Below are 53,126 nucleotides of genomic sequence, written 5' to 3'. Positions count from 1 at the left end.
TTGCTGTCGGTGCCCGCCAGCACGGAGAAGGTACCACGGCCCAGGGCCGGACAGTCCGGGTTGGTAATGAGGGCAATGGTATCCGCCCAGTGCTGGGCGGTCACCGGAGTGCCGTCGTGGAAGGCGGCCTTTTCATCCAGGTGGAAAAGCACCGCCATACCGTCGTCGGTACTCTCCCAGCTTTTAGCGCCTCGGGGATCCAGGGTACCGTCAGCGTGGACATAGGCCAGCCGGTCATAGATCTTATCACAGACAATACGGGTGTAGTTGCTGCCCGAAGGACTGTTATAGGGCATCAGGGAGTCCCAGGCATTGGATAGGCCATAGCGCACCGTGACCTGCTCCGCGGTCTCTTTCTCTCCGCCGCAGGCCGTCAGCCCCAGGGCCAGAACGGCTGCCATCAGTAATGCGATCAGTCGTTTCATGTCGTTCCTCCGTCTTTTTTATTCCACTGTTACAGACTTGGCCAGGTTCCGGGGTTTATCAATATCACAACCCCGCTGCAGCGCCGTATAATAGGCGAACAGCTGCATAGGCACCACTGCCAGGGAAGGCAACAGCATGGGATGGGTCTCAGGAATGGCAATCACATGGTCCGCCGTACGGCTGAGATCGGCCGCCCGGTCCCGGGTGGTGAGACCCAGTACATCGGCTCCCCGGCTCTTGACCTCCACCGCGTTACTCACTGTCTTTTCAAACAGGGGCCCGCACCCGGCCAGGGCCACCACCAGGGTGCCCGGCTCAATGAGGGAGATGGTGCCGTGCTTGAGCTCTCCGGCAGCGTAGGCCTCGGAGTGGATATAGGAGATCTCTTTCAGCTTCAGCGAGCCCTCCAGACCCACCGCATAGTCCAGATTGCGGCCGATGAAGAACATGGAAGGCCGGTTGAAGTACAGGGAGGCAAAATACTGGATGTCCTCCCGATTTTCCAGGATCTCCTGCAGCTTGTCCGGAATACGCTGGAGCTCTGCCAGAATGGCATCATAGTTCGCCCGGTCCAGGGTGCCCAGCAGGTCGGCGCAGTACAGGCCGATGAGGTAGATCACCGCCAGCTGGGTGGAATAGGCCTTGGTGGTGGCCACGGCGATTTCCGGTCCGGCCCAGGTGTAGAGCACGCTGTCGCTCTCCCGGGCAATGGTGGAGCCCACCACGTTGACAATGGACACCACCTTGGCGCCCAGCCGTTTGGCCTCCCGCATGGCAGCCAGGGTATCGATGGTCTCACCGGACTGGCTGATGACCAGGGCCAGAGTACGCTCCGACACAATGGGATCGCAGTAGCGGAACTCGGAGGCCAAGGTCACCTCCACCGGCTTTCGCAGCAGTTTTTCCAGGATATATTTGGCCGCCACACCTACATGGTAGGAGGAGCCGCAGGCAATGATATACAGCCGGTCCATCTCCTCCAGCTCACGGGCGGTGAGCCGCCAGTCGTCCAGCACAATACGGCCGTCCTTGATGCGGGGAGAGATGGTCTTGCGGATGGCTTCTGGCTGCTCCATGATCTCCTTGATCATAAAGTGCTCGTAGCCGCCCTTCTCCGCCGCAGAGATCTCCCAGTCCACATGGCGGCGCTCCTTCTCCACCGGGCGCAGGTAGGAATCGTACACCCACAGGTGGTCGGCAGTCAGTTCCGCGATCTCACCGTCATCCAGAAAGCACACCTCTCTGGTGTACTTGATGAGAGCAGTGACGTCGCTGGCCAGGTAGTGAGCGCCGTCGCCGAAGCCCAGAATCAGCGGGCTGTCCTTTCGGGCAGCAATAAGCCGGTCAGGGCAGTCAGCACACAGAATACCCAGGGCGTAGGCGCCCCGGATGGTGTGGAGGGTACGCACCACTGCGTCCAGCAGGTCGCCCTGATAGTAATACTCCAGCAGCTGGGCCGCCACCTCGGTATCGGTATCCGACACGAACTGCACTCCCTCGGACTGGAGAAATTCCCGCAGCTCAGCGTAGTTTTCGATGATGCCGTTGTGGACCACGGCGAACCGGCCATTCTCGCTGACCTGGGGGTGGGAATTGACGTCCGACGGGGCCCCGTGGGTAGCCCACCGGGTATGGCCCACGCCAATGGTACCGTGAAGGGTGCTTCCGCCCTTAACCAGGTCGTTGAGCACCTGAAGCCGCCCTTTGGCCTTGGCCACCTGCATTCCTTCTTCTGCTCCGTATACCGCTACACCGGCGGAATCATACCCCCGGTACTCCAGCCTGGACAGGCCGTCCAACAAAATTGGCGCAGCCTCCTCCCTTCCAACATATCCAACAATCCCGCACATGGCGATCCTCCTGCGTATTTGACGTGTTTGATATATGGTGCTTTAAAATAGAATTATAGCACGGAAAAGCTGGCAAAACAATGGCAGAACACCCGAAATTAGGCTCGTTCCCTTCGCTCTCTCTGTCTGACCTGCGTCCCCTCCACCAAAATGGTATCCGCACCGAAGCGGCGCACCGCCGTCCAGGGAAAAACCGTGTCCGGTTCCCGCCCCAACAGGCCAAACAGGCGCAGCCGCCCAGGCACCACCAGAGCACTCACTTTGCCCTCTTCCAGATCCATGATCACATCCCCCACATAGCCAATCCGGCTGCCGTCGCTGATATTGATGATCTCCTTGTCCCGTAACTCCGATCCCCGGCACTCCATAGCGCAATCCCCCTTTTTGATATCCCTATGCGCCGACCAGGTTGGCCCATTCCACTTACCATTTGGTAATCTTGCACCTGTATAGCGGAGGGGATATAATGAAATAGATGTCATTTCTGGAGGGGATCGTCATGCTGGACAATCTGATCTATTGTCTCAATGGTACTATACCCATTTTTTTGCTCATGCTGCTGGGTGTCGCATTCCGCAAAATGGGCTTTTTTAGCCAGGCCTTTGCCGATAAGCTCAACAGCTATGTGTTTAAAGTGGGCTTGCCTGTCATGATGTTCAAGGACCTGACCGGCTCCGACTTTTTCCAGGTGTGGGACACCTCCTTTGTGGTATTCTGTTTTCTGGCCACTCTGGCCTCCATCCTGCTCACCGCCCTGTTCAGCCGTATGTTGAAAGAACCCCCGTTGCGAGGGGAATTCATTCAGGTGGGCTACCGCAGCAGCGTGGCTCTGCTGGGTGCCGCCTTTCTGGAGAACCTCTACGGCAGCGCCGGGGCTGCCAGCCTGATCATCATCGGTGCGGTCCCCCTCTATAACGCGGCGGCGGTGACGGTGCTCTCTCTCACCAGCCCCACTCAGAAAGGCCTTTCCAAGGGGGCGGCCAAGAAAGTGGTCAAGGGGATTATCACCAACCCCATCATCCTGGGCATCATCGTGGGTCTGGCCTGGACCCTGCTGCGCATCCCCCAGCCCACCATCCTCACCAAGACGGTGAACAGCATTTCCGCCACCGGCACCCCCCTGGGCCTCATGGCCCTGGGCGCCTCCTTCGACTGGAAAAAGGCCATCGGCCGCATCAAGCCCGCCCTCTCCGCCACCGCCCTCAAGCTGGTGGTCTTTGTGGCCATCTTCCTGCCCATCGCAGTGGCCATGGGCTTCCGGGACGACAAGCTGGTGGCCGCTCTCACCATGCTGGGCAGCCCCACCACCGTCAGCTGCTTTGTCATGGCCCGCAATATGGGCCACGAGGGCACCCTCACCTCCAGCACCGTCATGCTGACCACCGCCTTCAGCGCCTTTACTCTGACGCTGTGGCTCTATGTGCTGAAAACTCTGGCTCTGATTTAAATTTGACAAAAACTGACGGAGGAGCTCCCTGAAATAGGGATAAAAGACGGCGTTTTTCCCCCTTGCATTTTGGCATGGAGACACTATACTAATGTCTGCTGAATAAACCGTGATACGGTTTATTCGTGCGGCAGTAGCCGCCCAATTTCATAAAACGGCTCGAAGTGGCCGTTTTATGAAATTCAGCCATTGGTACAATCCGTATTTCCGCTGGTGCGTTAAGGCGCACCAGCGGAAGGTGCAAGGTTTTGGGTCGATCTCGTCCAAAAACCTTGCACTTGAACAAAGCCAACTGGCCTTGAAAGCTGGTGCTTTCAAGGCATTCGGCTTTGTTCAGTACGCATTATACTAATACGGTACTTTCTATTTCCCATTTCTGTACCGAAAGGAAGCCCCTCCATGGAACAAGCTACCATCCTTCGCCGGCGCGAGCCGGGCATTCTGTCCCTCACCTGGCCCATCTTCATCGAACTGCTTCTTCAGATGCTGGTGGGCAACGCCGACCAGGTCATGGTGGGGCACTTTGACCCCAACGGCGTAGGCGCCATCGGCAACGCCAACCAGATCACCAATCTGGTACTGCTGGTCTTTTCCGTTATTTCCACCGCCTCCACCATTCTCATCTCCCGTTACCTGGGAGCGGAGGATAAACAGCGGGTCAACGAGACCTACACCCTTTCACTGCTGGTCAACGCTATCTTCGGTCTGGCGGTAGGAACCCTGCTTATCGTTCTGTGCGGCCCCATCTTCACCCTGATGCAGGTACCGGCGGAAATCCTGGACCGCAGCTGCCTGTACTTGCGGATCATTGGCGGGGGCATGGTGTTCCAGGCGGTCTATCTCACCTTTACCGCCTTTTTCCGTTCCAACCAGATGATGAAGGAGAGCATGATTGTTGCTGTGATCATGAATCTGCTCAACATCGGCGGCAACGCGGTGCTCATCGGTGGTACCTTCGGCCTGCCTGCCCTGGGCGTGGCAGGCGCCGCTCTGTCCAGCGATATCTCCCGTGTGGTGGGCGTCATCCTTATCGCTTTCCTGTTCCGCCGGAAGTTTGGCCCTGTGCTCTCCCTCAAGCTCCTCCGCCCCTTCCCCACCGACCAGCTGCGCCGCCTGCTGCGCATCGGCATCCCCGCCGGCGGAGAGTCCATCTCCTATAATCTGTCCCAGGTGGCTATCCAGTCCATCTGCAACCTGTTCGCCATCTTCGTCATCAATACCCGGGTATACGCCAATATGTTCGCCATGCTCACCTATATGTTTGGCTCCGCCATCTCCCAGGCCGCCCAGGTCATGGTGGCCCACCTGATGGGCGCCGACCGGGTTCCCGATGTGGAGCGGCTGGTAAAACGCACCTTGCTGGCCTCCCTGGCTATCTCCGGTCTGATGGCGGTGATACTGCTGGTGTTCTGTCAGCCCCTGCTGGGCCTGTTTACCAAGGATCCCCAGGTGCTGGAACTCTTCCGCATCATCATGATCATCGAGATCCCCCTGGAGTTGGGCCGTGCGGTGAACATGGTCATGTGCCGGGCTCTTCAGGCCTGCGGAGATATTCGCTTCCCCATCACCATCTGCATTTTCAGCGCCTGGCTTACCGCTGTGGTAGGCGGTTTCCTGCTGGCCGTGCCCCTGGGCCTGGGGCTGGCGGGGTTGTGGATTGCCATGGCCTGCGACGAGTGCCTGCGGGCGGTGCTCTTCCTGCTGCGGTGGCGCAGCCGGGCTTGGTGCCGCAAAAATGTACTGTCCATGTAAGAAAGGATGTGTTGTCCATGAAGACCGGGATCGTGCTGGAGGGTGGAGCCATTCGTACCATCTTTTCTTCCGGTGTGTGTGACGCCCTGCTCACCGGCGATATTATGACGGACTATGTCATCGGCGTTTCCGCCGGGATCGCTTATGGTGTCAGTTATGTGTCCAGGCAGATCCGCCGCAACCTTGACATTATGGTAAACTACGTCAATGATAAGCGGTACATGAGCATGGGCAACCTGCTCCGCCGGGACAACAAGGCATATTTCGGTCTGAAGTTCGTCTATGACACCATTCCGAACGAGCTGATCCCCTTTGACTATGACACCTACCGTGCATTCCCCGGTGAAGTGGAAGCAGCGGTCACCAACCTTGACACCGGCAAGGCAGAATATTTGCCGGTGGACGGCAACGACAAGAGCTTTACCATCCTCCAGGCCACTTGTGCCCTGCCCTTCCTCTTCCCTATTTTCCACATTGACGGCAAACCATTCATGGACGGCGGCGCGGCGGACGCCATTCCCTTTGACCGAGCCTTTGAGAAGGGCTGCGACCGGCTGATCGTGGTACTCACCCGGGAGCGGGACTTCCGGCGGCAGCCAGAGAAGCTCCAGCCTCTCATTGACCGGGTTTACCGGAAGTACCCCAACTTCTGCGACACCATGCGCCGCCGGGCAGATACCTACAACGAGGCCCGGGAAAAGCTCTTTCAGCTGGAAAAGGAGGGGCGGGTGCTTCTCTTTGCTCCTCACAATACCCAGGGCTTCAGCCGCACTGAGCGGGATGTGGCCAAGATCCAGGCCCTGTGGCAGGACGGCTACGACGAGGGCATGGCCCGGCTGGACGAGGTACGCGCCTTCCTGGCGGGACAATAATAAAACAGGACCCGGGCGGCGGCTGCCGTCCGGGTCCTTTGCGTCTTATTCCACTCCGCTGATCTCTGTGACCATAGCCATGTTGGCGTCCTGTCCGGTACCGTCGGGCAGTGTCACATGGGAGACAGCCACAGGCTTTCCGTCCTCATCCAGGGTCACCTGGACGGAAACCTTGGCTCCCTCATCCTCCCGGGTCCAGAGGTAGCTGCCGTCCCGCTCCATGGCCTCGGTGATGTCCGTCTCCTCCCCGTCCACGGTAAGGATGATGCGGCCGTCTCTCTCCTCTACCGCCGTATCAGGCAGCCGCAAAGCGGTGATGGTCTCGCCGGTGTCATCCATCACGATCTCTTCCCGGTAATCTCCGATAGAGGCGGACGAGCGGATGGTGGCGGAGAGCCACTCCAGGGCCTCCGGGTTGGCGGCGCTTACGGTCACCATCAGAGCCACCGTTACCACGGCGGCGATCAGGCCCACCCGCAGCGGGCGACGGACCGGCTTCTTCTGTTTCTGTTCTGCCATTTCAATGACCTCCTGTAGGGCTTCTTCGGAGACGTGAAGCTCCGAGCATCGTTCACGGTATGCGTTGTGGTCGAACATCGTCGTTCCCCTCCTCTTCTTCGGAAAGCGTCCGGCGCAGCCGGGCCCGGGCCCGCTGGAGCCAGGTCTGTACGGTGGAGGGATTGACCCCCATGGCCGCCGCCGTCTCCTTGACGGAGCAACCCTCGTAGTAGTAGAGGTAGATGGTCAGGCGGTACTTTCCATCCAGCGCCATCACCGCCTGAAACACCTCTTCCCGGCGGTCCTCCGCCGGAAGGGGCGCCTCGTCCCGCTCCTCCAGCGGTACCGCCCGGCGGCGCCAGAAGGAACGCATCACCTTCCGGCTCTCATTGACCGCCACCCGCAGCAGCCAATGCTTCAGGTGGTCCTCGCTCTCAAAGCCATCCTGCTGGTAGAGCTTGAGGAGCACCGTCTGCACCACGTCCTCCGCGTCCGCCCGGCTCCGCAGGGCGTGGTAGGCCACCCGGTAGAGCATATCGCCATAGGTCCGGGCCGCCTGTTCAAATGTCTCGTCGGTCATGACTACTCCCTTTCTGTGGGTTGGTTTGAAAGGCCTTTCATCAGGAATATCCCCCGGAGGGGCAAAAAATCTCACCAGGAAGAAAAAAATTTTGGGGCGTCTGAACGACGCCCCAAAACTCATTCCCGACCTAACCGCCGGTAAACCGTGAAATACATAGTGAGGATACAGGCCAGACCACCCAGCACATTGGAAATAGGCTCGGCCAGGAACACACCGTCTGCCCCAAAACCCACCGCAGGCAGGATCAGGGTGAGGGGCGCCACAATGAAGGCCTTGCGGAGCAAAGAAAAGAAGATGGCGTTTTTGGACCGGCCCAGCCCCACAAAGACCGACTGGCCAATGAACTGGAAGGACATAAAGAAGAAGGTGGCAAAGTAGATGCGGAAGGCGGGGATACCGGCGGCAATGAGATCCGGCTCATTGTTGAAGATACGGATCAGAGGTTCGGGCAGCAGCATCACCACCGCCCAGACCGCCACTGAATATACTACCGTCAACACCGTGGTAAAACGGATACCCTGGCGTACCCGTTGATACTGACCTGCCCCATAATTGTAGCCCAGCACCGGCTGGCAGCCGTTGGTAATGCCCTGGACCGGCATGGTAATGATCTCCCGAATGGAGTTGATCACCGTCATAACGCCTACATACAGATCGCCGCTGTAGGCCTCCAGGCTGGCGTTGCACAACACCTGGGCCAGACTGTTGGTCATGGACATGACAAACCCAGAGGTACCCAGGCTTAAAATACGCCTGACCCGCTCCGCTTTGAGTCGAAGGGCAGACAACCGCAGCTTGAGGATGGCCTTTTTCCCGGTGAGAAATTTCAGCACCCACAACGCCGAGCAGGCCTGGGAGATCACCGTGGCCAGCGCGGCCCCCTTTACCCCCATGTCCAGCAGGAAAATGAAGATAGGGTCCAATACAATGTTGACCACCGCACCCACAGCTACCGTAATCATACCCATACGGCTGAAACCTTGGGCGTTAATGAAGGGGTTCATACCCAGGCTGATCATAACGAAGAGGGTACCCAGAATGTAAATGGTCAGGTAATCGTTGGCATAGGGGAAGGTGACATCGCTGGCCCCGAACAGATAGAGAATCGGCCGGCGGAAGATGAGACACAAAACTGTGAGGGATGTGCCAAACAGCAGCAGCAGAGAGAAGGAATTGCCCATAATCTGCTCCGCTTCCTCATTCTCTCCTCTGCCCCGGCAGATGGAACACAGCGGGGAGCCACCCATGCCGCACAAGTTGGCAAAACCCATCAAGATGGAGATGATGGGCAGACACAGCCCCAGTCCCGTCAGGGCCAGGTGCCCCGGCAGACGGCCCAGGTACATCCGGTCCACCACGTTGTACAGGATATTAATGAGCTGAGCCACCGTCATGGGCACCGCCATATAGACGATATTGCGGGCCATACTGCCCTTGGAAAAATCATTCTGGGTCCGGGCTTGCGTGGCCGGTCACCTCTTCTCTTGCAATTTGGATGAATTTGGGGTATACCTATAGGGAACCCCGGCTCCGCCGTTTGGATACGACGGATGCATAATAGTTAATTATACTACCGTTTTAAAGTACAGGCAACGGAAAGGAAATGATTTCTTTGACACTGTTGGAGCAGGCCAAGGCCATGGAGCCTCAGCTGCGGGCCATGAAGGACGACCTCCACCGCCACCCCGAACTGAGCTTTCAGGAGGTGCGCACCACTGGAATTTTAAAAGAAAAACTGACCGCCTTAGGGCTGGAAGTCATCGACCTGGGCATGGACACCGGCGTGGTAGCCCTGCTGCGGGGAGCCCACCCCGGTAAGACTGTGGCCCTCCGGGCCGACATTGATGCTATCGCCCAGCAGGAAGCCGCCCACGACGGGGCCATGTCCCAGTGTAACGGGCTGATGCACGGCTGCGGCCACGATTTCCATACCGTAGGGCTGTATGGCGCAGCCTGCCTGCTGGCCCAGCGCCGGGATCAGCTGGCGGGCAACGTGGTCTTTCTCTTCCAGCCCGCCGAGGAGGTCACCCAGGGGGCCCAGGCCATGATCGACCACGGGCTGTGGGACAAGCTGCCCGCCAAGCCTGACTGCCTCTTCGGCCTGCACAACCGGCCTGAGCTGCCCGCCGGACAGATCGCCGTGATGGAAGGGCCGGTGATGTCGGGCAAGAGCCACTTTGTTATCACCCTCCATGGTATCTCCGGCCACGGCGGCTCCCCCCACAAATGTACCGACGTGATCGTAGCCGGTGCGGCGGTGGTCAACGCCCTTCAAACGGTGGTGAGCCGCAACACCGATCCCCTGGAAAGCCTGGTGTGCTCCGTGCTGTCTATCCACGCCGGCACCCCGGACAATTTCGTCCCCGACGTGCTCACCATGACAGGAAGCATCCGGGCCCACGGAACCGCCGCCCACCGCCATGCCGAGGAGCGGCTGCGTGAGCTGACTCTGGGAGTATCGGCCGCCTACGGGTGCACCGCCGAGGTGGAGTTCCACCCCGGTGTGCCCGCCACTGTCAACTCCCCCGCCATGACCGCTCTGGCCAGAAAGGCGGCTCTGGCTCTGGTGGATGAGGCTCATGTGGTCTCCCCTGCCCCCGACATGGGTTCGGAGGACTTCGCCGTCTTTGGGCAGGATGTGCCCGCCTTTTTCTATTGGCTGGGCTCCGGCTTCCCCGGCCAGTTTAATCCCTGCTGGCACAACGAGCACTTCCGCACCGATGACGGCGCCCTGCCTCTGGCCGCCGCCCTGTTGGCCCAGTCTGCCCTGGTAGGATTGGAATAAAAAGAACAGCACGCCCTCCCATGTGGGGGGCGTGCTGCTTTTTCTCTATATGTACTTCAACGGGCCATATACACCGCGCCAATAGCCTTGAATTGCCGTGCCACCGCACCGCACAGCTCGTTATAATACTTGAGATAGTCCTTTTTTGCCTGGCGCTCCCGGCTCTTCTGCTGTTGAAAATTCGCCCACTGGGCACAGCTTTTGTGACAGCCTTCGCAGTAACTGGAACAGGTCTGTTGACACGGAATCATAGCGGAAACCCCTTTCTGCTCTGTCCGGGTGCTTGCCCCGGCGGTTCCGGCTTGTCTGAAAACATCCGGTGTCTCTATTGTACTTGGCCTGCCTCGCGCTTTCCATCACCTTTTGGTAAAAGACTGTAAAGTTTCTTCTGACTTCCAAAAAGGCTCCCGGCAGCGCCGGGAGCCTTTCCTGTTTTACAGCCAGGTCTCCCCCTGGCTGTGCTTTTCATAGTCGTGGGTCACCGAGGCCTCCAGAATCTCATGGTAGGCCCAGTGGTCCACGCGCACATCGGTGAAGGGGGCCGCTATGTCCCGCTCACCCGCCTGCCGGTCCATGGCACGGTTGAGGATCTTTACTGCCTCCGCTCTTGTCACATTGCGGCCCGGCTGGAAGGTACCATCGGTGCCGCCGGAGATCCACCCCTGGGCAGCGGCAAAAGCGATCTCCCGAGCCGCCCAATAGCTGGCCGGCACATCGGGAAAGGCGTGGCTGCCGCCAGTAACAGCAAAGAATCCGCACACCATCTTCACCAGCTCCGCCCGGCGGACTGGTTGGGTGGGGCGGAAGGTTCCGTCCTCATAGCCCTGGACAATGCCGTATTTCCGGGCAAAATGGACATAGGAGCTGTACCAGTCCCCCAGACTCACGTCGGAAAAGCCGCCGGTGCCCTCCTCATAACTGTAAAGTGGTTTCCCATTACGATCCACCGCCAGCCGGGTCAGCATCGTCACCGCCTCTCCCCGGGTCAGAGAGCTGTCCGGGTGGAACTGTCCATTGCTGCCCTGTACATAGGCCATATGGTCCGCCGTATTTAGAGCTGCTTCCAGCTGAGGCGCATAAAATTCCTTATAAAGCTTCTGCAATTCCCCATTCTGCGCCAAAAACTGATATCGGAAGTGAACTTCACCATCCACCTGGGCAATGGTCTCGTTGAGCTCCAGCTGCTGCCGGATGGCCTCCACACCGTACCAGGGACTGCTGGGATCAGTGTTGCCCGCCTGGTAGTCGCCCATACCAATGTAAAGGGAAACATCTGTACCCCTTACTGTGTCTGCCCACCACTTGACGATGGTCTCATAGTCCATACTTTTATGACCGATATACCAGTAGACCTGGGGGCAGATGTAGTCAATCCACTCCTCCTGCACCCACTTCCGGCTGTCGGCGTAGGAGGCATAGTAGCTCTCAAAGCCGCCGGTGGTATTGGAGCCCTGGGACTGGCTGCTCTTGTCGGCCCACACGCCGGAGGGGCTGATGCCGTAAGACAAATCGGGATCAATGGCGTGGAGCCGCTCCCCCATCTCCTTCACCAGCTGGTTCACATTGTCCCGACGCCAATCCCCAATGTCGGAGAAGCCGCTGCCGTACTGGGCATAGGTGTCGGCGTCGTCAAAGTTTGCGCCGGGATAGAAGTAGTCGTCCATGTGGATGCCGTCGATGTCGTAATTACGGGCCAACTCCTCGGCGCTCTGAATGATGTACTCCCGCACCTCCGGCAGACCGGGATCAAAATAGTATTTGCCGTCGTACTCCACCACCCAGTCCGGGTGGACCTTGGCCGGATGGTCGGCAGTCAGGCTGTCGTACTCGGACTGGCCTCCCTTAGTCACTCGGAATGGGTTGATCCAGGCATGAAGCTCCAGCCCCATCTCATGGGCTTTCTCCACCCAGTAGGCCAGGGGATCAAAGCCATCTGCCGGGGCCTGACCCTGTCGGCCCGTCAGATCGGCGCTCCAGGGATAGTAACTGGAGGGATAGAGGGCGTCGGCGGAGGGCCGCACCTGTAAGATCACGGCGGTCATGCCCATATCGGCGCAGGTCTGCAAGATCTTGTCCGCGTCCGCCTTCAGCACCGCCGGGTCGGTGGTGGCCTTGCTGGGATAGTCCAGCCGGTACACCGTGCTCACCCACACCGCCCGGAATTGGTCGGGATTCTTTACTTCATTCTTCCCGGCGCTGGTCTGGGTACGGATGGCCATGCCTGCCAATGCCAGGGCGCACACCAGCACAATGGCCACCACAAATTTCCATACTCTTGTCATGGGATTCTCCTTGCTTTGGTTCTGAGGACGGCGGGCTACTTCTCCTGGGCGGCAATCCGCTCCGCCAAGTCATTGAGATAGACCCAGCGCTCCATCTTCTCCTCCAGGGCGGCCTCCAGCTGGCTCTGCTTCTCCTGGATCTCCTGGAGGGCCACATAGTCGGTGGCCTTGGCAGCCTGCTCCGCCTGGACCTGGGCAATCTGCTTCTCCAGAGCGGCGATGTCGTCGTCGATGGTCTCAAACTCCCGCTGCTCCTTGTAGCTGAACTTCAGCTTCTTGGGAGAGGAAGTACGCTCCTTCCCCTTGTCAGAGGCAGGCATCTTGGGGGCTTTGGCCTTCTCCTCCGCCCGCTTGGCGTCCAGATACTCGGTATATCCGCCGGGATAGGCCCGCACAGAGCCATCCCCCTCTACGGCAAACACCCGCCGCACCACCCGGTCCAGGAAGTAGCGGTCGTGGGATACGGCAATCACCGCGCCGGGGAAGGTGTCCAGATAGTCCTCCAGAATGGACAGGGTCTGAATATCCAGGTCGTTGGTGGGCTCATCCAGCAGCAGCACATTGGGAGCGGCCGCCAGCACTGAGAGCAGATAGAGCCGCCGCTTCTCCCCGCCGGACAGCTTGCAGATGGGGGACCACTGGACCTCCACCGGGAAAAGGAACTGCTCCAGCAGCTGGGAGGCGGTGAGCATTCCCTCTGCCGTCTCAATGTTATTGCCAATCTCCTTCACATAGTCGATGACCCGGATATCCCCGTCCATGTCGGGCACTTCCTGGCGGAAGTAGCCGAAGCGGACCGTCTCGCCCACCTCCACGGTACCAGAATCGGGAGCCAGAGTCCCCGCCATCAGGTTGAGCAGGGTGGATTTTCCGCTGCCATTGGAGCCCACGATGCCGATACGGTCATCCCGCAGCAGCATACAGTCAAAGTCCCGGACCACGGTCCGGTCCCCGAAGGCCTTGGTGACCCCCGCAAGCTCCACTGTCTTTTTCCCTAGACGGCTGGCACGGGCGGACAGTTCCAAGGTACTTTTTTCCGTGGGGCCGGTCTGGGCCTTCAGGGCCTCGTACCGCTCAAGCCGCTCCCGGCTCTTGGTACCCCGGGCAGTGGGGCCCTGCATCACCCACTGGTACTCCCGTCGGAGGATGGCCTGGCGCTTGCGCTCACTGGCCTTTTCACGTTCCAGCCGGGCCGCCTTCCGCTCCAGATATTTGTCATAGTTACCCTCATAGGTGTAGAGCTTGCCGCCCTCCACCTCCACCATTTTCGTGACGATGCGCTCCAGAAAATACCGGTCGTGGGTGACCATCACCAGAGCGCCCTTCCAGCCTCTCAAATAGTCCTCCAGCCAGCCAACCATCCGGTCGTCCAGATGGTTGGTGGGTTCGTCCAGCAACAGCACATCGCAGGGCCGGGCCAGCACCGCCGCCAGGGCCACCCGGCGGCGCTCTCCGCCGGACAGTTCCTCCATCTTCTGGTCGAACCGGGGTACCCCCAGCTGGTTTAGAATGGTCTTGGCCTCATATTCCGCCAGGGCGCGATCGTCCCCGTCCAGCCCCAGCAGCACCTGCTCCAGCACGGTATGTTCCCCGGGAAATACCGGGTTCTGAGGCAGGTAGGCCAGGCGCACATTGGGGTCGGGACGAACGGTACCTCCGTCCGGCTCCTCCGCCCCGGCCAACAGCCGCAGCAGGGTGGATTTTCCGCATCCGTTGACGCCGATGATACCCACCTTGTCCCCCGGCTCCACATAAAACGAGACAGAGTCCAGCAGACTCCGTGTCCCGTAGGTCTTAGTCAGTTGTTCCGCCGATAACAGCATATTGTTCCCTCGCTTTGTCGATATCCCGTATAGTATAGCGGAAATGGCTGAAAAAGAAAAGGCCTCATAGTACTTGACAGGCAACCGTATTACTCATATAATACAGTTAGAAAGTGTACTAGTTCAGTAATACAGTTAGGAGGTGGTATGGCCATGTGTGACTTTGGCGGCTTCGTCCCGGCGGACGGTCTGCCCATCTATCTGCAGATCGTCCGCTATGTGGAGCGGGGCGTGGCGGCGGGCACCATTGCCGACGGCGAGGAACTGCCCTCCCGCCGGGTGCTGTCGGCCCAGCTGGGTGTCAACCCCAACACAGTGCAGAAGGCCTACCGCCTGTTGGAGGAGGAGGGGCTCATCACCTCCCGCTCGGGGGCCAAAAGTGAAGTGTGCGCCCCGCCGGACCGGGCGGAGGCTCTCAGGGCCAAACTGTTGGAGCAGGAGATCGCCGGTTTTGTCCGCTCTCTGCGGCAGTCCGGGCTGGAGAAAGAGGCCGCTCTGGAGCTGATCGACCGGCTGTGGGACCGAAAGGAGGAGGAAACATGAGACAATATGTGAACCTGTTGATGGTAGCCGCCCGCTCCCGGCTGTGGCAAGTGATCCTGATCACCGCCGGCACCAGTGCCGCCCAGGTAGCACTGGCCATTTCCATGCTGAACAAAGTGAGTCTATATGGTTTTATGCAGAATTCCCTGTTCCATCTGCTGTTTACCGTAGGTCTGGTGCTGATCTGTCTGTCGCTGGCCTCCTTCGGCATGGAGCGGGGCGGCAGCAAGCTGGGCTATACCCTCCGCCGCCTGCCCTGTGGAGAGGAGCGGGCCACCCTGATATTCGCCCTTCACCACTTCCTCTGCCTGCTGATCTACTGGGGCGGGCAGATCGCAGCGGCATGGTATATTGCCCTGCGCTTCTGCGCCCTCTCAGACGACGCCTTTCCCATGCTGGTGTTTTATTACAGCGGATGGTTTCACGGAATTCTGCCCGGCCTGGACTGGCCCATCTACATCCGCAATGTGGTGATGCTGGCGGCGCTGGCCATGGCGGCAGCCACCTGCTCCTACCACTGGCGGCGGGGCGATAAACCCTTTACCGTCGTGCCCCTGGCCGTTTTTGCCGGTCTTAGCTTCCCTGCCGACATCGGTGCCTTTGGTTTACCGAGACCGGGCAGCGATTTTGTTGCCAGTCTGCCCAATGTGTACGCTAAGGTACCAAATAATATCATGGTAGCCATCTTCCAGCTGGCCGTCTTTGTGACAGCTCTGATCATCGTCACCTACAATCTGATAGGGAGGGCTCGCTATGTGGACACCTGAACGCGTCTATCCTCTGGGTTTTCCCGGCAGGCAGGCCCTCCAGATCACACTGGGCGGGCTGGGGGTCGCCTTCGCCATCGGTTATTTCCGGTTTCTTGCCTCCTTTTCTTCCGCCAAAAATGAGCTCTACACGTCCGTCCGGATCGACGGCAAGTGGGTCCCAAAACTCATTGAGGGTTCGGTCATTGCCCCATTCTCCCGCCTGCTGGGCGGGATATCTCTGGGGCTGACTCTGGTGGCCCTCTGCCTCATCGTCTCCCTCTTTCTTCATTATGCATGGCATAAGCTGGGCAGCCGCAGCATCTACCGCATGAAGCTGCTCCCCAACCGCTGGGAGCTGTGGCGGCGGGTGGTCCTGATCCCTCTGGTAGGCCTGGCCGCCTGCGCGCTGCTGTGGGGCCTGCTGCTTCTGCTGTGCGCCCTCACCTACCGTTACGGGACGCCGGACGGTCACTTCCCCCCCAACTGTTGGGGTTCCTTCCCCTTCTACTGGATTGGAGGCTGCTATGCTTGAACTGCATCAGGTTCGTAAAAAATACTTCGGCTCCACCATAGCGGTGGATGATCTGTCCCTCACCATAGGCCCTGGGGAAATCGTAGGACTGTTTGGGGAGAACGGCGCCGGCAAAACCACGCTGCTCAAGTGTATCCTGGGCCTGCTATCCTATCAGGGCCAAATCACCCTGGACGGCGCTCCGGTAAACCGGGCCAACATCGCCCGCCTGTCCTTCGCCACCTGCGAGCACTCCTTCTTCCCCAACCTGACCGCAGAGGAGCACAGAATTTTTCTCACCAGCCAGTTTCCTACCTTCCGTCAAAAACGCTTCCACGCTCTGCTGGACTTCTTCGAGCTGCCTGCCCACAAGGCCATCCGCCGGTTTTCCACCGGCCAGAAGAACCAGTTTGAGGTGATCCTGGCCTTGTGTCAGGGCGCCGACTACATCCTGATGGATGAGCCCTTCGCCGGCAACGACATCTTCAACCGGGAGGACTTCTACAAGGTACTGCTGGGTATTCTGGAACCCAACGAAACCATCCTGCTGTCCACCCACCTGCTGGAGGAGGTACAGCACTTCATCAGCCGGGCCGTGCTGCTGCAAAAAGGCAAGCTGGTGGGAGACGCCTCCACCCTGGATCTGGAGGAACAGGGCAAGAGCCTCATGGACTATGTGAAAGAGACCTACCGCTACAAGGCTGACCGGGTCAGTCAGGCCCTGGATCAGCTCACCGGCAAGGAGGAGGGAGAGGGATGAAAAGCGCTCTTGCTCTGCTTCTGGCTCTGGTGGCCGCCTTCGGCGGACTGCTGGGCTGGACCAATGCTCAGCTACAGCAACAGGGTACAGACGTGACCGTCTCTGCCACCACCCTGGCAGGGGACCCGGCAGCTGCCGCCGGCGTCCAGGTCACCAGCTACACTGAGTATCAAAATCACCTCTTCTGGCGCCAGTCCTTTCCGGCGGACAGCCCGGAGCAGGGTGAGACCCTCTGCACCTTTTCCCAGGCTGCCCACTTTGCAGAGGATAACTTTTCTTGGGGAAACTATTTTAATATCGAGCTCTCCAGACATAGCATAAGCAGTCATTCCTCTATAGAGAAGCAGCTCTCCCCTTCTCTGCTCGCTCTTTTAAAGCAGATCCAGAGTAACCGGCCCAACGTCGCCGTTTCGCAACAGCGGGTGGACCTGTCCGACTATACCGATCACTATCCCCTGGAGGTTTCCGGCTCTTTCACCCAATTTATACACAACCCGCTGACATCCAAGCAGCTGATCCAGTTGGTGGAAGACTACTTTTTCTTTCCTCTGTCCAAGAGCACATATGCCATCATCTCTCTGGAGACCGACGAGAAGAGCGGCCAGCTCTGTGGTTATGATTTTGACCTGGAATATGACTTGAGTCTATCTACCCAGACTGTGATGCGGGACTATATTACCTATTTCGCTCTCATTCCCGGAGGTGACCAGGTCGACCTGCTGGACACCAGTCATATTCCCGGCGGCTGGGGGATATACGCCCTCACCGGCACCAGCGGAGAATCCGCCGCCATCTCTACCCTCTACTCCATACCCGATGGCGGGCAGGTGGTCCGTCTCTTTGGCGGCCCGGAGGGAGACGACTGCCTCTATCTGCTGACTTTGGAAGAGAACACGCTGTTTTTCACCCAGCTGGACCCCAAAAACGGCCAGGTGGTGGTCCATCTGCCTCTCTTCCCCTGGACAGAGGATCAGGAGATCCTCAGTACCCTATGGCATGGAGACTATCTGGTGGTTTTCACCGGCAAAGGCCCCTTCGCGGTACTGGTTCCCGACGGCCAGGGGGGCTGGAAGGTAGATCTGACCGGGGACCTCCACAACCAATACACCCCCACCTACTATCCGTCAGCCGATGAGCTGACCGGGTATGCCCGGTACAGCACCACCTCCTCCCTCTATGACCATGAAAGCCACCGGCTGATCTTTGCCGACTCCTATTACGCAGGGGACGAAAAGAACACCTCGTTCTTTCTGTCTGTATACGATCGGGACGGGCTGGCCTATCTGGGGACCTATCAGTTCAGTCTGCCCGCAGATGTGTATAAACTTTATGGTGTCTATACCAACAACTCCCCCTCCCATGTGCTCTCCTGGTCGGAAACTGCCTCTTGACAAAACCGGACGGTTCGGCTAGAATGGGTAACAATCAAATCCCAGAACAGGCAATGATGGGAAGAAGGCACGTTCCGTCCCCCTCAGAGAACCGGTGGTTGGTGCGAACCGGCGGAGGAAAGCGTGCGGATACTGATCCCGGAGCCGCCTGCCTGAAGCTGCTGTTGTAGGGCAGGCCGTCACGGCCACGTTATCGGCCGGGGCCTTGTTGGAGGCCATGAGCGTCCGCCGGTGACGGCGGGCGGAAGCAGGGTGGTACCGCGTATCTTACGCCCCTGACCATAATCTGGTCAGGGGTTTTTCTTATTCCCTGGCCCAAGGAGGAACTGCTATTATGAAACCCGCACAGGAAAAGTACATTCCCTTCGTCCCGCTGAAAATGGAAAAGCGCGCCTGGCCCGACAAGGAATTGAAGGCGCCCCCCGTCTGGTGCTCCGTGGACCTGCGGGACGGCAACCAGGCCCTTATCGATCCCATGAACGTGGAAGAGAAGCTGGAGCTGTTCCACACGCTGGTAGACATCGGCGTGAAGGAAATCGAGGTGGGCTTCCCCTCCGCCTCCGAGACCGAGTATGAGTTCATCCGCACCCTCATTGAGGGCGGCCACATCCCCGACGACGTGACCATCCAGGTGCTGGTCCAGGCCAGAGAGCATCTGATCCGCAAGACCTTTGAGGCCATAGACGGAGCCAAGCACGTTATCTTCCATTTCTATAACTCCACCTCCACCCTCCAGAGGAAGGTGGTGTTCCACACCGACGTGGCCGGCGTCACCAAGATCGCCGTGGACGCCGCCCAACTCATCCGGGAGCTGAGCCAGCCCGCCATCGACGCCGGTATGGATCTCCGGTACGAGTATTCCCCCGAGTCCTTCATGGGCACCGAGATGGACGCCGCCGTGGAGATCTGCCAGGCGGTCATCGAGGCCATCGGGGCCACCCCCGACCACAAGATCATCCTCAACCTGCCCACTACGGTGGAAAACTGTATGCCCAACTACTTTGCCGATGAGATTGAGTACTTCATCGACAAGCTGCCCAGCCGGGAATGCGCCATCATCTCCCTCCATCCCCACAACGACCGCGGCGAGGGCGTAGCCACCGCCGAGATGGGTCTGCTGGCAGGCGCCGAGCGTGTGGAGGCCACCCTCTTCGGCAATGGTGAGCGCACCGGCAACGTGGATATGGTCACCCTGGCTCTCAACCTGTACACTCAGGGCGTGGACCCCAAGCTGGACTTCTCCAACATCAACAAGATCCGGGATGTGTACGAGAAGGTCACCAAGATGAAGATCGGTGAGCGGCAGCCCTATGTGGGCGAGCTGGTGTTCACCGCCTTCTCCGGCTCCCACCAGGACGCCATCAACAAGGGCACCCGCTACATGGAGGAGAGCGGCACCGAGTACTGGGAGGTGCCCTATCTGCCCATCGACCCCGCCGATGTGGGACGGCAGTATGAGCCCATCATCCGCATCAACTCTCAGTCGGGCAAGGGCGGCTCCGCCTTCGTCATGCAGCACTCCTTCGGTTTCGATCTGCCCAAGGCCATGCACCCCGAGTTCGGCCACATCGTTCAGGTGGAGACCGACCGGGTGGGCAAGGAGCTCAAACCGGAGGCCATTTACGACCTGTTCAAGACCCACTACATCGACGCCGTCAAGCCCTACGAGATGGTGCGCCACTCCTTTGCTGAGTTTACCGATGAGGAGGGCCACTCCCACGTCACCTTTGCCGGTACCCTTCGCCACACCGACACGGTATTCCAGGTTCAGGGCTCGGGTAATGGCCCTATTGACGCCTTCTTCAACGCTATCCACGGTCAGAAGATGGACCGCTTCACCTTCATCGACTATAAGGAGCACGCCATCAAGCAGGGCTCCGACTCCCAGGCTGTGGCCTACATCCACCTCCAGGATGAGGAGGGCCGGGACTGGTTCGGTGTGGGCATGAGCCACAACATCAACCTGGCTCCTCTGAAGGGCATCCTGTCCGCCATCAACCGGGCCGTCAACCACGACGGGCTGTAATCTCACAACGCAAAAGGGGTCCCGCCGGTAAACCGGCGGGACCCCTTTTGTCCATTTTTTATGCGTCGTGATGATGACCACCGCAGTTGTGGTCGTGATGATGCTCGTGTTCGTGATCATGGTGGTGGCAGACGGCATCGGTGGACTTCAGCTCCCCTTTCAGGTACTGCTCCACGGCGGTGCGGGCGTCCCCCTGGACCCCCATCATGGTCTTGATGTTCCGCTGCTGGAACAGAGACACGGCGTGGGCACCCATGCCTCCGGCAATGACTACTTCAACCCCCATATCCCCCAGGAAATTGGGCAGGAATCCGGGCTTGTGCTCCGGATTGGGTACCAGCTCCTCCCCCAGAATCTTGCCGTCCTCCACAGTGTAGATACGGAAATGTTCACAATGGCCGAAGTGGCCCCCTACCTCTGTTCCCACGCTGGCAACTGCGATCTTCATGGTTCGTCGCTCCTTTTCCCGGCATATGCCAATTATTATAGCTTCATCATACGCTTATTTCCGGCATATGTCAATATCATTCTAAAAAAGATGGGGGTGCAGCGGATTGCCGCACCCCCGATCTTTTCTTACTTTCGATTGTTTTTCTTCAGATCCACCAGGCAGATGTTCAGATCCACCTTACCCTCGATCCCGCTTACCGTTCCGCTGCTGGAATACTGCCACATATCATAGTAATACGGGAATGTGGTGGGCTTCCAGCCGGTGGTATAGTGAGCCAGCCAGAAAGGATAGTCCTGCAGCTGAGAGAGGTCAAACCCCTTGTTTACCAGATTGGGATTGCTGTAGGCCATGGGCTGATATCCCTCATCCTGGATCACCTGGTTAAAGGCCTTGGTACAGTCAATGATCTCCTGGTAGGTCATGTTGTATGTACGGCTGCTGCTGTCGCTGACATACTCCCAGTCAAATACCACCGGATAGGTCACATCATATCCCTCGATCCACTCCAGGGTTTGATAGGCCTCCTCCATTGCTTCTTCCTCGTTGACCGCCTGGGAGAAGAAGTAAACCCCCACATCGATACCCGCTCGGGTGGCGTTTTCTATGTTATACGTAAAATAGGGGTCCTGCACGATCTTACCCACGGTATACCCTCGATAACCTACCCGAATGATGGCAAATTCCACTCCGGATTCCGCCACCAGGTCCCAGTCGATCTTGCCCTGGTGGGAGGAGACATCGATGCCCACATGGCTTTCCGCATCTCCATCGTAGCTGAGGAAGCCGTCCTCATTGACATAAAACGCCTCGCTGTCATAGGGGTTGGATGGGATGGGCATTGGAGTAGGCGTAGGCGTTGGCTCCGGTGTTTCACTGGGAGTAGGTTCCGGATCCGGGCTTTCGCTGGGGGTGGGTTCCGGTGTAAGTGTTGGCGTGGGAGTAGGCGTGGGAGTAGGTGTAGGAGTAGGCGTAGGCGTTGGAGTTGGAGTTGGAGTTGGAGTCGGAGTTGGAGTCGGGGTAGGCGTGGGCTCCGGCTCCGGCTGGCTGTTCTGGTCGTAGCGGGTCAGAATAACCGCTGTCTCCGCCCGGGTTGCCTGGCCGGAGGGATCAAAGCAATTTCCCGGCTTACCGCTGATCACCTGCTCCGCCTGGGCCCAGTCCACTGCGGGAACCGCCCAGGACGAGATCTCGTCCGCATCGGCATAGGGTGTACCGGCGCTGGCGTCTGGGCTGCCTGCATAGCGCCACAAAATGGTGGCCACCTGCTCCCGGGTCACAGGGTCGTTGGTACCAAAGGTCTGGCTGCTGTACCCGGTCACATAGCCGTTTTGTTGGGCCCACAGCACCGCGTCGGAGTACCAGGTATCGTTCTCTGTATCGGTAAAATTGTCCTTACCACTCACTGCCGGACTGCCTGCCATCCGGTAGAGCACCGTGGCCAGCATGGCCCGGCTCATGGACAATTCCGGCGCAAACATACTGCCGGAAATACCGCTCATCAAACCGTTGTCATACACATAGGATACCGCGCCGGCATACCATATGCCGGGAGCTACGTCGGCAAAGGACCCGCTGCTCCCCGCGGCTTGGACCGTTCCGCCAAAGGACAGAGGAATCATGGCTGCCAGCAGTGCGCCTGCCAGCAACCCGGATACTGCTTTCTTTCTAACCATGGACTTTCCTTTCTGCGTTGGACTCTGTTCTGTCTTGGATGATGCGATTGATAATAGCATAACAGAAATCCTGCTGTTCGACAAGTTTTGAACGGAAATTTTATAATATTTGCTGTTTTCCTTTTATTCCGCCCAAGATAGTTCCACGCAGTATACATAAGTTTTTACAGAGTTTTCTGCACAAAAAGGCTCCCGCCAGACTGGCGGGAGCCTTTTTGCAGGATAAAAATCAACCCAGTTTGCTGTACTCGGTCTCGGAAACTGCCTCCAGCCACTCATTGGAGCAGTTTTCACCAGGCACTTCCAGGGCAAGATGGGAAAACCAGCTGTCCGATGCGGCGCCATGCCAGTGCTTGACGCCGGTGGGAATGTTGACCACATCGCCGGGATGCAGCTCCCTGGCCTCCTTCCCCCACTCCTGATACCAGCCTCGGCCGGCTACGCAAATCAAAATTTGCCCGCCGCCCTTGTCAGCGTGATGGACGTGCCAGTTGTTCCGGCAGCCTGGCTCGAAGGTCACATTATACACCCCAACCTGGCTGGCAGAGAGGGGCTGCAGGTAGCTCTGGCCCACGAAGTACTGAGAGAACCCGTCGTTGGGCGCCCCGATGGGAAACACCATTTCTTTCTGGTGCATGGCCTTACCATCATCGCCGGCATCCTCGGCCCACACTTCCTTGGCCATACGGAAGGCCGCCCAGGCTTTGGGCCAACCTGCGTAAAAGGCAGCATGAGTCAAAATCTCCGCAATCTCCTGGCGGGTAATACCGTTTTGCTTGGCAGTGCTCAGGTGATACTGGAAGGAGCTGTCCACCAGCCCCTGAGCCATCAGAGCCACAACCGTGACCAGAGAACGATCCCGCAGGGAGAGTTTGTCCTCCCGGCTCCACACCTGTCCAAACAATACGTCGTCATTCAACTCCGCAAATTTCGGAGCAAACTCACCCAGCGCATCTCTGCCCGCCGTCTGCTTCACTGCCATAACAAATACCTCCTACTCAAGAGAAAATGTAACCTGAACCCTTCCCTCTCCCAGCTTCGCCTGCAAATCGGTGGGATCATCGATCTTTGCAAGCCGGGTGAATTTCCAGGTATTCGTGCCGTAGTAAACCGTAATCTGATTGCCCTGATAGAGGATCACATCCCCCGGCTCTGTGGTGATCTGCCGGTCATTCCGGGTCAGCGTGGTACCCAGCGGGCCCACTTTTTCAAAGCCACCGTAATCTTCCATCTCGATGGTCACCGGCCCCTGTGCCAGCAGCTCCTTGAATTCACGGGCCGAGCTGTTGTCCTCCAAGGTAGCCAGCAGTTCCTCATCGCCTACTGTGATCTTCAATGCCGTTTCCTCCTGACCGGATGCCGTCTCCGCAGATTGTGTCTCTTCTGGAACGCTGCCGCCGCAGGCCGACAGTCCCAATAGGGCAAGGAGCATACACAGCCACTTTGCCGCGGTTCTCATACGCCCTTACCCATCTTATAGGCCTCGGCCAGCTTTTCGGTCAGACGGGCCATATCGCCCGGGTCATTGACGCCGCCGCCCCGTACCACACCGGCCAGCCGAGCCTTTTCAAAACAGGCGATCCAGCCATTCAGGCCGTTGACTGGGCCGTCAGAGGCGCTGTCCTCCTCCTCAGCGGAGGCGGTGAGCAAGTAGATATCCCGGAAAGCGTAGTCGGCGGCGTACAGAGAATTGGCCCGGTCCAGCAGGGTTTTCATCTGGCCGGACATCTCGTAATAGTACACCGGGGTGGCAAAGCAAATCACATCCGCCGCCGCCATCTTTTCCACAATCGCGTTGGCGTCGTCCTGAATCACACACCGGGACTGCTTCAGACAGGCCAGACAGCCCCTGCAAAAGTGCAATTCCTTCCCCTGCAGGGAGAGCAGCTCCACCTGATGGCCGGCCTCCTGGACACCCTGGACAAACTGCCGGGCCAGCAGATCAGAATTGCTGTTGTGACGCAGGCTGGTAGAAATCACCAAAACTTTCTTGCTCATGCTTCGTCCTCCTCGCCGATGGTCCGTATGACTTTTGCAGGTACGCCGCCTACCACGGTATTCTCCGGCACATCTCTGTTCACCACCGCGCCGGCAGCCACAATGGCGCCGTCCCCGATGGTCACACCAGGCAGAATGGTAGCATTGGCGCCGATCCACACATTCTTCCCGATTCGGATCGGTGCGGGGATCATGCTGCCTCGGTCTTGCGGCGAGGCAACGTGGTTAAGGGTCGCCAGCACCACATTATGACCGATGAGGGCACCATCCTCGATAAAAATGCCGCCCTGATCCTGAAATTTGCACCCCGCGTTGATAAACACATTCTTTCCAATATGGATGTTTTTTCCACAGTCCGTGTAAAAAGGTGGGAAAAGTCCGAAGCTCTCATCCACCGGCTTGCCGATCAGCTGAGAAAACAGGGCCCGCAGCTGCGCCGGTTCATGATAGCTCCCGTTGATCTCCGCGGTAATCCGCAGGGCTTCCTGGCTGACGCCGTGCATGAATTGGTGAACCTCGCTTCCGCCCTGCACCACGTTACCGCTGTTTAGTTCATTCAAAAATTCTTCTAGCTCCATGTTACGCTCCCAATTCTTCAGGTATTTGGTTTCATTGTATCACCGGCGCTTTCAGATAACAAATACCTATATAGAATATCTTACTATGCTTGAAACCTATAGTTAAGTCATGCTATTATCTATACAGAGGTGAGCGCTATGGAGTTAAGAGTGCTTCAATATTTTCTGGCCGTGGCACGGGAGCAAAATATCTCAGCGGCGGCACAATCCCTTCACCTGACACAGCCCACCCTCTCCAGGCAGCTCAAGGAGCTGGAGGAAGAGCTGGGTAAGCAGCTGATGGTCCGGGGCAACCGGAAGATCACGCTGACCGAGGACGGTATGCTGCTGCGGAAACGGGCGGAGGAGATTCTGGAGTTGGTGGACCGGACGGAGAAAGAGGTTATGCAGTCCGGCAACACCGTCAACGGGGATATCTATATCGGCACCGGTGAGACAGACGGCGTGCGCCAAATCGTTGGGGCTGCCAAACAGCTGCGAGAGCGCTACCCGGGTATCCATTTCCACATCGTCAGCGGCGACGCTGTGGACGTATGCGAGCGGCTGGACAAGGGGTTGTTGGATTTTGGCGTCCTTCTTGGAGACATGGACAAAACAAGGTACCACTATATGGAACTGCCTATGAAGGACACCTGGGGGGTACTGATGCGGCAAGACAGTCCTCTTGCCCAGCAAGACACCGTTTCTCCCCATGATCTGTGGGACAAGCCTCTGATCCTCTCCCGGCAGGTGGATAATAAAAGCGGCCTGTACCGCTGGCTCAAAAAAGAACCCTCGGAGCTCTACACCGTGGCCACCTATAATCTGATCTACAACGCCTCGTTAATGGTGGACGAGGGGCTGGGATACGCCTTTACCCTGGACAAGCTGGTAAACACCACCGGCAGCAACCTATGCTTCCGGCTCCTGAAGCCAAAGCTGGAGCTGGGGATGCACCTGGTCTGGAAAAAATCCCAGACATTTTCCAAGGCGGCAGAACTGTTCCTGGAGCAACTGCAGAATCACCTGTCCTCTTCTCAAAACGTAAGCAAATAATTTGGACGCCCGGCTGATGCCGGGCGTCCATTTTGTTGCTTGGTTCTTTCTTTGTTTGTAAATTCAAGGATACTGTAGGTCTGTTGCGCCAATCATTCTCCTTCGATTACTTCAGCTGCGCCCCGTCCCGGAAGGCGTTGCCCGCCTTCTCACCCAGCTTGCGGTAGATATTGTGGATGGGGTCAAAGATAATGGGCTGCAGCTTGTCCGGATCGATCTTTCCGTCCTCTCCCAAAACCGACTCATCAGCACTGACATTCACGATCTCGCCTACCAGACGGCAACTCTCCGGATCATAGCTGACCAGGCGGCACTCCACAGCCATAGGCAGCTCATCAATGAGGGGCGCATCCACAAATTCTGCTTTGCTGGTATGCCAGCCCGCCTTTTCCAGCTTATTGGCCACGTTATTGCCCGACTCAATGCCCACATAGTCGCAGGCCACCATCTGCTCTGCCGTGGCCATACTCACTGTAAAAGCCTTTCGGGCCAGAATATTGGCGGTGGTCTTATGACCGGCGCTGATACACATGGACAATTCTTTCTCCTCGCTGATGCCGCCCCAGGCCGCATTCATGGCGTCCGCCGTGCCATCTTCGCCATAGGTGGCCAGGATAAAGACCGGCTGGGGGTAGGTCCAGGGTTTTGCTCCAAAATTCTTACGCATAAAAGATACCTCCTGTTTGATGATTTTCAGCAGTTACCAGTATAAACATCATGCAGTTCTTCCCGTGCCACATCTGCCAGGCGGTAAACCGTCTCCACCGGCGTAGGTGGACGGTCCGCCATACGATGGCGGGGGAAAAAGCGGGAGATGTGCAGGGGAATGTGGGAATCGACCGAGGAGAGCCATCGGGACAGGGCCCGGATCTCCTCCTCCGTGTCATTTTCTCCCGGCACAATCAGCGTGGTGACCTCCAAATGGCAGCGGCCGGCAGCCAGGGAGATGGAGCGTTTCACACTCTCCAGATCTCCTCCCAGAGCACGGTACCATCGTTCGGTAAAGCCCTTCAAATCAATGTTTACCGCGTCGATCAGCGGCAGCAGCTTCCGCCACCAGTCCTCTGCAATGGTACCATTGGTCACCAGCACATTGAGCATCCCGGCCTGGTGTACCAGCGCGGCGCAGTCCCGCACATACTCATAGCCAACCAGCGGCTCATTATAGGTATAGGCCACACCGATATTGCCCCGGCTGGCCAAACGTACAGCCTCCCGTACCAGTTCTTCCGGTGTGCAATCCCTGGTTGGGAATGTCTCCCCTGCTCCAGCGATCTCAATATTCTGACAGAAGGAACAGCTCAGATTACAGCCAAAGCTGCCCACCGACAGTACCATACTGCCTGGATGGAACCGGCGCAGCGGCTTTTTCTCAATGGGGTCCAGGGCCAGCGCAGTCAGCTTGCCATAATTGAGCGGGACAATCCGTCCGCCCCGGTTGCCTCTGGCCCTGCACAGCCCGGTCTGTCCCTCCGCTAATTGGCAGCGGTGAAAACACAATTCACACGAGATGCTCATTGGTGCCGCACCACCTGAAATCGCTGGATCTGATACGGATCCTCCGCGCCGATCCCGCCCTTTTGCCGGGCAATATCCAGCTGCTGCGCCACTGTGTCCACACCTTCCAGGTCAGGCAGCAGCAGTCCCCGCCGCTGCCCGCAGCTGACAATGACTCCATATTGTCTGGGGTCCAACTGATCGGGGGAATCCACAGTTTCCGGCTCCCCCAACACATCCACGCTGTACTCCAGCTCATCCAGCTCCCGGGCCCGCACCGCCGGGAACCGCGGATCTCGGATCCCGGCGGAAATGGCGTTTTGTATGATCTCCCAGGCCACATTTCTCTGGGTTGGCGCAATGGTACCGATGCAGCCACGGAGCCGTCCGTCCTTATGGAGGGATACAAAGGCTCCTGCCGCCTGACTGGTCAATTCCTGGGGCAATCCCGCAGGCAGCTGCCCCAGAGGATCTCCGGTCCGCACATAAGTCTCCAGCGACAACCGTGCCAGCTTTACCCAGGGGTCCTCTTTAGCACGTCTCTCCTCCAGCTGGGCCTGCCTGACCTGCTGGAATGCGGCCGCATACCGGCGGCCCTCGTCCCGTCCGGTGACCGGAAACAACGCCACCGCGTATCCCACCCCGAAAGTACCCTCATGGCTCAAAAGCTGGGGCTCCACCGCCAGCCCATCCAAGGCTCCAGACATCATCTGGAAGGCACGCAGGCCGCATTCAGCCGCCCGCTGGCAAAGATCTGCGTCCATGGTGAGAAATCGCAGAAAATCACCCGACGCCATAGTCTCTGTCACCCGCCGGTCAAAGACCGGTCCCTCCGGCGCAAATCCATAGGGGCCGTCGGCTTTCAGTTTATGAGAGAGATCGCCGCTGGCCACAAACACGGCCCGGCGGCCCAATGCCTCTGCCGCCTCGGCCACGCACTGTCCCAGTCGGTAGTGCTCCAGCGGAGAGAAGCCGGAAAGGCCCATCCGTATGATGGGGCAATCCACACCCGCTTTGCGGAGAAAAACAAGAGGAATCAATGCTCCATGGTCCAGAGCGGGGTTACGCTGGCCCAGGGTGCCAGCCTCCAGACCTTTTTCCCGGGCTCGACGCACAATTTCATCCCGCAGCGGCCCGTCGTACTCTACCTCAATGCGCACCTGCGGGGCGCCAAAAGCAGACATATCGCCCGCAGCACCCGCTCCAGGGGCAATGTGGAAATAATTTCCGTACAAAACCGTGTGTGGTGAGGCTACAATGAGCACATCCGGCTTCCACCGCGCCACCTCTGCAGCGGCGGCACGCATGGCCTGACCGGTGGCATTGATCTCACACTCCCGGCCCCTGCCCACTTCAGGCAGCAGCACCGGAGGATGTGGGGTCAGGATTGCACCCAGCATAGGCATATTATCCGCTCCCTTCCGGCCATACAAAGATTTCTATAAACAGTATAGCACGGCAAAAGGAACAGAAAAAGCCGTTCCCCAACAAAACTGCACACAAATTGTTGTCATGCGTTCTACACATACTGATCTGCAACATCCGCTTGAACGGACTAAAGGAGCAGGCACCCGAAAAAGCTTTCAGTCGCCCGCCCCCTTTTCTGTTTTCTTATTCTCTTTCCGGTACTGTCAGAAATCTTGCCGCCGCCAGGCGATGGAAGATAAACGCAAATACCAGGCCGAAGGTCACACCCAAGATGGTACCTACAATACGAAGGATCACCGCTCCCTGGAGTCCGTAGATCCCGGTCCCCAACATCAGCGCACCAAAACAGTTCATCGCCGTTTTATACCGGTAATCGGTGCAAAAGCCCAGACACAGTCCTCCCAAGGGGCCCATTAACGGGTGAAGCGCTTCCGGCGTCACCAGATAAACCACAAAAAACGCACAGGAGCCCGCCAACGCCCCCACAATTCTCTGCCAGAAGTGGGTAACCGTATTGCCGGAGTAAGGATATTCCGATAGCAGCGACGCACAGGCAAATCCCATCCACATGAACCGCTCTACGCCAAACACCTGTCCCGCAGTCAGCACCAGACTCACGCCAAGGGCCATGCGAAACTGCCACAGATAAACCGGCACAGCAAGATCAAACTTCCGCATGACATGGTGAAAACGCGTCGTCTTATGCTGATCCCGGTGCTTGGCAAACAGGATGGCGCCGCAGATGAGATAACCCACCAAGGCCAACAGTCCGCGGCGAACCAGCGCCTCTCCCACGACGGGATTGCCTGTCAGATAGATGTAGGCAAAGCTGTACAGGCCGCCGTTACCCATTTCAGGCCGTTGGGTGGTCATGCAGAGAATGGCAAAAAAGCCCGCAAAGTGCAGCGGAATCAACAGAACCGGCGGAACCACCGCCGCCGCACTGGGAACCAGAACCAGAATAGCCAGCACCGCTGCCAGGGTAATCAGAGAATCTCCGATGCAATATTCAAAATTGACAAAGCGAATCCCAAGCATCATGCAGAACAGTGCCACTGCCAGAGGGGTGTTGTCGCTTCCGAACACAGCGGACAGCAAACTGATAAACACAATGGCAAAAGCCACGATCAACACAGACCGAACCGCTATCGCAACCCAGTAATAGGTTTTCTCCCGTTTTACTTCACAGGCTGCAATCTTCCGCTTCAGCACGGAGGGGTCCATCTGCAGCGCGTCATAAAACTTCATGGTCATGGGGCTTTTCCTGTCCTTTCTCAATCTGCACGGCAAGTCGGTCCGCATAATACACAAACGCCTCAAAATCATGGCTGGAGCTGCGCCATAAATCATAGAAGGGCTGCAGAATACTCTCGTATCCCCTTTTCAATTCTGCAAGACCGGTTTCCGTGATAAAAATCTGATAACTCCGCTCGTCTGTTTCCTTCCGCTGCTTGCATATGCAGTTTTTCTCATGGAGCGATTTCAGGCACCGGCTGACCGCCTCAATTTTCATGCCGCTGTTTTGGCTGAGTAAAACTGGCGTGTTCTGTTCCGGCTTCAGATAGAGATGAGCCAAAAGTTCACATTCGCTGGCGGTAAGCACGGATTTCCGTAGTGGAAGGAGCGAACGCATAACCTTTTGGAGCTGCTGCTGATAATGCACCATATCTGTCCATTCCATAATTGTACAATCTCCCATTTATTTAACTTCGTTAAGTATATGCCAATTGTAACTCCATGTCAATAGGCAGGATGATCGTCCGCCAAGATAAACAGAAGAACGGGGTTGATACTGCAATGCAGTACCAACCCCGTTCTTCTGTCTTATTTCGTTACGCTGCGCTTGATCTGCAGCAGCATCAAAATCAGACTGACTCCAAGCAGGATATGCCCAATTCCAGCTATACCGGAGATAGCCGCATTCATACCAGCGGACAGCGAGGTCCCCAGCACCTGGAACACTCCCCGCACCACCAGCATCACGGCGGTCAGGTTCAGGCCCACATGATAGAGTGCCAGCACCCGTCCGGTCTTTGCGCCTGTGAAGGAAAAATTCTTTTCCAGCACAAGAATCAACAGGAAGAACACCATACCCAGCAGAAAATAATGGGTATGCACCACAGAGAGCGTGGTCTTGGCCGTAAAGCCGTTGAATTTTGTAAACTCCCGATAAAACACGCCGCCCACCATGGCCAGGATGGCGTACAGCAGCGCGGTATTCGCATAGCGTTTCATATAGTTCCTCTCCTTATTTGCATTCCCGTTTCATATTCTCCTTCTTGTTCCATTTTGTTTTGGACGGTGCCTGCTGCAATGGTCGCCTTGATAAAGTTTCTGCCAAACAGCAATCCTGCCAGTAGCAGTGCAGCGCCCAGGCCCGTATAAAATACGGCAATAAACCGCTCCGGCGCCAGCCCGCTCACCCGGAGGCCAATGCCCCCGGTCATCATAACCGCCATGATAACAAAAGCCTTTCCGTCAAAAAATTTGAGGAAAAAGTGCCGTTCCTCCAAATAGGCGGCAATCCGGGCAGTGTGCTTTTTGACCAGCCTTCCAAAAATAAAATACTGAAATACGGCAAACACCAGTACCGACAACAGCGCGTTCAGCACCGTAACATAGGTCGGATAGTCCATTACGCCGATCCGAAGGATATTGAATCCCGCCGCGCTCCACACCAAACAGGCCAGAAGCAGCAGCGTATTCCGTTTTACTTTCATCATTGCCTCCTTCTAATGAACAATGTTCAATTTCCGGGATACAAAATTCCCACAGAGTTGTGGGAATTTTAATAGAGGGTCCTGCGGACGATCTCCAATACAACCGAGGGATCATAATCCTGCCGCAGCAACGCAGACAGCATCAGCGAAAACAGGAGATCAGAAAATTTTTCCGCTGTAAATGCTTCGGTAAAGGCATCTGGCCGGACTCTGGCATCCCGCAACAAGACAGAATGCAGGCTATCCAAAATATGCTGCCAGGTCTGCTGCATCCGCCGTTTTCCATCGGATTTGTCCTCCCCCATGAACCCCAGAGAGTGAAGATTGAAAAATCCGGGATACCGCTTACAGCCGTACTCCATTCGTTGGTACAGCCAGATAATGCAGGCCTGGGTATCCTGAAATACCGCCTCATCCTCCGGGCGGTGGAAGATCTCACACCAGACGCTCTCCACTGTGGCACCCATCAGAGCAGCTTTGGAATCAAAATAGTTGTAGATGGAACCAACCGACACACCGCAGGCGGCCGCCACTGAGCGAATATTGACCGCAGACCACCCCGCTTGCTGGATGAGCTCACGGCTGGTCTTCAGGATCTCCTCTTTGGATGTAACTACGGTATTCATCCTATCACCTCAATATGAACATCGTTCATTGTAGTGTTTTATTCTCTTTTGTCAAGCATTTTGGGGCCGGATGCTGCGATTTCTCTACAAATCGAGATAGCTAAGACCTCCAATAGGTTTTTAGGCGGGCAAATGTCCGTTCCTTGTCAGAACGACCAGTTCATGGTATCATAAAACCAATCAATGAGGAGGTGTTCTCATGCCCCTGCACATCGTGCGAAATGATATCACTACTATGAAGGTGGACGCCATCGTCAATGCCGCCAAAGAGAGCCTTCTGGGAGGCGGGGGTGTAGATGGCGCCATTCACCGTGCCGCCGGGCCGGATCTTTTGAAGGAGTGCCGTACCTTGGGCGGCTGCAAAACAGGACAGGCCAAGATCACAAAGGGTTACCGCCTGCCCGCCAAGTTTGTAATCCACACCGTCGGCCCTGTCTGGCAGGGTGGAAGTTGCGGCGAGAGGGAGCTTCTCATTTCCGCCTACCGTTCCTCCCTGGAGCTGGCCTTCGCCAACAAGTGCGAAACGGTGGCCTTTCCCCTTATCTCCTCCGGGGCATACGGCTACCCCAAGGACCAGGCTCTGAAGGTGGCGGTGGACACTATCGGAGACTTCCTGCTCTCCCACGATATGACCGTCTATCTGGTGATCTTCGACCGAGCCGCCTACACCATCGGCGGAAAGCTCTTTGCCGATATTGCCGCCTATATCGACGACCACTATGTGTCCGAACATACCGACAGTCTGGAAGAGCAGCGCCGCCGTTCCGCGGGCTTTAACGCCCCTTCCATGACAGAAGTACCGTGGACTCCTGCAAAGGCAGCGCATTGGTCGGACGAAAACCTGAGCCAGCCGGATGAGCGTTTTTTAACAACGTCAATGTGGGAGTCTATTCCAGGAACACCACTGACCCCTACAGCAGCACCATTGCCCCCCACATCGTTGACCATCAGTCTGGACGAGGCCCTCAGTCAACTGGATGAAAGCTTTTCTCAGATGCTGCTGCGGAAGATCGATGAGCGTGGTCTCACCGACGCCCAGTGCTATAAAAAGGCCAACATTGACCGAAAACTCTTCTCCAAGATCCGCTCGGACGTCCACTACAAGCCCTCTAAGCCCACCGCTATGGCCTTCGCCGTGGCCCTGGAGCTGCCTCTGCAGGAGGCCCGTGAGATGCTGGGAAAGGCAGGCTTTGCCTTCTCCCACGCCAGTAAGTTCGACATCATCGTGGAGTATTTCATCGCCCACCAAAACTACAACATCTTTGAGATCAACGAGGCTCTCTTCGCCTTTGATCAGAGCCTGCTGGGAGGTTAATGCCATGCCCCGTACCGATGTGACACAGATGTCCTTTGCCAAGCTCTATCCGCTTCTAATCAACAAGGCAGTGAAAAAGGGTCGTACCCGGGAAGAGGTGGACCAGGTGACCACCTGGCTCACCGGATATAGCGCCGAGGATATTGCCCGTCTGGAGCAGTCTGATACCAGCTATGGGGACTTCTTCCGAAATGCCCCGGCCATGAATCCCAATCGAACCCTCATCACCGGCAAGGTATGCGGCATTCAGGTGGAAGCAATCGAGGACCCGTTGATGCGGGAAATCCGGTATCTGGATAAGCTAGTGGATGAGTTGGCCAAAGGCAAACCCATGGCGCAAATTTTGAGAGCATAATTGTCGCCCGCCAGGCGACCAAACAAGCATAAAATTCCCCTATACTGTGCTCGTAAGCCAAACAACACAGAACAGGGGGATTTTTCTATGAAAAAGAATTTGACGGAACTGGTCTTTATTCTGGACCGCAGCGGCTCCATGCAGGGGCTGGAGGTCGATACCATCGGCGGCTTCAACGCCATGCTGGAGAAGCAGAAAAAGGAGCCCGGCGAGGCTTTTGTCTCCACCATTCTCTTTAACGACCATACCCAGGTGCTCCATGACCGGGTAAAAATTGAAGCGGTCGAGCCTATTACCCACAGAGAATACTATGTCCGGGGCTGCACCGCCCTGCTGGACGCAATCGGCGGTGCCATCCATCACATCGGTAACATCCACAAATACGCCCGGAGTGAGGATGTACCGGAGCACACCCTCTTCGTCATCACCACCGACGGCATGGAGAATGCCAGCCGCCGCTATACCTCTCAGCAGGTCAAAACCATGATCCAGCGCCAGAAGGAGAAGTACGGTTGGGAGTTCCTCTTTTTGGGTGCAAACATCGACGCGGTGGAAACGGCGGGATCGCTGGGCATCGCCCCGGATCGGGCGGTAAACTACCACTGTGACAGCGAGGGTACTCGCCTCAACTACGAGGTGGTGAGTCAGGCTGTCACCGCTGTCCGGTGTTGTGCTACGCTGGATGAGCACTGGAAAGACGATATTGAGGAGGATTTTCACAAGCGGAAGAGCAACCGCCGCTAAAGGATGATCTCCCGCAACACCACGATAAGTAAGGTCCATTTTAGGAGGCAAAGCATGACCTATACCAAAGATAAACTTGTGGAGGCCAAACGGCAGATCGACTCTACCCTGCATAAGCTGCGGGAAACCGTCAAGACTCTGGAAGGAAAAGAAAATCCCGTCCGATTGAAATCTCAAATCACACTGGCCAGACGCCGCATCCAGGCCTTTACGATTGCTGTTTCTCTGATTGAGGAGGAGCTGGAACAAATACAGGCATAACAACAACGAGCCCGGAACTTCTTATCATCCAGAAGTTCCGGGCTGTGTTCATTTCAAAGATAGTTTTACCAGCTTTGCACGTTTAAAAGTTTTAATCTCTTTCGTTTCAAGTGCTTTCGCCGCCGAGAACGGACAGCGCTTGCCAATGCACTGGTTGTTCCGGCCACTGTAAGAGCAGACAGGAATTGTCCGTTCCATCTCTACCCCCAGATGCTCCTTGGTAAAGTCCACGGCGGCCAGGATGGCCAGGAAGGAGTCCCGCTTACAGCATCGAGGGCCGCCCACCCGGCCGATGTTCTCCAGCGCCCGGGCGGTCATCTGATTGCTCAAACCCCAGGGTTCCTGGGCCAGGGGTGTGGACTGGGTAACAATGGCCAGGAACTGTCCTGTGGCGATCCCCGCTCCGCAGGCTCCCCAAAAGCCGCAGGCTCCGCCGGGGACCGCCTTGCCCCGGCTATACATCTCCCGAAGCGACTTCTCAAACTCCAGGTTACCACCGGCGTTTTTATAGGCAGTAAGCAGAGCCGCGCCCACCATTACATGGTGCTCCGGACCGTGCATATGGCAGAATGGCAGCTCCATCATCCGGCGGAGAATGACCACAGGATCGGCAGAAGTCTCAGAGAGACACAGACCAAAGATACTGTCCATACCCTGGGTATGGCAGTCATTGCAGACATAATGACCCGCCACACAACGGGTTTTGCTGGACTCCTTCTTATGGCAGATGGCGCACTCCATGACCTCATCCTGGGTCAGATATTCCAAAGGCGCCTTACAAATCAGACATTCTTCCCTGTTCAAGTCCCAGTCTCCCTTCATTTCCATATGACATTGACCCGCTCCAGGCTCGTTCCAAGCCCCTCAAAACCCACGCACCGGCTGGGCTTTGTATTGACGGCATGGTCCAGCAGAGGCTGGGCCTGACAATCCGTGTCCAGGCACAGATCCAGCGCCAATACATCCTCCCAGGCCCGGTTGAGAAAGGCCACCTCCCGGCGGCCGTGGGTGCGGGTGATTGCGATCTCGCCCGCCTGCCGCAGATATGTTTTCACCTGATCTTCGGTAAACCCAGCGGCGATAAAGCTTTCCCTCAGCCCCTCCCGAAACAGGCCTGGCAGGTCCGCCCACTGAAGGGGCGTTACATCATAGCGTACAAAGGTATACCGGCTGTGACAGTGGACAGCCAGCAGACACTTGCACCCCCGCAGATCGATGACATGGAGGTCCCAGCAGAAACGCCGGTCTGGCTGCGTGCCGTAGGCCGGCGTTTTCATCTTCAAAAATCGCTTGAGGGGGAAAGTCAGTCCCAGTTCCATCACCTTACCTCGTGGGGAATGGAGATTTTCTCCACCCGAATCTCCCCATCTGCCAGTTCCGCCATCGTCATGGTAATCTCCTGATGGAACCGCCGGGGGCCGCAGGAGCCGGGATTGAGCCACAAAATGCCGTCCTTCTCCTCCTGCATATACTTGTGGGAGTGGCCAAATACCACCACATCCACACCGTTAAGCGTTGCGGGAAGTTCTTTCTTATTGTGGACCATATAGAACGTCACACCATCCAAGGTGATGGTAAGATCATGGGGGATGTCTTCCGCCCACTCCTTATCGTTGTTGCCCCGGACCACATAGAGAGGCGCGTATTGCCTCAACTGATCCACAATGCTCTGTTTATTGATGTCGCCGCCGTGGAGAATGGCGTCGGCGGTTTTCAGATGCTCCACCACCTCCGGCCGCAGAAGGCCGTGAGTATCGGAGAGAATGGCTAGTTTCATTTCTGCCCACCTCTGTCGTATGTCTTGCTGAGATTCCGGTAAAAGCTGCGGGCGTTCTCCAGATCCCGCTCGTCCGGATGTCCCTTGGCAATACCGCCTACCAGCTTAAAGGGGCCAAAGGTGTCATAGCCCTTGCAGGAAAACTCCCCCAGCATCCGGCAGTTCTTCTCCTGCGCGATCTTCGCCACAGCCTTGGCCCCACTACCCTTGGCGCCGCCATAGGTATAGACGAAGAACACCGGCTTGCCCTGGGGCAGGTACTGCCGGGCAAACTCCACCACAGCCTTTTGGAATTCAAAACCGTAGATGCCGGAGGCAAAACCGATACAGTCATACTTCTCCAGCCGGACGGTCTGGCGCGTGGTAACATCGATCAGGTCCACATCCCCCTCGCCCGCCATGGCCTCCAAAACGTTCAGCGTGTTCCCATGGTGGCGGGAATAGTAGCAGATGGCGGCTTTCATAGACCGGTTCCTCCTTGCAGGGTCCATCCAAAGTCATTGTGGTAGATCATCTGGCGGGTCATGCCACCGTCAATACAGATGTTCTCCCCCGTAAGAAAGCCCGCCTTGTCCGAACACAGATAGAGCACCATGTTGGCAATATCCAGAGGATTGCCAACCCGGCCTGCGGGCTGCTGAACAGCATCGGGGCCGTCATAAACGGTATAGTCGGTGTCGATCCAGCCAGGCGAGATGGAATTTACCCGCACCTTGCCGGCCAGACTCACCGCTAGGGCGTGGGTCAGCGCCGAGATCCCCCCTTTGGCCGCCGTATAGCTCTCGGTCTGGGACTGGCTCATCCGGTCCCGGGAAGAGGAGATATTTACGATGGCCCCGCCGGGCGCAAAGTGGGGCGCAAACAGCTTGGCAAGGTAAAAGGGTGCGGTAACGCCCACCCGCAGGGCGTAATTGAATTCCTCGTAGCTGCACGCGTTAATGCCCTTCATCAGGGGCAGGGCATTGTTGACCAAAAAGTCCACATGACCATGGTCGGCGATCACCTTGCGGGCAAAATCCTCCAGAACGGTCTGGTCGGCCAGATCACCCACAAAATAATCGTTGGGAAGCAGGTCAATCACGCATACCTCGGCGCCTGCTTTCCGGAATTCCTCCGCAATCGCCTTGCCGATACCCTTTGCTCCGCCGGTAACCACGGCAACTTTATGTTCAAACATGGCGTTTCCTCCTCAGTCCGCGTCCTCATCCAGGGTTTCCACCAGAAAGCTCACCGGCCGGAACCCGTCGTTGCAGGAGAGCATGGCGGATTTGGGGTTCTTCATCCAGCCGTCGTAGAAGTTCTCACCCCCGTGGCTTAGGGCCAGCACAAAGGGCGAGAGGGTATCCCAGGCGCTTTGGCAAAAGCCCGCAGGCTTCTCCCAGCCATTGGCAATAAAGACCTGGCCCACCTCCATGTCGCAGGCATGAGCGATGGGATTCTCATATTGGGCCATTAGGTCCTCGTATCGGGTGATGCGCATGACAGTGATCCTGCACTTTTTCATATGATGATGCCCTCACAGTGGTCGATCTCATGCTGGATGATCTGAGCCGTCCAACCGGTAAAGGTTTTCAGCCGCTCCTGAAATTTCTCGTTCTGCCAGCGTACCTTGATGGTCTTCCATCGCTTGGCCGGGCGGACGCCGGTCAGGGAGAGACAGCCCTCCTCCGTGTCATAGGGCTCGGACTTTTTAACGATCTCCGGGTTGAACATGACCATGTAGCTGCCCTCGTTATCGAAAGCAATGATGCGCTTATTGATCCCAATCATATTGGCCGCCATGCCCACGCAGCCGGCCTTGTGGTGCTCCAGTGTCTCCAGCAGGTCGGCAGCCACTTGAACATCGCCCGGCGTGGCAGGCTCCGCCTTTTGGGCCAGAAACACCTCATCTTTGCAAATATCTCGAATCATCGTAATTTCTCCTTTTGCTCCTGAATGACCGCCGCAATGGTTTCCGCCGCGATACGGGAGCCCAGTTCACTGGGATGCACGCCATCGGCAGCATAGAGGTCCTGAGTATCGGACAACTCATAAAACTTCTGCCCCACATCAGCAAGGAGGGCGTGGTTCTCTCGGGCGGCTTTGTGGTAGGCTTCAGACATCTTATGGGCCATCTCGTCATAATCCCAGCCCTTGGCTGTCAGCTTGGCCCCGCCTCTCTGGTAAGCCCAGGTGGCGTAGAGAATGGGGACTGCTTCGTTCTCCCGGATTTTGTTGCAGAGCTGCTCCACGCTGGCAAAGAAGCTGCCGGGAGCGGTCATGGGCCCGTGGCTCATCTCCTGGAGCACCACATAGTCCCAATGTTCCTTGTCCAGCGCCTCCTGCGTCAATGCACCCAGCTTGGTCTTGAGGTTCAGGTGCTCCGACAGCCGCGCCCCGCCCCGGGTGTGGTGGACCACTTCCGCCCCAGTCAGTTGAGCCAGCATCTGAGGCATATGATTGGTAAAGGTAAAACTGTTGCCCAGCATCAAAATCCGCACGTCCATATCCCTTCTTTTTCTGTTTGCTACAGTATAGCACAGCAATGCTAAAATTGTCATGAAGGCCCCATGTATTTTTGCTGAAAAGGGTGCTCTCCGCTCAGCGGGGAGCACCCTTTTATCGTCAGTTCATGATTCGTGCGTAGATACATCTCAATAAGATTCTCTTGTCGACCCAGTTCTTTCCCTTGCCTGCTCCACCACCTTTTGGTACGGCCCAATGATGTATTGATTCATCTGTCCCTTCATCTTCTTCTGCACAGAGGGAACCGCCAGCATGGCACCTACCAGCTTCATTTGCAGAATGCGCTTTTTCTGCTTCTGGGGGAAGTCGTAGATGCCGTGGGCCTTATAGAATTTGTGGTCGGCTTTCATCATGCCCTGCATCACATAGATAAGATCCCGGAAAATCTTCATACCGCCCACCCCGTAGAAATTGGCCGGGCGGGACAGCTTCTTCTCCATGGCAAATACCACAGCATCGGCCAGATTTTGCACATCGGCAGCGGTATTGCCCTCATCGGTGGCCACGCCGCACAGATAGTTGCCGCCCACCTCACTGCGGCCTTCCACGATCATGCGCAGGTTGCTCTCATACTGATAGTCGCCGCTGATCAGGTAGGCAATGGGCGTACCGTGGGTAACGGTACGGTGGCCGTTGCAGAACTGCCGGTCGTCAAAGCATTTGAAGCTGGAGTGGGTATAATGGTCGGAGATGGTAAAGGCATAGACAAAGGCGTCGGCGGTCTGGATGGTGTTGCGCAAAAACGCGTCAAATCCATCGGTATAGACGCATTTCCCTGTGATGGCGCAGCCGAAACACCCAAGGCAGCCACCGGCAAAGGGAAACTCCCGCAAATTTACCACCCGGCTCTCAAAGGGCAGCGCGGCACGGAAATCAGCAATCATATTCCGGAGATTTTCATCCTCAGGAGCGCAGTTGGTAACGATCACAACGTCCTTTTCTTTGCTCTTGGACACGGAGTGCAGCACCGGCTGATAGACCGGCTTCTCCCGCCGAGGCGCTCTGGCAGGCGGTGTGACAAACAGCCCGTGCTCACAGGAAAACATCAGCTGATCGAAAAAACTCCGTGCCTCCTGCTGCCCCTGCTGGGTGAGCAGGTCGTCCATATCGGCGGACAGCCCCCGCACCACCTTCATGCCCAAATCAAAGCAGTTTTCCTCCACATAGCGGTGGGCGGTCACATCATAGAAGTGCTTGGATGTGGTGATCTGAGAGGCAAACTTGCCGGAGAGATCCACCCCATCTGCCTTGATGAGCTCGATAAGCCGGTGAAGCTGATAGGGCGCAATAAAGGTATAGACCGGATAGCAGAACAGCAGCAGATCTGCCTGCTCCAACTCCCCTCGCAGCGGAGCAAAATCTTTCTCATAGCTTTTGATGCGCTGGCCTACCGGAAGGACAGTGAAGGTATGCTCCGGGTGCAGCGCCTGCAAATACAGCGCGGTGTGGACCGTGGTGGAATTCTTGCCCTTCGGGCTGGCATTCAAAACAAGAATTTTCATGGTTGTTCCTCCAATTCGTGAAGCAGACGGCTGTACCAGCCAATTTCAAAGTCAGCGGCGGCGATACCGTACTGAATGGTGTATCCCTGAAAGCGCAGTATCTGGGACCAATCGGTCCCAGACGGCAATTCCTGCGGGTCCATCTGCCGGAATTGCTGCTGAATGGCACAGAGGACCCCGCGGGTCTCCTTCATCTGCCGGATGTAGTCCCGAATAGCGGCCAGGCGCTCCTCCGGCCGTGCCAGCCCCGCAAAGAACAGACGGGATAGCTCCATGTTCTTCACCCTGTCCGCCTGCATGGGCTGAGCCACCCAGGCAGAAAAAACAGATCTGCCAGTTTCCGTGATGGAAAAGCGCTTTTTACGGCGCTTGCCCTGGATCACTTCACAGGCTGTCACCTTGCCCTCCTTTTCCAGCTTGGCAAGAGCCGTCTGCACGCTGCCCGCGCTATGGGAACAGATCAGGGCCAGGTTTTTCTTGATGAATTGCTGCAACTCATACCCCGTCATGGGAGATAGAATCAGCAGCCCTAAAATCAGGTATTCCATAACGCCCTCCAATATATCTAATAGAGATATTATAGAGCAGGACTTGTGTTTCAGTCAATGCAAAACTGCACAGCTCTACTTGCCGTATCTTGGTAATCCAAGTATACTGAATACAGCATCAGGGAACTGTTTCGCACGGAAAGGAAGGAGGCTGGCTCTATGGATACTATTCGCGCAAAAGAACTGTTGTCCGCCTTGGCGGACGGTATGGACCCGTTTACTGGTGAACTCTTTCCACCAAACCATATTTGCAATCATCCGGATATCATCCGCGCGCTGCACCATATCCTCTCCTCGACTCAGGACGCCAAAAAAGGGGCGAACACGCCAAACGCAGGAAAGTCCTGGCCTCAGGCAGAACAAGATAAATTGGTTGATGAGTTTTATTCTGGAATGAAACTCTCCGCCATTGCCAGAGAGCACGGAAGAAGCCGGGGCGCAATTGAGGCAAAATTGGCACACCTGGGTTTGATTGAAAACGCCTATTTTGGCAAGAAGCCAAAATAGCCCCAGATTCTCTCTAAAAAAGATTGGAAGCGCTATGATTATCCGTATGGATTTAGGGTAAATATCGAAAAAAGTGGCTGCGTACCATTCTGCCAGTGTCCTTCCAGTTCCACCACACCCAGATGGACGGAATTCCGGCGGCAGAATTTTTAGAGCATTTGCAGCAGGAGATCCATCAAGTCTAACATTTCCCCTTGACTCTGACGCTCCGTCAACTGATACAGTATCCCCAGGAGGGATGTTTATGGAGTATTCCATTCAGGAACTGTCGCACCTGTCCGGGGTGACCACCCGCACTCTGCGCTGGTACGACCAGATCGGGCTGCTGAAGCCCAGCCGGGTAGCGGAGAGCGGCTACCGCTATTACGGCAAGGCGGAAGTAGACCGGCTGCAGGACATTCTCTATTACCGGGCCCTCGGGGTGGAGCTGGCCCGGATCAAGGAATGCCTGGACGATCCCTCCTTTGACCGTCTGGCCGCCCTGCGAAACCACCTTGCCGCTTTGGAGGCAGAGCAGGAAAGGCTGGGGAAACTGATCCGGTCGGTAAAAGAGACCATCGGAGCGGAAGAAAGGAAGGAATTTATGAGCGACGAGCAGAAATTTGAGGCGTTCAAGCAGCGCACGGTAGCCCATAACGAGAAAGTTTACGGAGCCGAGATCCGGGCCAAGTACGGCGACAAAGAAGTAGACGAAGCCAACGCCGCAGTGATGAATTTGACCCAGGAGCAATATCAGGCATGGACCGGCCTGGGTCAGGAGATTCAAGAGCGGCTGGAGGCGGCTGTCCAGGCTGGCCTCTCCCCGGAAAGCGAGGAGGGAAAAGAAATCTGCACTCTTCACCGCCAGTGGCTTACCATCACCGGGAACCAGTATGATGCCGCAAAGCACCGTGGGATTGCGGAGCTGTATGTGATGGATGAACGGTTTACCGCCTACTATGATAAGCGCATTCCCGGCTGTGCCCGCTTTTTGCGGGACGCCGTCGTCCACTGGGCGAAATAAGGCTCTTCCGGTGAGCAACTAACCAAAGCAAAATCCTCCTATGCTGTGTGGTTCTTCTGACAAAACACAGCATAGGAGGATTTATATTTGCTTTTGAACAAAGGAACTGTTTGTCTGCTGCACACCCTTCCACAGCATCCGCACAGTGATGGCCACGATCACCACATAGGTCACGGCACTGGAGGCGGCGGACACCGGAAGCATGGCGTTTTTATCTGTCGCCGTCCGGTTCACCATGATCAATGTATTTTGCATCGTCAGAATCGCCACCAGCGCATCAATAAAATTGACTGTCCGCAGCTCCGCAACCAGGATGTTACCTGCTGATCTCCGCCTCTGCCGGCCAATGTGAATAGAAGCCATGGTGATCTTCCAGGTTGTGTAGGCTGCCATGGCAATTGCTGGAATCACTCCGATGGATACAGGCTTGTCCAGCACCGCCATCATGGAAATAGGCAGAATGAGCGACAGATCCAGCACCAGCAGCAGTACAGAACTGACCAGAAAGGTTCGGCGTCGACAGCCACTTCGTTCCGCCTCAAGCTGCGTTCGATTTCTCCGCTCTGTCAGAAGGACAATCCCCCGAATCGCCATAAGCAGGAGATAAAATATACCGATACTTCCATGCCAGACCGATCCATAGCAAAGGCCCAAATACCCATTGTACAGGGCAAAAAGCGCCGTAAACCCAAAGGATACAGCGGAACTCATGAGAGTCCGATAGATATAGTCCTCCCGCCATGTCCGGAGAAAGCGCGCAGCTCTGCCGTTATTTCTCATAGCTGCCGCCCCTGGGCCGCACGCAGGACTCGATGATGTTGGCAATCATCTCCACCTCATCCGCGCAGTCCTGCCGCAGCCATTCCTTGACAATCGCGCTGATTCCCTCCACATAGTAAGCCATGTAATAGGGATGCCAGGCGGCTGGAATCTCAAACCGCTCCAGAATAGGACCCAGGATGCGCTGCTTAAGCTCACGATACCGCGCATGAGCTTGCACGCTGCTGGGGTTCCTGAATGCCGCCCGGTAGACCTTTTTGTTGTCTTGAATGAACCGGAGATAACATGGTCTATTTCAGCAATTCTTTCCGCAAATCGTCCAGATACCGCTTCTGCTGCCGCTTCAGATAGCCGGGAACAAAGGGGCCCATCCACCAGTGTTTGGCGCGAACTGTCTCGGTACAAGTCAACCAGGTTCCGCCCTCTGCCGCCTGGAAGGCCCCCTCCCAAGCGCCGGACATATTTCCGTTCTCCATGGTAAAAGCCCAAAAATGGAATGGCTCACAGGCCGTGACGGTAAATTCCGTCGCATAGCCACTTTGGGTGTGCTCCACAAAGTGGGTTTCGTCCAGGACTTCCACCCGGGCCAAATCACTGCGCCAGGCGGTATGGGTAAGATCGGTCACTGTGTTCCACACCTGCTCCACAGGGCATGGGAAATGAACCTTTAACCTGGAAGTCGCCATAGGATCACCCCTTCCTCGGTTTCTTGTTCAGTTTCAGACTGATGCTCCGGCGGTCAGCCGCCTCCTGAAGCAATTCCACAGCAACGCGGGCCCGTTCCTTGATCTCCTGCTGCCCCAGTTCCGGTCGGTTGTCCAGCGAAGTCATCACAGATTGCAAATCCTCCAAAGGCAGGCGATAGACGGCTGTATTGAAAAAAGTCTTGCGGCGGCCATCGTTGTAATGGGCCAGAAATTCATCCAGAATCGCCCGTTTTTTCTCCAACTGAACAAGGTAAGCTTCCAGACCCAGCGCCTGGACCTGGGCAATATCCTGCTGCCGGTTCCGGTGCGGGACAAAGGAATCCCCATCGTCGAAGCCCTCATAGTAGGGGCAGGGATACTCCGGGCACTCCCAACAGAACGGAACGCCGCCGTGCTCCAGGGAACAGCGGGCTTTCGCGCAGCTCTGGTTCCCCGCTCCCCCGCCGCAGCCTGGACAGTAACCGCCCAGGTGCATGGAGCACAGAGCACAGTTGAGGCCGCACAGAGAAAAGCGGATTTCTGCACGAGTAAAGCCTTTCATAATATCCTCCTGATCGGATGCCGGATGACGGTTTTCAACCGCTCTGGTTTGCACCGCCGCACATCGCTTAAATAGATCTCGTGGTGGAATCGCCCCTCCCCGAAATTCTCCTCATAACCCTGGGCCTTGGCATATTCCTCCATGGCAGCCACGGTGGCAGGCTCGTCGTCATAGGGGCCGATGTGCATACACTGGACGCACAGGCCCTCCTCCCAGGAGAAAAACTCCACCGGGGAGAAGTCTTGCTGCTTCTTTTCTGTGGCCTCCCGGATGGCCCAGTCAAACACCTCTTTCGTTACAAATTCCGGCAGGCGGATGAGGGAGATCCATTGGAAGTCTTTCTTATGGCTATAATCCACCCCGTGGATGCCCTCCTGCCACCACAGACCCTCTAGGGGCGGCACCACATAGTCAAAGTAACCCTCCAGCTTGTGCTTGCCCAGCTTACTCATTTTGATGGCGAAGGCTACGGCGTAGAGCATCCCCAGGGCCTGCTTGTAGGCTCCATTCTCTTCGTTGGGATCACCATGGCCCCACACTGCCAGAAAGTTCATGGCGGGCACGGTAACGATGCCCGGCGTCCTGGGCGGCAGATAAAATTCCTTGTATTCTTTCTTATAATCAAAGGCCATGGTCATTTCCTCCGTTTTTTAGGCTGGGCCTGGAGTGCCAGGCAGGTAATACGGGTAAGAGCGGTCATGGTGTCCCGGTCGTCCACATCCTCCATCCAGATGTAGTCCCTGGCTCCCTCGTAGGGTGGAGCCTTGGGCAGGTCGGGAAAGGCCGCTTCCCCCTGAGGGGTGATCTTGACAAAAAGCTGGTCGTCGCAGATGACGGCGAAGAACACATCATCGCAATAGAGGCCGTATTCACCGAACATCTTCCGGCTGCGGATGGTACCGGCTTCCCGCAGCTGTTCGGCCACATAGTCCACAAAATCCTTATGAGAGGCCATGCTAATCCCTCCTGTAACGTTCGGCCAGTGTTTCGGTCAGTTTCCTCAACTGTTCCCGTAATTCTTCCGGTTCCAGTAGTTCCGCCTTGTCTCCGAAGGTCAAAATCCAGCTCAGGACGCTGTCCGCATCGGGGAAACCGCCGGTAAAGCGCAGTTTGCCGTCCGGCTCTACGGTAAAGCGGTCCGCCCCGTACTCCTCCACCAGCCGCCAGCGGCAGGTGGGATCAAAGAGAACGGTGACTTGATATTTTACCGGAAAGACCCGCTCTGGCTCCAAGTCAGGCAGCGGCGCAGAACGAGGGGCAAACGGCTCTCCGGTGGTGAACTCCGTCATGCGGTTGAGCTTAAAGAGGCGGAAATCCTTCCGCATCCGGCACCAGCCCCACACATACCAGGTGGACCAGTGAAACACCAGATAATAGGGCTCTACGGTGCGCACCGATTCTCCTTTGGGGGAGTAATAGATAAAGTGGATGGTGCGGTGCTGCTCGATGGCTCCCTGAATGAGCTCAATCTTGGGCGGCAGGCTGGTTTTGTACCAGGAGGAGAGGTCAATGAGCATATGGGCACCGCCGGGTACCAGTCTGCCCGTTCCCGCGGACAGCTTTTCCATCAGCTGGGCATAGCGCCGGGTGCCGCTGACACTGTCCAGGCTCCGCAGTCCTGCCAGGATTGCCTGCATCTCCGGATCGGTGAGCACAGTGCGGTCCACCCGGTAGCCCTCCATAATGGAAATGCCTCCCCCCGCACCCTGGACGGTGGAAATGGGAATTCCCGCCCGGCACAGAGACTCGATGTCCCGCTGAATGGTCCGGCGGGATACCTCAAACTGCTCCGCCAGCTCCGGAGCGGTGACCTTTTCCCGCTGGAGCAGGATGGACAGGATGCCGATGAGCCGCTCCATTTTCATACAGGACTCCCCTTCCCTCTTTTCCTGCATTATATCATAGGAACGCGACAACTGTCTGTCATGTTTCTCAGAGCATTGCAGCGGTACACATAGTTGTGGTATCATAAGTCCCATCAAGACTGCCAGGCAAAGGTGGACCATCCCATGGAAATCAGAAAAGTGGAAACGGACAAAAAGAGATACCTGGATTTACTGCTGCTGGCAGACGAGCAGGAGGACATGATTGACCGCTATCTGGAGCGTGGGACCATGTATGTGCTGGAAGACGGCGGGGTCAAGGCTGAATGCGTGGTGACCGACGAGGGGGATGGGGTTCTGGAACTGAAAAACATTGCCGTAAAACCGGACTGTCAGGGCAGGGGGTATGGGAAGGCCATAGTGGACTTCCTCATCCGAACCTACACAGGACAGTATACGGTGCTGCAGGTGGGTACTGGGGACAGCCCCTCCACCGTTCCGTTTTACGAATCCTGCGGCTTTTACAGGCATCACCTGGTCAAGAACTTTTTCACCGACTATTACGACCACCCTATCTATGAGTGCGGTGTTCAGTTGGTGGATATGGTGTACCTTCAAAGAGAGCTATAAAAAGTGGAGTGTCTATTGGGACACTCCACTTTTTCAACATTTGGGATGTATTACAGCTTCAGCCCGTCCACCCAGGTCTTCAGCTCCGCCTCGTTCAGGCGGCCATTGAGCATCCGGCCATCCATAATCTTGGCGCCGGGGGCGCTGACCTGAAGCCCAGCCGCCGACTTGCCCAAACCACTGCCGCCAGAGGTGGCGAAGAGAACAATGGTTTTTCCGGTGAAATCATAGGCCTCCAGGAAGGTGTTGAGAATGGTGGGAGCCACATACCACCACACGGGGAAGCCCAGGAAGATCACATCGTGTTCTGCCACCGGGGCGTTGGTGTCGGCCAGAGCAGGGCGCGAGCGGGTGTCCTTCATCTCCACGCTGGAGCGGGAACCTTTGTCCATCCAGTTCAGATCGGCGCTGGTGTAGGGCACAGCAGGTTTGATCTCATAGAGTTCCCCACCCACGGCATTTGACAGAGCCTTTGCCGCTTTGGCGGTAGTGCCGGTAGCGGAAAAATAAGCAACCAATGCGTTCATACGAACAACCTCCTTACGCATCTTCTGCCCTCATTGTAAATCCGACACGCAGGAATGTAAAATGCTCATTTTCTATTTACCGCTATTCCGACAAGGCATTTCTGCTTTTCTGCCGGGAAGCTCCCTGTATTTCCGCTCAAAATCAATAGTGCGTAGAGATCTCATCCGCACCGATACCATAGAGGCGGCAAAATTCCTCCAGGTCGCCGGAGGTGCGGATCAGCATGATCTCGGTAAACTTCCCGGTGTGGATATCCTGAAATCCTGCTACCTTTTCCCCAGTACAGATGCTGGAGCGGATCACCGGCTTCTGGTTTTCCTGGTCATAGGTGCGCTTCTCCTGCTTTTTCTTGAAAAACATTCGGTGCCCCTCCTCAATTCTCAGCATCAGCCGGCCACAGAAACGCTTTTATGGCAGCTACCGTCTGAGCCTGCTGCTCCTGGGCGGAAATAGTGGCCGGGGGATCGCCTTTCTGGGGTCCGTAGTTGCCGAACTGAGCGTGGTTGCCCCCTTCGATCTCCACAATGTTCTCCGTGTAGTCGATATGGTCCTCCACACTCTGGTTGAGGGAGCCGTAGATGGTGAGCGTCTTTTCATCCGGATAATCACCGTAGATATAAGCACCCATCAGAATAAGCCCTTCTACCTGGTCGGGATGGTCCGAGGCATACTTGGACGCCATGGCGCCGCCCATAGAGTGGCCGGCCATATACCAGTGCTGGACCTCAGGAAACTGGGCAATCACCACTTCTGCCGCATTGGCATCAAATATTGCCATATTAAAAGGCATATGTACCAAAATACAAGTAACCCCGGTCTGTCGGATCTGATCCAGCAGAGGCAGGTAAGCCTCTGCCTCCACTTTGGCGCCGGGATAGAAAATGATGGCGGTGTCCGTGGGATAAGTCGGGGATAAGATCGTCAGATTGTCCTGTACCGTGATTCCGCTGTCCTGGGACATCACCTCCAGGGCAGTTTCGTCCGCTGGATAATAGTCGGACACATACCAGAAAAATAGCCCCGTCAGAATGGCCAGGATCAGAAGAACGATTCCTCCAGCGATGAGCCATTTTTTATGTCGGGGCATTCGCTTTGTTTGTATGGATGAATCACCTCATTGCTCATTCCGGGGCAGATGCGCCCGGATGGTGTAGCGACGTCGCCCAGTTGTGGACTGATCACCTGCTGGGGGCATTCGTTGATACAGCGCAGGCACTGGTACCGGGAGCAAAACGGCCCCAGATCGAGAAAATTCGTTTCATCTGAGTACCTCCAAAAGGTTCGCCGCAAAGGCTCTGTGGCCCTGCTCTGTAAAATGGACTCCATCATAAGCAAGGGAAATATTCCATTCCCCGGCATCGGCAAAGCGGATACCAAGCTGCTGGGCAAGTCTGCGGCAACACCCTGCAAAAGTGCGGGAATGGTCAATCAGCTGCTGACTGGACACCCACTGCCCCGGAGCCATGGGCGGCGGTACGATCAACAAAATTTGATTCGGTTTCAGCGACAGTTGGGAGAGGACGTGCTTCAGTTTGCCGGCAGCCTGCTCAGGACTGCATCCTTGGAGCAGATCGTTGGTACCCAGCATGAAAATCAGCAGGCCGGTGTCCGCTGGAAGGTCAGGCGCTGACCTGGGAATCTCCCGACCATTCTCTCCCATGTTGCAGACTTCCCAACCGGTTTCCGCGGCCAGGATATCCACCCACCGGCTATCCACATCATACCGCCCGCCCAACCAAGAGCGTGGATCATAGCCATAGGTGTTAGAATCGCCAAAACAGACAATCTTCATCCAAGTTCTCCTCTTTGCATATTACTGAGCGCTTGTAAATGTACACGATAAATGATAGTACGTTATGTTTCCTCGGTCAAATTGATATTCAAGCTTCTCTAAGCAATATGGCATAGCCTCCGTTCCGGAGCCCTGTCAATCAGCTATTTTACCGCGGCAAAGCAGCCTTTGGTACCAGCCAGCCGAGGGAAGTACAAAACATTATGATTTTAATATAGTAAATCTAACATATGACAAAAGCAATAGGTGAAAAAATCCCACCTGCTGAAATCCATAGATCTCAGCAGGTGGGATTTCCATGATACAATGCGTCCCAATCTGAGCGCTAAACAAAGAAAACTGGTCCGAGTGGGGCGACTCGAACGCCCGGTCTCTTGATCCCAAACGTGTGTCGGAACTTTCAAACGGCACTCTGCCGCCCTCTTTGGCCCTTTCCGCCGCTCCGGCAATTCCTCTTTGACACTCTTTTGCCCTGCGTGTTTCAAGCAAAACTTTCTCCTTTTGGGATGGGTGTGGGATTGGATTCTGTATATTAAAAGAAGTGCCGTCCGGGCGGGCGATGATAGCAGGGCCAGGCCACCGCAGGGAGGGCGCAGGAAATGCGCCGCATAAACAAAGAATAGCCGTTTGAGTGCGGCTGAGGCGTGGCGGCTGTTTCTTGTCACAAGAATGACAACAATGATTAGAATGCCGAGAAAGCTGTTTGAACGGAAATGCTGGGGCGAGCAACCTACCCTCCCTGCTCCGCCGGATTGCCAGGCAGGCCCATCTGTGGTACGATAACACCAGAACGCGAGGAGGTGCCGTCATGCCCCTGCAAATTGTACGAAACGATATCACCACCATGAAGGTGGACGCCATCGTCAACGCCGCTAACGAGAGCCTGCTGGGCGGCGGAGGTGTGGATGGTGCCATCCACCGTGCCGCCGGGCCGGAGCTGCTGGCCGAGTGCCGCACTCTGAACGGCTGCAAAACCGGACAGGCCAAGATCACCAAGGGCTACCGCCTGCCGGCAAAGTTCGTCATCCACACCGTGGGCCCCATCTGGCGGGGCGGTGACCACGGAGAGAGGGAGCTGCTGGTCTCCGCCTACCGCTCCTCTCTGGAGCTGGCGCTGGCCAACAGGTGCGAAACCGTGGCGTTCCCGCTGATCTCCTCCGGGGTGTACGGTTACCCCAAGGATCAGGCGTTGAAGGTGGCGGTGGACACCATCGGGGAGTTCCTGCTCTCCCATGACATGACCGTGTACCTGGTGATTTTCGACCGGGCCGCCTACACCATCGGCGGCAAACTCTTTGCCGATATCGCCGCCTACATTGACGACCACTATGTGGATGCCCACACCGACAGCCGTGAAACCCAGCGCCGCCGGATGACCCTGGACGTCATGCCCTCAGAGACGCCGCAGTGGATGCCTGCTCCCTGTACCATGGGGGCTCCCGGCCTGGACGAGGCCCTCAGCAAGCTGGACGAGAGATTTTCCCAAATGCTGCTGCGCAAGATCGACGAGCGGGGCATGACCGACGCCCAGTGCTACAAAAAGGCCAACATAGACCGCAAGCTCTTCTCCAAGATCCGCTCGGATGTCCACTATAAGCCCTCCAAGCCCACCGCCATGGCCTTCGCCGTGGCTTTGGAGCTGCCGCTGGCCGAGGCTCGTGAGATGCTGGAGAAGGCAGGCTTTGCCTTCTCCCACGCCAGCAAGTTCGACATCATCGTGGAGTATTTCATCGCCCATCAGAACTACAACATCTTCGAGATCAACGAGGCCCTGTTCGCCTTTGACCAGAGCCTGCTGGGAGGATAAGCCATGCCGCGGATGGATATAACAGAAATGGCCTTTGCCAAGGTGTACCCCCTGCTGGTGGCCAAAGCGGAGAAAAAGGACCGCACCCGGGACGAGGTGGATCAGGTCACCGCCTGGCTCACCGGCTACACGCCGGAGGAGCTGGCCGGGCTGGAGCGGTCCAACACCAGCTACGGAGACTTCTTCCGAAACGCCCCCGCCATGAACCCGGACCGGGCGCTGATCACCGGCAAGATCTGCGGCATCCGGGTAGAGGAGATCGAAGACCCGCTCATGCGGGACATCCGGTATCTCGATAAGCTGGTGGACGAGCTGGCTAAGGGCAAACCCATGGAGAAGATCCTGCGAAAATAGTTGTCGCCTGCCAGGCGACCCATTGAAAGCAAAATCCCCCTATACTGTGTTTGTAAGCCAAACAACGCAGCATAGGGGGATTTATTATGAAGAAGAACTTGACGGAACTGGTGTTCATTCTGGACCGCAGCGGCTCCATGCAGGGGATGGAGGGGGACACCATCGGCGGCTTCAACGCCATGATCGAAAAGCAGAAGAAGGAGCCGGGAGAGGCGTTTGTTTCCACCGTCCTCTTCGACGATCAGACCGAGGTGCTCCACGACCGCATGGAGCTGGGCAAGGTCCAGCCCATCACCGACAAGGAGTACTATGTGCGGGGCTGCACCGCCTTGTTGGACGCAATCGGCGGGGCCATCCACCACATCGGCAACATCCACAAGTACGCCCGGAGCGAGGATGTGCCGGAGCACACCCTGTTCGTCATCACCACCGACGGCATAGAGAACGCCAGCCGCCGCTACTCCGCCCAGCGGGTGAAGGCCATGATCCAGCGTCAGAAGGAGAAGTACGGCTGGGAGTTTCTCTTTCTGGGGGCCAACATCGACGCGGTGGAGACAGCGGGCAGTTTAGGCATCGCCCCCGACCGGGCGGTGAACTACCACTGCGACAGCGAGGGCACCCGCCTCAACTACGAGGTGGTGGGTCAGGCCGTGGCCACCGTCCGGTGTAGCGCACCCCTGGACGAGCACTGGAAGGACGCCATCGAAGAGGACTTCCGCAGGCGGCAGAAGAAGGGGCGGCGGTAATCGGCGGTCAAAATAAATGAGGGACGGAGGCCAAGCCTCTGTCCCTCATTCCTGTCTTGGAGCAAATCAGCCGGTCATTTCAGCTTAGCGCCGTCCCGGAAGGCGTTGCCCACCTTCTCGCCCAGCACCCGGTATGTGTTGTGGATGGGGTCAAAGGTGATGGGCCGCAGCTTGTCCGGGTCGATCTTCCCGGCTTCATCCAGCACGGATTCATCGGCGCTCACGTTGACGATCTCGCCCACCAGACGGCAGTTCTCCGGATCGTAACTCACCAGGCGGCACTCCACCGCCATGGGCAGCTCATCGATGAGGGGCGCGTCCACAAACTCCGACTTGGTGGTATGCCAGCCGGACTTTGCCACCTTGTCCGCCACTTTATTGCCGGACTCGATGCCCACATAGTCGCAGGCCACTACCTGCTCCGCTGTGGCCATGCTCACGGTGAAGGCCTTGCGGGCCAGGATGTTGGCGGTGGTCTTGTGCTCAGCGCTGATGCATATGCTCAGCTCCTTGTCCTCGCTGATGCCGCCCCAGGCCGCATTCATGGCGTCGGGGGTGCCGTCCTCATTGTAGGTGGCCAGAATAAAGACCGGCTGG

Annotated in this window: 66 protein-coding genes, 1 pseudogene and 1 other annotated feature (1 of these 68 running past the window's edge); of the genes and pseudogenes, 22 read left to right on the top strand and 45 right to left on the bottom strand. The window is 56.9% G+C overall.

The features are described 5' to 3' along the window. The 3 genes from IHN22_RS01590 to IHN22_RS01580 all read right to left on the bottom strand — a co-directional run. A protein-coding gene (locus IHN22_RS01590; RefSeq protein ID WP_191433169.1) for an ABC transporter substrate-binding protein crosses the window boundary here: on the bottom strand, positions 1-425 show its 5' end (the start). 1,150 nt of this gene lie to the left of the window's left edge; only the first 425 of its 1,575 coding nucleotides appear in the window; it begins with the start codon at positions 423-425; the stop codon falls past the left edge of the window. 18 nt (positions 426-443) lie between these two features. Then, on the bottom strand, positions 444-2,276 hold the full coding sequence (glmS, locus tag IHN22_RS01585) for a glutamine--fructose-6-phosphate transaminase (isomerizing) (protein WP_087389473.1): 1,833 nt from the start codon (positions 2,274-2,276) through the stop codon (positions 444-446). A 98-nt stretch (positions 2,277-2,374) separates the two neighbouring features. After that, positions 2,375-2,644: a YlmC/YmxH family sporulation protein gene (locus IHN22_RS01580; RefSeq protein WP_087265733.1), complete on the bottom strand. Its 270-nt coding sequence runs from the start codon at positions 2,642-2,644 to the stop codon at positions 2,375-2,377. A gap of 131 nt (positions 2,645-2,775) precedes the next feature. Between IHN22_RS01580 and IHN22_RS01575 the strand changes: the two genes are divergently transcribed. From IHN22_RS01575 to IHN22_RS01565, 3 genes are all read left to right on the top strand, one after another. Further along, positions 2,776-3,723, top strand: coding sequence for an AEC family transporter (locus IHN22_RS01575; RefSeq protein WP_365813530.1), 948 nt, complete (start codon positions 2,776-2,778; stop codon positions 3,721-3,723). A gap of 399 nt (positions 3,724-4,122) precedes the next feature. Beyond that, a complete protein-coding gene (locus tag IHN22_RS01570) occupies positions 4,123-5,475 on the top strand; it encodes an MATE family efflux transporter (protein WP_191433168.1) in 1,353 nt (450 codons plus the stop codon). Positions 5,476-5,492: 17 nt separating this feature from the next. Next, a complete protein-coding gene (locus IHN22_RS01565; RefSeq protein WP_191433167.1) occupies positions 5,493-6,347 on the top strand; it encodes a patatin-like phospholipase family protein in 855 nt (284 codons plus the stop codon). A 45-nt stretch (positions 6,348-6,392) separates the two neighbouring features. On the opposite strand, the gene IHN22_RS01560 is transcribed toward IHN22_RS01565, so the two are convergent. The 3 genes from IHN22_RS01560 to IHN22_RS01550 form a co-directional block, all read right to left on the bottom strand. Next, a complete protein-coding gene (locus IHN22_RS01560) occupies positions 6,393-6,866 on the bottom strand; it encodes a hypothetical protein (RefSeq protein WP_087265740.1) in 474 nt (157 codons plus the stop codon). Positions 6,867-6,918: 52 nt separating this feature from the next. Continuing rightward, a complete protein-coding gene (locus tag IHN22_RS01555) occupies positions 6,919-7,425 on the bottom strand; it encodes an RNA polymerase sigma factor (RefSeq protein ID WP_087188195.1) in 507 nt (168 codons plus the stop codon). Between the two features lie 119 nt (positions 7,426-7,544). Then, positions 7,545-8,855 (bottom strand): MATE family efflux transporter, encoded by a 1,311-nt coding sequence (locus IHN22_RS01550; RefSeq protein ID WP_191433166.1) that lies wholly within the window; start codon positions 8,853-8,855, stop codon positions 7,545-7,547. 176 nt (positions 8,856-9,031) lie between these two features. On the opposite strand from IHN22_RS01550, the gene IHN22_RS01545 reads away from it, so the two are divergent. Continuing rightward, a complete protein-coding gene (locus tag IHN22_RS01545; RefSeq protein WP_191433165.1) occupies positions 9,032-10,213 on the top strand; it encodes a M20 metallopeptidase family protein in 1,182 nt (393 codons plus the stop codon). Positions 10,214-10,269: 56 nt separating this feature from the next. On the opposite strand, the gene IHN22_RS01540 is transcribed toward IHN22_RS01545, so the two are convergent. From IHN22_RS01540 to IHN22_RS01530, 3 genes are all read right to left on the bottom strand, one after another. After that, positions 10,270-10,464, bottom strand: a complete 195-nt coding sequence (locus IHN22_RS01540; RefSeq protein ID WP_087188192.1) for a hypothetical protein — start codon at positions 10,462-10,464, stop codon at positions 10,270-10,272. Between the two features lie 183 nt (positions 10,465-10,647). Further along, positions 10,648-12,495: a family 10 glycosylhydrolase gene (locus tag IHN22_RS01535; protein ID WP_191433164.1), complete on the bottom strand. Its 1,848-nt coding sequence runs from the start codon at positions 12,493-12,495 to the stop codon at positions 10,648-10,650. Between the two features lie 35 nt (positions 12,496-12,530). Then, positions 12,531-14,318 carry an ABC-F family ATP-binding cassette domain-containing protein gene (locus IHN22_RS01530; protein WP_191433163.1) on the bottom strand — a complete coding sequence of 596 codons (1,788 nt, stop codon included), beginning with the start codon at positions 14,316-14,318 and terminating at the stop codon, positions 12,531-12,533. A gap of 147 nt (positions 14,319-14,465) precedes the next feature. On the opposite strand from IHN22_RS01530, the gene IHN22_RS01525 reads away from it, so the two are divergent. The 6 genes from IHN22_RS01525 to leuA all read left to right on the top strand — a co-directional run bounded on the left by IHN22_RS01525 (position 14,466) and on the right by leuA (position 20,298). After that, the gene (locus IHN22_RS01525) at positions 14,466-14,861 is read left to right on the top strand and encodes a GntR family transcriptional regulator (protein WP_300985284.1); all 396 of its coding nucleotides are present in this window, start codon (positions 14,466-14,468) and stop codon (positions 14,859-14,861) included. After that, entirely contained in the window at positions 14,858-15,628 is a 771-nt protein-coding gene (locus IHN22_RS01520; protein ID WP_191433162.1) for a hypothetical protein, read from the top strand. The genes IHN22_RS01525 and IHN22_RS01520 overlap by 4 nt, the downstream gene beginning before the upstream one ends. After that, complete coding sequence (locus IHN22_RS01515) at positions 15,615-16,142, top strand: hypothetical protein (RefSeq protein WP_191433161.1); 528 nt, start codon at positions 15,615-15,617, stop codon at positions 16,140-16,142. The genes IHN22_RS01520 and IHN22_RS01515 overlap by 14 nt, the downstream gene beginning before the upstream one ends. Next, on the top strand, positions 16,135-16,881 hold the full coding sequence (locus IHN22_RS01510) for an ABC transporter ATP-binding protein (RefSeq protein WP_087188187.1): 747 nt from the start codon (positions 16,135-16,137) through the stop codon (positions 16,879-16,881). The genes IHN22_RS01515 and IHN22_RS01510 overlap by 8 nt, the downstream gene beginning before the upstream one ends. Further along, positions 16,878-18,272 carry a hypothetical protein gene (locus tag IHN22_RS01505; RefSeq protein ID WP_191433160.1) on the top strand — a complete coding sequence of 465 codons (1,395 nt, stop codon included), beginning with the start codon at positions 16,878-16,880 and terminating at the stop codon, positions 18,270-18,272. The genes IHN22_RS01510 and IHN22_RS01505 overlap by 4 nt, the downstream gene beginning before the upstream one ends. Before the next feature lie 44 nt (positions 18,273-18,316). Continuing rightward, positions 18,317-18,552, top strand: a binding site (T-box leader). Between the two features lie 54 nt (positions 18,553-18,606). Continuing rightward, positions 18,607-20,298: a 2-isopropylmalate synthase gene (leuA, locus tag IHN22_RS01500; protein WP_087265760.1), complete on the top strand. Its 1,692-nt coding sequence runs from the start codon at positions 18,607-18,609 to the stop codon at positions 20,296-20,298. 58 nt (positions 20,299-20,356) lie between these two features. Here leuA and IHN22_RS01495 read toward each other — a convergent pair whose 3' ends face one another. From IHN22_RS01495 to IHN22_RS01470, 6 genes are all read right to left on the bottom strand, one after another. After that, a complete protein-coding gene (locus IHN22_RS01495; protein ID WP_087188184.1) occupies positions 20,357-20,746 on the bottom strand; it encodes a NifB/NifX family molybdenum-iron cluster-binding protein in 390 nt (129 codons plus the stop codon). Between the two features lie 128 nt (positions 20,747-20,874). Then, positions 20,875-22,422 (bottom strand): GH25 family lysozyme, encoded by a 1,548-nt coding sequence (locus IHN22_RS01490; protein ID WP_191433159.1) that lies wholly within the window; start codon positions 22,420-22,422, stop codon positions 20,875-20,877. A 229-nt stretch (positions 22,423-22,651) separates the two neighbouring features. Then, entirely contained in the window at positions 22,652-23,404 is a 753-nt protein-coding gene (locus IHN22_RS01485) for a carboxymuconolactone decarboxylase family protein (protein ID WP_087188182.1), read from the bottom strand. A 12-nt stretch (positions 23,405-23,416) separates the two neighbouring features. Beyond that, the gene (locus tag IHN22_RS01480; protein ID WP_300985282.1) at positions 23,417-23,758 is read right to left on the bottom strand and encodes a cyclophilin-like fold protein; all 342 of its coding nucleotides are present in this window, start codon (positions 23,756-23,758) and stop codon (positions 23,417-23,419) included. A 119-nt stretch (positions 23,759-23,877) separates the two neighbouring features. Beyond that, positions 23,878-24,420, bottom strand: a complete 543-nt coding sequence (locus IHN22_RS01475) for a flavodoxin family protein (protein ID WP_191433157.1) — start codon at positions 24,418-24,420, stop codon at positions 23,878-23,880. After that, complete coding sequence (locus IHN22_RS01470) at positions 24,417-24,998, bottom strand: sugar O-acetyltransferase (RefSeq protein WP_087265770.1); 582 nt, start codon at positions 24,996-24,998, stop codon at positions 24,417-24,419. Before IHN22_RS01470 ends, IHN22_RS01475 begins: the two co-directional genes overlap by 4 nt. Before the next feature lie 138 nt (positions 24,999-25,136). Here IHN22_RS01470 and IHN22_RS01465 point away from each other — a divergent pair, with 138 nt between their 5' ends. After that, positions 25,137-26,033: a LysR family transcriptional regulator gene (locus IHN22_RS01465; protein WP_191433156.1), complete on the top strand. Its 897-nt coding sequence runs from the start codon at positions 25,137-25,139 to the stop codon at positions 26,031-26,033. A 106-nt stretch (positions 26,034-26,139) separates the two neighbouring features. Here the strand turns inward: IHN22_RS01465 and IHN22_RS01460 are convergent, their stop codons facing one another. The 8 genes from IHN22_RS01460 to IHN22_RS01425 form a co-directional block, all read right to left on the bottom strand. Further along, on the bottom strand, positions 26,140-26,700 hold the full coding sequence (locus IHN22_RS01460; RefSeq protein ID WP_191433155.1) for a flavin reductase family protein: 561 nt from the start codon (positions 26,698-26,700) through the stop codon (positions 26,140-26,142). 26 nt (positions 26,701-26,726) lie between these two features. After that, entirely contained in the window at positions 26,727-27,551 is an 825-nt protein-coding gene (gene amrS, locus IHN22_RS01455) for an AmmeMemoRadiSam system radical SAM enzyme (RefSeq protein ID WP_087389456.1), read from the bottom strand. Continuing rightward, positions 27,548-28,936: an AmmeMemoRadiSam system protein A gene (amrA, locus tag IHN22_RS01450; RefSeq protein ID WP_191433154.1), complete on the bottom strand. Its 1,389-nt coding sequence runs from the start codon at positions 28,934-28,936 to the stop codon at positions 27,548-27,550. The genes amrS and amrA overlap by 4 nt, the downstream gene beginning before the upstream one ends. A gap of 205 nt (positions 28,937-29,141) precedes the next feature. Next, positions 29,142-30,212 carry an FUSC family protein gene (locus IHN22_RS01445; RefSeq protein ID WP_300985281.1) on the bottom strand — a complete coding sequence of 357 codons (1,071 nt, stop codon included), beginning with the start codon at positions 30,210-30,212 and terminating at the stop codon, positions 29,142-29,144. Continuing rightward, positions 30,193-30,639, bottom strand: coding sequence for a MarR family transcriptional regulator (locus IHN22_RS01440; RefSeq protein ID WP_191433153.1), 447 nt, complete (start codon positions 30,637-30,639; stop codon positions 30,193-30,195). The genes IHN22_RS01445 and IHN22_RS01440 overlap by 20 nt, the downstream gene beginning before the upstream one ends. Positions 30,640-30,782: 143 nt before the next feature. Beyond that, positions 30,783-31,193 (bottom strand): DUF2871 domain-containing protein, encoded by a 411-nt coding sequence (locus IHN22_RS01435; RefSeq protein WP_191433152.1) that lies wholly within the window; start codon positions 31,191-31,193, stop codon positions 30,783-30,785. After that, the gene (locus tag IHN22_RS01430) at positions 31,190-31,678 is read right to left on the bottom strand and encodes a hypothetical protein (protein ID WP_191433151.1); all 489 of its coding nucleotides are present in this window, start codon (positions 31,676-31,678) and stop codon (positions 31,190-31,192) included. The genes IHN22_RS01435 and IHN22_RS01430 overlap by 4 nt, the downstream gene beginning before the upstream one ends. A 68-nt stretch (positions 31,679-31,746) precedes the next feature. After that, the gene (locus IHN22_RS01425) at positions 31,747-32,304 is read right to left on the bottom strand and encodes a TetR/AcrR family transcriptional regulator (protein ID WP_191433150.1); all 558 of its coding nucleotides are present in this window, start codon (positions 32,302-32,304) and stop codon (positions 31,747-31,749) included. 199 nt (positions 32,305-32,503) lie between these two features. Between IHN22_RS01425 and IHN22_RS01420 the strand changes: the two genes are divergently transcribed. The 4 genes from IHN22_RS01420 to IHN22_RS01405 all read left to right on the top strand — a co-directional run bounded on the left by IHN22_RS01420 (position 32,504) and on the right by IHN22_RS01405 (position 34,979). After that, a complete protein-coding gene (locus IHN22_RS01420; protein WP_087265784.1) occupies positions 32,504-33,619 on the top strand; it encodes an O-acetyl-ADP-ribose deacetylase in 1,116 nt (371 codons plus the stop codon). A gap of 4 nt (positions 33,620-33,623) precedes the next feature. Beyond that, on the top strand, positions 33,624-33,974 hold the full coding sequence (locus tag IHN22_RS01415; RefSeq protein WP_087327522.1) for a DUF2200 domain-containing protein: 351 nt from the start codon (positions 33,624-33,626) through the stop codon (positions 33,972-33,974). Positions 33,975-34,061: 87 nt separating this feature from the next. Then, the gene (locus tag IHN22_RS01410; RefSeq protein ID WP_191433149.1) at positions 34,062-34,718 is read left to right on the top strand and encodes a vWA domain-containing protein; all 657 of its coding nucleotides are present in this window, start codon (positions 34,062-34,064) and stop codon (positions 34,716-34,718) included. A gap of 54 nt (positions 34,719-34,772) precedes the next feature. After that, positions 34,773-34,979: a hypothetical protein gene (locus IHN22_RS01405; RefSeq protein WP_191433148.1), complete on the top strand. Its 207-nt coding sequence runs from the start codon at positions 34,773-34,775 to the stop codon at positions 34,977-34,979. Between the two features lie 48 nt (positions 34,980-35,027). Here the strand turns inward: IHN22_RS01405 and IHN22_RS01400 are convergent, their stop codons facing one another. The 10 genes from IHN22_RS01400 to IHN22_RS01355 form a co-directional block, all read right to left on the bottom strand. Next, positions 35,028-35,783 carry a DUF5714 domain-containing protein gene (locus IHN22_RS01400; protein ID WP_365813511.1) on the bottom strand — a complete coding sequence of 252 codons (756 nt, stop codon included), beginning with the start codon at positions 35,781-35,783 and terminating at the stop codon, positions 35,028-35,030. 14 nt (positions 35,784-35,797) lie between these two features. After that, the gene (locus IHN22_RS01395; RefSeq protein WP_191433147.1) at positions 35,798-36,298 is read right to left on the bottom strand and encodes a DUF6933 domain-containing protein; all 501 of its coding nucleotides are present in this window, start codon (positions 36,296-36,298) and stop codon (positions 35,798-35,800) included. Then, complete coding sequence (locus IHN22_RS01390) at positions 36,298-36,756, bottom strand: metallophosphoesterase family protein (protein WP_191433146.1); 459 nt, start codon at positions 36,754-36,756, stop codon at positions 36,298-36,300. The genes IHN22_RS01395 and IHN22_RS01390 overlap by 1 nt, the downstream gene beginning before the upstream one ends. Further along, positions 36,753-37,220, bottom strand: coding sequence for a flavodoxin family protein (locus IHN22_RS01385; protein ID WP_191433145.1), 468 nt, complete (start codon positions 37,218-37,220; stop codon positions 36,753-36,755). Before IHN22_RS01385 ends, IHN22_RS01390 begins: the two co-directional genes overlap by 4 nt. After that, entirely contained in the window at positions 37,217-37,933 is a 717-nt protein-coding gene (locus IHN22_RS01380) for an SDR family oxidoreductase (RefSeq protein ID WP_191433144.1), read from the bottom strand. The genes IHN22_RS01385 and IHN22_RS01380 overlap by 4 nt, the downstream gene beginning before the upstream one ends. 12 nt (positions 37,934-37,945) lie before the next feature. Then, positions 37,946-38,260: a TIGR04076 family protein gene (locus tag IHN22_RS01375; protein WP_191433143.1), complete on the bottom strand. Its 315-nt coding sequence runs from the start codon at positions 38,258-38,260 to the stop codon at positions 37,946-37,948. After that, positions 38,257-38,667 (bottom strand): peptide deformylase, encoded by a 411-nt coding sequence (locus IHN22_RS01370; protein ID WP_191433142.1) that lies wholly within the window; start codon positions 38,665-38,667, stop codon positions 38,257-38,259. Before IHN22_RS01370 ends, IHN22_RS01375 begins: the two co-directional genes overlap by 4 nt. Further along, entirely contained in the window at positions 38,664-39,242 is a 579-nt protein-coding gene (locus tag IHN22_RS01365; RefSeq protein WP_300985279.1) for an SGNH/GDSL hydrolase family protein, read from the bottom strand. The genes IHN22_RS01370 and IHN22_RS01365 overlap by 4 nt, the downstream gene beginning before the upstream one ends. A 147-nt stretch (positions 39,243-39,389) precedes the next feature. Then, a complete protein-coding gene (locus IHN22_RS01360; protein WP_191433141.1) occupies positions 39,390-40,763 on the bottom strand; it encodes an NAD(P)H-dependent oxidoreductase in 1,374 nt (457 codons plus the stop codon). Further along, complete coding sequence (locus IHN22_RS01355) at positions 40,760-41,311, bottom strand: PadR family transcriptional regulator (protein WP_191433140.1); 552 nt, start codon at positions 41,309-41,311, stop codon at positions 40,760-40,762. Before IHN22_RS01355 ends, IHN22_RS01360 begins: the two co-directional genes overlap by 4 nt. 159 nt (positions 41,312-41,470) lie before the next feature. Here IHN22_RS01355 and IHN22_RS01350 point away from each other — a divergent pair, with 159 nt between their 5' ends. From IHN22_RS01350 to IHN22_RS01345, 3 genes and pseudogenes are all read left to right on the top strand, one after another. Continuing rightward, positions 41,471-41,818, top strand: coding sequence for a hypothetical protein (locus IHN22_RS01350; RefSeq protein WP_087265810.1), 348 nt, complete (start codon positions 41,471-41,473; stop codon positions 41,816-41,818). Between the two features lie 68 nt (positions 41,819-41,886). Further along, positions 41,887-42,003, top strand: a pseudogene (locus IHN22_RS12745) (chloramphenicol acetyltransferase); the annotation flags it as partial. Positions 42,004-42,062: 59 nt separating this feature from the next. Continuing rightward, on the top strand, positions 42,063-42,821 hold the full coding sequence (locus tag IHN22_RS01345; RefSeq protein WP_191433139.1) for a MerR family transcriptional regulator: 759 nt from the start codon (positions 42,063-42,065) through the stop codon (positions 42,819-42,821). A gap of 81 nt (positions 42,822-42,902) precedes the next feature. On the opposite strand, the gene IHN22_RS01340 is transcribed toward IHN22_RS01345, so the two are convergent. The 7 genes from IHN22_RS01340 to IHN22_RS01310 are packed head-to-tail and all read right to left on the bottom strand — an operon-like array spanning position 42,903 to position 46,714. Continuing rightward, complete coding sequence (locus IHN22_RS01340) at positions 42,903-43,601, bottom strand: hypothetical protein (protein ID WP_191433138.1); 699 nt, start codon at positions 43,599-43,601, stop codon at positions 42,903-42,905. Further along, a complete protein-coding gene (locus IHN22_RS01335; RefSeq protein WP_300985288.1) occupies positions 43,591-43,872 on the bottom strand; it encodes a TetR-like C-terminal domain-containing protein in 282 nt (93 codons plus the stop codon). The genes IHN22_RS01340 and IHN22_RS01335 overlap by 11 nt, the downstream gene beginning before the upstream one ends. A 19-nt stretch (positions 43,873-43,891) precedes the next feature. After that, positions 43,892-44,287 carry an SRPBCC family protein gene (locus tag IHN22_RS01330; protein ID WP_191433137.1) on the bottom strand — a complete coding sequence of 132 codons (396 nt, stop codon included), beginning with the start codon at positions 44,285-44,287 and terminating at the stop codon, positions 43,892-43,894. Between the two features lie 4 nt (positions 44,288-44,291). Then, positions 44,292-44,849, bottom strand: coding sequence for a DUF3795 domain-containing protein (locus tag IHN22_RS01325; RefSeq protein WP_191433136.1), 558 nt, complete (start codon positions 44,847-44,849; stop codon positions 44,292-44,294). Then, positions 44,846-45,481, bottom strand: a complete 636-nt coding sequence (locus tag IHN22_RS01320; protein WP_087327485.1) for a GyrI-like domain-containing protein — start codon at positions 45,479-45,481, stop codon at positions 44,846-44,848. The genes IHN22_RS01325 and IHN22_RS01320 overlap by 4 nt, the downstream gene beginning before the upstream one ends. A 2-nt stretch (positions 45,482-45,483) precedes the next feature. Then, entirely contained in the window at positions 45,484-45,804 is a 321-nt protein-coding gene (locus IHN22_RS01315; RefSeq protein WP_087398851.1) for a TfoX/Sxy family protein, read from the bottom strand. A gap of 1 nt (position 45,805) precedes the next feature. After that, positions 45,806-46,714, bottom strand: a complete 909-nt coding sequence (locus IHN22_RS01310; protein ID WP_191433135.1) for a helix-turn-helix transcriptional regulator — start codon at positions 46,712-46,714, stop codon at positions 45,806-45,808. Between the two features lie 144 nt (positions 46,715-46,858). Here IHN22_RS01310 and IHN22_RS01305 point away from each other — a divergent pair, with 144 nt between their 5' ends. Further along, entirely contained in the window at positions 46,859-47,302 is a 444-nt protein-coding gene (locus tag IHN22_RS01305) for a GNAT family N-acetyltransferase (RefSeq protein ID WP_191433134.1), read from the top strand. A 50-nt stretch (positions 47,303-47,352) separates the two neighbouring features. Here IHN22_RS01305 and IHN22_RS01300 read toward each other — a convergent pair whose 3' ends face one another. From IHN22_RS01300 to IHN22_RS01285, 4 genes are all read right to left on the bottom strand, one after another. Next, positions 47,353-47,829 carry a flavodoxin gene (locus tag IHN22_RS01300; protein WP_191433133.1) on the bottom strand — a complete coding sequence of 159 codons (477 nt, stop codon included), beginning with the start codon at positions 47,827-47,829 and terminating at the stop codon, positions 47,353-47,355. Positions 47,830-47,971: 142 nt separating this feature from the next. Further along, complete coding sequence (locus IHN22_RS01295) at positions 47,972-48,190, bottom strand: aspartate dehydrogenase (RefSeq protein WP_191433132.1); 219 nt, start codon at positions 48,188-48,190, stop codon at positions 47,972-47,974. A gap of 13 nt (positions 48,191-48,203) precedes the next feature. After that, complete coding sequence (locus IHN22_RS01290; RefSeq protein ID WP_191433131.1) at positions 48,204-48,917, bottom strand: alpha/beta fold hydrolase; 714 nt, start codon at positions 48,915-48,917, stop codon at positions 48,204-48,206. A gap of 171 nt (positions 48,918-49,088) precedes the next feature. After that, the gene (locus tag IHN22_RS01285) at positions 49,089-49,622 is read right to left on the bottom strand and encodes a GDSL-type esterase/lipase family protein (RefSeq protein WP_191433130.1); all 534 of its coding nucleotides are present in this window, start codon (positions 49,620-49,622) and stop codon (positions 49,089-49,091) included. 808 nt (positions 49,623-50,430) lie between these two features. On the opposite strand from IHN22_RS01285, the gene IHN22_RS01280 reads away from it, so the two are divergent. The 3 genes from IHN22_RS01280 (at position 50,431) to IHN22_RS01270 (ending at position 52,529) form a co-directional block, all read left to right on the top strand. After that, entirely contained in the window at positions 50,431-51,429 is a 999-nt protein-coding gene (locus IHN22_RS01280) for an O-acetyl-ADP-ribose deacetylase (RefSeq protein WP_191433129.1), read from the top strand. A gap of 3 nt (positions 51,430-51,432) precedes the next feature. Next, positions 51,433-51,783 (top strand): DUF2200 domain-containing protein, encoded by a 351-nt coding sequence (locus IHN22_RS01275; protein ID WP_191433128.1) that lies wholly within the window; start codon positions 51,433-51,435, stop codon positions 51,781-51,783. Positions 51,784-51,869: 86 nt separating this feature from the next. After that, the gene (locus IHN22_RS01270) at positions 51,870-52,529 is read left to right on the top strand and encodes a vWA domain-containing protein (RefSeq protein ID WP_191433127.1); all 660 of its coding nucleotides are present in this window, start codon (positions 51,870-51,872) and stop codon (positions 52,527-52,529) included. A 74-nt stretch (positions 52,530-52,603) separates the two neighbouring features. Here IHN22_RS01270 and IHN22_RS01265 read toward each other — a convergent pair. Then, the coding region (locus IHN22_RS01265; protein ID WP_191433126.1) for a flavin reductase family protein at positions 52,604-53,126 on the bottom strand (523 nt) is incomplete at its 5' end.

Origin of the sequence: Flavonifractor sp. An112, assembly GCF_904377885.1 — a bacterium.
Lineage (GTDB): Bacteria > Bacillota > Clostridia > Oscillospirales > Oscillospiraceae > Flavonifractor > Flavonifractor avicola.
The sequence above is the reverse complement of the archived record's forward strand: the minus strand, read 5'-3'. Positions and strand labels throughout refer to the sequence as shown.

Bases quoted from the DNA above. Each gene is read 5' to 3' on its own strand.
- glmS (WP_087389473.1), bottom strand. From the start codon at position 2,276: ATGTGCGGGATTGTTGGATATGTTGGAAGGGAGGAGGCTGCGCCAATT.
- IHN22_RS01580 (WP_087265733.1), bottom strand. From the start codon at position 2,644: ATGGAGTGCCGGGGATCGGAGTTACGGGACAAGGAGATCATCAATATC.
- IHN22_RS01575 (WP_365813530.1), top strand. From the start codon at position 2,776: ATGCTGGACAATCTGATCTATTGTCTCAATGGTACTATACCCATTTTT.
- IHN22_RS01570 (WP_191433168.1), top strand. From the start codon at position 4,123: ATGGAACAAGCTACCATCCTTCGCCGGCGCGAGCCGGGCATTCTGTCC.
- IHN22_RS01565 (WP_191433167.1), top strand. From the start codon at position 5,493: ATGAAGACCGGGATCGTGCTGGAGGGTGGAGCCATTCGTACCATCTTT.
- IHN22_RS01560 (WP_087265740.1), bottom strand. From the start codon at position 6,866: ATGGCAGAACAGAAACAGAAGAAGCCGGTCCGTCGCCCGCTGCGGGTG.
- IHN22_RS01555 (WP_087188195.1), bottom strand. From the start codon at position 7,425: ATGACCGACGAGACATTTGAACAGGCGGCCCGGACCTATGGCGATATG.
- IHN22_RS01550 (WP_191433166.1), bottom strand. From the start codon at position 8,855: ATGGCCCGCAATATCGTCTATATGGCGGTGCCCATGACGGTGGCTCAG.
- IHN22_RS01545 (WP_191433165.1), top strand. From the start codon at position 9,032: ATGATTTCTTTGACACTGTTGGAGCAGGCCAAGGCCATGGAGCCTCAG.
- IHN22_RS01540 (WP_087188192.1), bottom strand. From the start codon at position 10,464: ATGATTCCGTGTCAACAGACCTGTTCCAGTTACTGCGAAGGCTGTCAC.
- IHN22_RS01535 (WP_191433164.1), bottom strand. From the start codon at position 12,495: ATGACAAGAGTATGGAAATTTGTGGTGGCCATTGTGCTGGTGTGCGCC.
- IHN22_RS01530 (WP_191433163.1), bottom strand. From the start codon at position 14,318: ATGCTGTTATCGGCGGAACAACTGACTAAGACCTACGGGACACGGAGT.
- IHN22_RS01525 (WP_300985284.1), top strand. From the start codon at position 14,466: ATGGCCATGTGTGACTTTGGCGGCTTCGTCCCGGCGGACGGTCTGCCC.
- IHN22_RS01520 (WP_191433162.1), top strand. From the start codon at position 14,858: ATGAGACAATATGTGAACCTGTTGATGGTAGCCGCCCGCTCCCGGCTG.
- IHN22_RS01515 (WP_191433161.1), top strand. From the start codon at position 15,615: ATGTGGACACCTGAACGCGTCTATCCTCTGGGTTTTCCCGGCAGGCAG.
- IHN22_RS01510 (WP_087188187.1), top strand. From the start codon at position 16,135: ATGCTTGAACTGCATCAGGTTCGTAAAAAATACTTCGGCTCCACCATA.
- IHN22_RS01505 (WP_191433160.1), top strand. From the start codon at position 16,878: ATGAAAAGCGCTCTTGCTCTGCTTCTGGCTCTGGTGGCCGCCTTCGGC.
- leuA (WP_087265760.1), top strand. From the start codon at position 18,607: ATGAAACCCGCACAGGAAAAGTACATTCCCTTCGTCCCGCTGAAAATG.
- IHN22_RS01495 (WP_087188184.1), bottom strand. From the start codon at position 20,746: ATGAAGATCGCAGTTGCCAGCGTGGGAACAGAGGTAGGGGGCCACTTC.
- IHN22_RS01490 (WP_191433159.1), bottom strand. From the start codon at position 22,422: ATGGTTAGAAAGAAAGCAGTATCCGGGTTGCTGGCAGGCGCACTGCTG.
- IHN22_RS01485 (WP_087188182.1), bottom strand. From the start codon at position 23,404: ATGGCAGTGAAGCAGACGGCGGGCAGAGATGCGCTGGGTGAGTTTGCT.
- IHN22_RS01475 (WP_191433157.1), bottom strand. From the start codon at position 24,420: ATGAGCAAGAAAGTTTTGGTGATTTCTACCAGCCTGCGTCACAACAGC.
- IHN22_RS01470 (WP_087265770.1), bottom strand. From the start codon at position 24,998: ATGGAGCTAGAAGAATTTTTGAATGAACTAAACAGCGGTAACGTGGTG.
- IHN22_RS01465 (WP_191433156.1), top strand. From the start codon at position 25,137: ATGGAGTTAAGAGTGCTTCAATATTTTCTGGCCGTGGCACGGGAGCAA.
- IHN22_RS01460 (WP_191433155.1), bottom strand. From the start codon at position 26,700: ATGCGTAAGAATTTTGGAGCAAAACCCTGGACCTACCCCCAGCCGGTC.
- amrS (WP_087389456.1), bottom strand. From the start codon at position 27,551: ATGAGCATCTCGTGTGAATTGTGTTTTCACCGCTGCCAATTAGCGGAG.
- amrA (WP_191433154.1), bottom strand. From the start codon at position 28,936: ATGCCTATGCTGGGTGCAATCCTGACCCCACATCCTCCGGTGCTGCTG.
- IHN22_RS01445 (WP_300985281.1), bottom strand. From the start codon at position 30,212: ATGACCATGAAGTTTTATGACGCGCTGCAGATGGACCCCTCCGTGCTG.
- IHN22_RS01440 (WP_191433153.1), bottom strand. From the start codon at position 30,639: ATGGAATGGACAGATATGGTGCATTATCAGCAGCAGCTCCAAAAGGTT.
- IHN22_RS01435 (WP_191433152.1), bottom strand. From the start codon at position 31,193: ATGAAACGCTATGCGAATACCGCGCTGCTGTACGCCATCCTGGCCATG.
- IHN22_RS01430 (WP_191433151.1), bottom strand. From the start codon at position 31,678: ATGAAAGTAAAACGGAATACGCTGCTGCTTCTGGCCTGTTTGGTGTGG.
- IHN22_RS01425 (WP_191433150.1), bottom strand. From the start codon at position 32,304: ATGAATACCGTAGTTACATCCAAAGAGGAGATCCTGAAGACCAGCCGT.
- IHN22_RS01420 (WP_087265784.1), top strand. From the start codon at position 32,504: ATGCCCCTGCACATCGTGCGAAATGATATCACTACTATGAAGGTGGAC.
- IHN22_RS01415 (WP_087327522.1), top strand. From the start codon at position 33,624: ATGCCCCGTACCGATGTGACACAGATGTCCTTTGCCAAGCTCTATCCG.
- IHN22_RS01410 (WP_191433149.1), top strand. From the start codon at position 34,062: ATGAAAAAGAATTTGACGGAACTGGTCTTTATTCTGGACCGCAGCGGC.
- IHN22_RS01405 (WP_191433148.1), top strand. From the start codon at position 34,773: ATGACCTATACCAAAGATAAACTTGTGGAGGCCAAACGGCAGATCGAC.
- IHN22_RS01395 (WP_191433147.1), bottom strand. From the start codon at position 36,298: ATGGAACTGGGACTGACTTTCCCCCTCAAGCGATTTTTGAAGATGAAA.
- IHN22_RS01390 (WP_191433146.1), bottom strand. From the start codon at position 36,756: ATGAAACTAGCCATTCTCTCCGATACTCACGGCCTTCTGCGGCCGGAG.
- IHN22_RS01385 (WP_191433145.1), bottom strand. From the start codon at position 37,220: ATGAAAGCCGCCATCTGCTACTATTCCCGCCACCATGGGAACACGCTG.
- IHN22_RS01380 (WP_191433144.1), bottom strand. From the start codon at position 37,933: ATGTTTGAACATAAAGTTGCCGTGGTTACCGGCGGAGCAAAGGGTATC.
- IHN22_RS01375 (WP_191433143.1), bottom strand. From the start codon at position 38,260: ATGAAAAAGTGCAGGATCACTGTCATGCGCATCACCCGATACGAGGAC.
- IHN22_RS01370 (WP_191433142.1), bottom strand. From the start codon at position 38,667: ATGATTCGAGATATTTGCAAAGATGAGGTGTTTCTGGCCCAAAAGGCG.
- IHN22_RS01365 (WP_300985279.1), bottom strand. From the start codon at position 39,242: ATGGACGTGCGGATTTTGATGCTGGGCAACAGTTTTACCTTTACCAAT.
- IHN22_RS01360 (WP_191433141.1), bottom strand. From the start codon at position 40,763: ATGAAAATTCTTGTTTTGAATGCCAGCCCGAAGGGCAAGAATTCCACC.
- IHN22_RS01355 (WP_191433140.1), bottom strand. From the start codon at position 41,311: ATGGAATACCTGATTTTAGGGCTGCTGATTCTATCTCCCATGACGGGG.
- IHN22_RS01350 (WP_087265810.1), top strand. From the start codon at position 41,471: ATGGATACTATTCGCGCAAAAGAACTGTTGTCCGCCTTGGCGGACGGT.
- IHN22_RS01345 (WP_191433139.1), top strand. From the start codon at position 42,063: ATGGAGTATTCCATTCAGGAACTGTCGCACCTGTCCGGGGTGACCACC.
- IHN22_RS01340 (WP_191433138.1), bottom strand. From the start codon at position 43,601: ATGAGAAATAACGGCAGAGCTGCGCGCTTTCTCCGGACATGGCGGGAG.
- IHN22_RS01330 (WP_191433137.1), bottom strand. From the start codon at position 44,287: ATGGCGACTTCCAGGTTAAAGGTTCATTTCCCATGCCCTGTGGAGCAG.
- IHN22_RS01325 (WP_191433136.1), bottom strand. From the start codon at position 44,849: ATGAAAGGCTTTACTCGTGCAGAAATCCGCTTTTCTCTGTGCGGCCTC.
- IHN22_RS01320 (WP_087327485.1), bottom strand. From the start codon at position 45,481: ATGGCCTTTGATTATAAGAAAGAATACAAGGAATTTTATCTGCCGCCC.
- IHN22_RS01315 (WP_087398851.1), bottom strand. From the start codon at position 45,804: ATGGCCTCTCATAAGGATTTTGTGGACTATGTGGCCGAACAGCTGCGG.
- IHN22_RS01310 (WP_191433135.1), bottom strand. From the start codon at position 46,714: ATGAAAATGGAGCGGCTCATCGGCATCCTGTCCATCCTGCTCCAGCGG.
- IHN22_RS01305 (WP_191433134.1), top strand. From the start codon at position 46,859: ATGGAAATCAGAAAAGTGGAAACGGACAAAAAGAGATACCTGGATTTA.
- IHN22_RS01300 (WP_191433133.1), bottom strand. From the start codon at position 47,829: ATGAACGCATTGGTTGCTTATTTTTCCGCTACCGGCACTACCGCCAAA.
- IHN22_RS01295 (WP_191433132.1), bottom strand. From the start codon at position 48,190: ATGTTTTTCAAGAAAAAGCAGGAGAAGCGCACCTATGACCAGGAAAAC.
- IHN22_RS01290 (WP_191433131.1), bottom strand. From the start codon at position 48,917: ATGCCCCGACATAAAAAATGGCTCATCGCTGGAGGAATCGTTCTTCTG.
- IHN22_RS01285 (WP_191433130.1), bottom strand. From the start codon at position 49,622: ATGAAGATTGTCTGTTTTGGCGATTCTAACACCTATGGCTATGATCCA.
- IHN22_RS01280 (WP_191433129.1), top strand. From the start codon at position 50,431: ATGCCCCTGCAAATTGTACGAAACGATATCACCACCATGAAGGTGGAC.
- IHN22_RS01275 (WP_191433128.1), top strand. From the start codon at position 51,433: ATGCCGCGGATGGATATAACAGAAATGGCCTTTGCCAAGGTGTACCCC.
- IHN22_RS01270 (WP_191433127.1), top strand. From the start codon at position 51,870: ATGAAGAAGAACTTGACGGAACTGGTGTTCATTCTGGACCGCAGCGGC.